The following is a 57,671-nucleotide window of genomic DNA, read 5'->3' as shown; positions in this document are numbered from 1 at the left end:
TCAGGTGTGCCTGTCTGGTAACAGATGGTGGCATCTGCCCCATACTCGGACAGTCCCACTGCCATATCCGGGTGCTCTTTATGAAACTCATCGAACCAGGTGTCATTATCCGTCATCTCCCCGACATACCACCCGTAGTACAGGTTATAGGACCGGATATCCGGAATGGAAAGCACCTCACTGTCTGTCTCCAGTATGAAGACATTGGCCATAGTGGTCGGCCGGGAGCCATCCAGCTCATGACACAGCTCGTTGAGGATGCGGTGGTTGTCCACAAGATCCTCACAGACTCCGCCTGTAGTCGTGATCTCATTGGAGAGACACCAGCAGACCACAGAAGGATGATTCCAATTCTGTACTACCAGCTCTGTCATCTGGCTGACCGTATTCTTCTTTCCTTCAGGCATATGCTCGGTAATGTAGGGAATCTCTGCCCATACGATCATCCCTTCCTCATCGCAGAGGTCGTAGAAATATTGATCGTGCTGGTAGTGTGCCAGCCGGATCGTATTGGCTCCGAGCTCCTTTATCATCTCCATATCTTCCCGGTGCATCTCCTTTGTCAGCGCGTTACCTGCGCCTCTTCTGTCCTGATGTCTGGACACACCACATAAGGGATAATGGACACCGTTTAAGAAGAACCCTTTCTCACTGTCTACATAGAAGTCTCTGACACCGAATCTGCTAACGATACGGTCAGCTCCTCCCGGCAGCTCTGCGGACGCAGTATAAAGGTAAGGGTCTTTTTTCCCGTTCCACAGATGTACCTTCTCGATCCGAAAATTTGTTTCAGCGTAATTGTCCTGCACCACTGCGCTTTGTACACCGACGCCTGCGATAGTGAAGGTAACCGGTGTACCGTCGGGGACATTTTCTGTCCAGGCCTCCACATGAACTTTAGCCTCCTGTTGTTTTAGATCCACCTCAGGCGTCACCTTCATCGGGTTTCTTCCGAAATATCCCAGTTCAAAATGCCCCTTTGGCACGCTCAAAAGAGAAACATCTCTGTAGATCCCGCCGTAGAAGGTAAAATCAGCCTTCTGCGGATAGACCTCTCGTGTGTAGCTGTTGTCTGCGGAAACGGCAATCACATTATGTTCTTCAAGATATTCCGTGATATGAACCCGGAATGTAGAATAACCTCCGTCATGTGCCCCTGCTTTTATCCCGTTTACGTAAACTTCAGCCCGCATGGCCACACCCCGAAACTCCAGCCAGACCTCTTCGTCCGGCTTTCGTCCTGGGTATGTAAGCTCTTTGACATACCAGCATTTCCCACGGTAATAATCATTTCCCCCGTCCTGACCATCGGATGCGTTCCATGTATGCGGCAGATCGACGGATTCGCCATCTAGTTCCATCGCGGCCTTTACCCCGATATTTTCTTTGATAAATCTCCAGTCTTCATTTATATTTTTAACGATTCTCACGCCATACCTCCTTGTCATGCCTGTATTTCTTAATTTCAGTCAGTTTTCTTCCTGCCATCTCTATTCGGCGGCCTCTGCCTTTTTCGCCTTTTCTGCCTGAGCCGCCTCCCATGCCGGGATCTGCTTCTCCAGTTTTGAGAAAGCCTTTGCGCATACCGCGATCAATGCCACACAGATTGCCGGAACGACTGCGTATACAATACGGATCATCAGGATCGCACTGTCCGGCTGTGCCGTGATATTATCACCGGAAACATATCCTGCAAGTCCAAGCAGCAATCCGGTAATGACAGAACCTACAGCCGAACCGATCTTGCTTGAGAAGTTTGAAAGGATGGTGGAAGAAGCGTCCATGCGGGCAAGCCCCTTCATTTCGTTATAGGTACAGCATTTCATGATGAAAAGCACACCGTAATATGCGATCGGAAGCGTTCCTAAAGCCGCCAGCATGCCTCCTGCGAGCACGCCTGGCAGCCATGTATTTGAGAAGAATACAATGACATATCCTGCTACACTGGCAGCACAGAAGTAACTGATCATATTTCCCATAGATCCGATCTTTCTCATGATGACCGGGAAAACAAGCATCAGCGGCAGCAGTACGATGGAAAACATGGAGACAACCGCTAATAACGCTGTATTTCCGATGACCCATTTGAAATAATAGGTTGCTGCCCCTAGAGCTGTTGTAATATTGTAGCTTAACATGATAATCGCATATAACCACACATAGGGATTCTTACTGAACATCACCAGAATCTCTTTTACGGAGACCTTCTGATGCTGGCTTCCTGCATCTACGGAAGGGTCTTCTTTAATGAAGAAAAAGCGGAGCACAGAGATCAGTGCCAGCGGTATCACAAAGATCGCTACTGTTACGGTCCATCCTGAAGCGCTGGTCGCAAGCCTGCTCATCACGATCGGGAATGCCATGCTTATCACCATGGAACAGGCCATTGTTATGATCCCGCCATAAGAAGCTACCTTTGTGATCAACATCTGGTTGTTGCTGAATGCACGGATTGTATAAGGGGTATTTCCAGCCGCCCTTAAGGTGGTGAATACAGAGAATACTAAGGTATACATCACAAAGATCCAGGCGCATTTAAAAAACTGGCTCCATTCTGGTCTTGCGGCAAATAATCCCAGAGAACAAACCATAACGCCGATGATACACAGTTCATAGGGCCGTCCTTTTCCCAGCTTTGTATGGGTGTTGTCCACCAGCCATCCTGCAAAAATATCCGTTACCCCGTCAAAGATCTTACTTGCCATCAACAACATACCGATGGTAGCCACACTGATTCCCAATGTGTCTGAACAATAAAGGGATAAATAACTCAGTACGATCGCCTGAACTCCTGCCTGCGCGATATCAGAGCTTTTCCACAGCATCAGTCTTCCAAAACCCAGCTTATCCGGGTTTGCTTCTTTTTTCTTTCCAAACATAATAAACCTCCCTGTCTTCCTTTGTTTTAAACTTTAAGCCTGCTTTAAAGTAAGATAAGTATATACCTTGATTCCGAAATCTTTTAGAACTCATTTACAAAAAAATAGCACACATTTTACTTTTTTGGAGAAATATTATATTTAGCCACATTTTAAAAGAGTGGATTGAGAAAGAAACAGTAAAACAGATTCCAGAGATCCACTATGGCTGAGAACAAAAAATAACGGCGCATGCAATACACACGCGCCGTTTATATGGAAACATATTTTACTGATTTCCCGTCTGCCCTTCCATCTGCATAATATTACGATATTCTCTGGGAGACATCTGTTTTGCCTTTTTAAAGACCCGGGAAAAATAATTTTCATCCATAATGCCGACTCTTGCCGCGACTTCGCTCACCGGAATCCCGGTGGTTGTCAGGTAAACCAGTGATTTTTCTATCCTTTTCTCACTGATATAATCCCGCAGTGTTTTCCCGGTTTCACTTTTAAACCTTCGTGACAGATAGCTTGGATTCAGGTTGAACTTTTCAGCAATATACTGAAGACCGAGTGGTTCCTGCAGATGGAAATCGATATAATTGATCACCTGTCCGATCATTTCTGAGTATCTGCTCATCGAATGGTTCTGGACCAGCATACAATATTTTCTCAACATTTCCTCCGAAATTTTATTGAGTTCTGCCCCACTTCTGCTGCGCTCGATCCTTTTTGCAAACAGGCTTGAAACATCGTCAATATGGGCCGGGTGTACATGTGCCTCCTGGACTGCTTTCCGATATAAGACATTCATGATCAACGTACTGTTTTTATAATCTCGCATTGTATCTTCTGTCCTGCGCTCCATCGTATACTTGCCCATGGCAGTAAGGCACAGCTTAGCTTTTGTGACGTCCCCCTGGGTGACAGCTTCCAACATTTTTATTTCATCCTGATACCGCTTTTCGATCAGATCCATGGACAGGCTGTTGACATCCTCGATCCTGATCTCACCCTTATGAAATTCCTCAAAAAGCAGCATTCCGGTCTGTTCGGTATGATAAGTTCCTTTCCCATACAAGTTTTCGATGAATACAAGAAGAATTGCTTCTATATTAGGAAAGACCGGGATGCTGTAAAAGTAATTCCGCAGAGTAGGGATGTGGAACAACGGGAGCTGATACCGCTGTACAATCGTGTTGGCAGCATCCTCTTCTGTCACATTCACATAGGGGCCGATCAGAATATATTCGATGCCCGCTTTGCTTTCTGGTGTTTTCGTTTCTGGTGTTCTGTTTTCCGTTGAGATTTGAAAGATCGCATACTGTACCTCTAAGGTATCCTTTACGATATAAATCGTTCCCGGGCAGCAGTTCTTCTCGATCTGACGTGCAAGTCTTCCGTAATCGTAATCAACAAATAACTGGCGGCGGATTCCGCCGTCAAATTCTTCTAACCCGGAAGAAAGCTCCCTGATCCTTCTCATATCTATTCCCAGAGAACTCAGCATATTCCCCAGTAATTCAATGGTATCTGGCATCTTATCACCTCTTCTTCTGACGTTCATCCTTCTTTACATATTTTGTAGGATTCTTCAAAAGAAGTCAAGAACATTACTGCGTTTTCTCTTCTTCCTCTGTCTTGTTTTCAATCTCCACGATTTCTGTATCGGCCTCCTGGGTAATCCTCTCATTCAGATAAAGGGTTCCCCTGGCAGATGCCGAATTTTGTCCGATATGTATTTTGACCCCATTTTCTTTGATCTGAACCCCATCCTCCTCTAGTTTCTTGGAAAATAACTGGAAGTTTTGGCTTAGCTGTTCCTGAAGTTCTTTCTTTGTGTAGCTTTTTTCCCTGGAGGTATAGGATCTTACGATTTTACTCCCATAGGAAATCGGGAGGTAGAAGCTCTCGCCCAGCTTTAGCTGATGTTCACTGGTATGCATTTCCCATTCCTTATACTCATTCTTTAATGTGCCGATCGAGATCAGACGCTTACCGAGCTTGATATAATACAGCCGCCGCTGTGATTTCTCATAATGCTTCTTCTTATAGGTTGTACTGATGATATCTTCATAATTCATCTGGGTGTCCGCGAAAACATCTGCATCGGAGGCCTGATACTGGTAATCGATGACTTCTCCTGCATCATTTTTGACCTCCACCCGGCCGGATACGAGTATATCACCTTTTTTAACAGTATCCCCGATATGTACCTGCGGAACTCCTGTGCGTGTGATGATACTGGTGATCACGCCGTCCTTTGCGGCAACCAGATCTCTTGGTGTCTGTTCTTCTTTTGCCTGGACGCTTAGTGTGCCTCCGGTGGAATCCCCGGAATCTGGTTTCTCCCCTTTATGGGAAGCATCCCCGTTCTTCTGGCCGCCGTCTGCGTCCAAACCGTCCTCCCTGCGGAAGGTATCCTCGTTCTCTTTAATCTGAATGCGCAGGCGGCTGCCGTCAATGGAGGCGGAAACCCAGACGATGTCATCATATTCCTTCCGGATCTCCTTGACGATCCTGGCGCAGTCCACCTTGCTTTTCGGCATATGGGGTGTCACCTCTTTCTCCTCCAAAAATTCGAGCAGCGTCTCGTTTGTCCATTTTTCATTTCCCTCGAAATGAATGTCCCAGATGAAACTGGAGTAAAAATAAAGCAGCCCGATGCAAAGAAAAAAGCTGATAAAAAACAGCTTTCTCCTGCGGTATTTCTGCAGGAAAAAGGGGAGGCCGGCCCGGCCCGCTAGTGTGACCTTTGTATGTGTCTTCCTGACGATGGGCCGAAGCTTTTTGAATCCCTTAAGGCTCATGTACATCTCATACGCATTGCCGCAGGGCGTGAGTCCCCATATATAGATCTGATGATGGCTGCACAGGTTTAAAAACCGCTCAGGGGAGTACCCCTCCACACGGATTTTTACATATCCATGTACATACCGGATGATTGACTGTATCACAGTTTTTTCTCCCTCACTTACAATATTCTAGCGAGCAGATCCTGCCCGTAATCTTCATCTCATCATTGGTATAATACTCTATTTGGAGATTCTTTCCCATAAGCCGGATCTGGCTGCCCTTTGTCTGTACCCGGATCAGAACATCTGTGTACTCGATGATGCCGCGGTAGTTTTCGATGCAGACCTCCTGGTCCCCCATGATCGTGACGACCGCTGCGCCAAGGACGACATCCTTCGGCATGCTTGCAGCAGATGCCAGCTTTTCTTTCAATTTTTCACTCTCTATCTCTCTGCTCATATAGAAATGCCACACATACGCCCTTTATTTGAAGTATATGTGCGGCACAATTGTCCTATTCTTATGAAATTCTTACGAAATGGCCTGTTCGTAAAATGTTATTTTCTGCTGCGCAGCCGGACCCCTGCAATCAGCAGGAGCAGTCCGCTTACAAAGAGCCAGTACTTTTCAGTGTAACTTCCCATTGACATGGAGAACGGATAAAACATCTTCATATATTTTACCCCGCTCCCCACTGCTGTAATATAATAGAACATCGGAATCATGTATCCGGCAATGAGGTTATCCGTGAGGCTGTAGGCAAACACTCCCAAGCCTCCCAGAAACAGCATTTCTGCAAAGGTTCCTGCAAAATATTTCATCCCTTCCATCTGGCATCCGTTGGTATGGAGGAACCACATATAGATCCCGAGGAAAAGAATCAGTACGAGAACAGATTCTATGATTCGGATCGTATAGATGGAAGCGGTCTTGGTGTACTTCGACCGGATCAGGTCACGGATATCCTTGTTCTGTTCCGGCAGAAAGACCGGTGTGATCAGAATGATCCCCAAAAGGGCCGTATACATTTCCAGGACCTTTGCCGTATCGGCGAGGGCCAGATTTTCCACTCCCAGGACCAGAGGGGAAAGGCAGAGTAGTAAAAGCGAGATCCCCGCATGGACGAAAAGGTTATGCCTTAGATTTTCTTTTGCGATTTCCAAATAATTTGCCATGGATATCCAGCCTCCCTTTTCTCTTGAATGAATAGATCCATACAGTGACGGCCACTAATACGACAGAAATAACCGCATATAACGCTCTGTTTGCTGCCAGTTGGGTAAAGCCATCCTGAAATCCTATATAATTAAACTCCGTATTATGTCTCGGGATCAGATCCCAGCCATAGGTTCCCCCGTGCAGGGAATCGATGGAGCCAAAGACGGAGAGAAACCACCAGACTGCCATGACCAGGACTCCAAGCGCTGTATCTGTAAATTCTGTCAATACCATCCCCACTGCAGTTGTCACCATTATCGTCGGCATCAGCCAGCCGAAGGTATACTTTACAAAGGCCAGATAATCCAGCTCAATTCCCGGTCCGGCGGACTGGATACACCCTGCCAGCGGGATGATGGAAAGGAGAAGAACCGGCAGGATGAGCATGATCAGCATGGACAGATAACGGCTGATGATGATCGCCGCGGAGGATGCACGTCGGGATGCGATCAGTTCTCTCATTTGAGAGCGCCGGTCCCGAAGCCCTCTGGTTACGGCAAGGAATACGGGAAGGATTCCAAGCATGATTCCCATATAGTCACTGAACAGCCTTGCATATCCACCTGTAAGATGTTCTTTTACCGCAAGCTGCTCATACTCTTCCAATGCCTGCTCATAAGTCATCGTGGTCATGGCATTGGTCTTGATATTGCTCTTACTGTAGCTGGAACCGCCTCCCAGCATATCATCCAATTCCTCCATGAGTTTAAGGAATCTATCATAAGAAAGTGTCTTGACAGGTACAATGGGAGCACCTCCTGCGATCATGATATTGGACTCATCGTTTTGAGCAGACTCTAAGTCTGCGGTGAGAGCTTTTTCCATCTCTTCTTTCGTGGTCAGCCCGGTCATTTCGGCAATCATTTCAGCAATCCGCTCCTGTTTCTTTTCCCCGGGTTTTACGGTCTTGTAAAAACCGATCGGGTAAGTGATATACTGTCCGCTTTCATATTCACGGATCAGGATTCCCAGAGTGGCTGTCATTCTATCCTGAGGATCGGAACTGTACGTCCGGCCATAGTTTTCCTGACCAGGCTCTGGCTTCACCGCAATCGGCATATTACCTAACTGAGAGTTAAAAAAGACAGCCAGGATGATGACGATCAGCCAGTAGATCATACTTTTTGCAGTCTGCCTGCATTCTTTAACAACCAACTGTGCGAACATCAGACCTCACTCCCTTCCCCGTTCATCAGGTACATGTAAGCATCCTCCACACCGGCCTCGCAGCTTTTCGCCGAAGCAAACGGCCTTTTGTCCGCTATAAAACGTACCATGACATTATTTCCCAGAGTCAGCATACTGGTCACAATGTACTTTTCTTTCAGCTTGGGCAGCTCCTGACGGCTGATCTCAGCGGTATATACCTTCCCATCCGCCATCCCGATCAGATTGGAGACTGTTCCCTGATACAAAAATTCACCTTCATTCAAGACTGCGATCTGCTCGCAGGTTGCTTCAACATCCCCGACGATATGGGTGGAGAGAATGACGATCCGTTTCTCTGCGATCTCACAGAGAAGATTACGGAACCTCACCCGCTCTTCCGGATCAAGCCCGGCGGTAGGTTCATCGACGATCAGGATCTTCGGATTATGAAGGATTGCCTGGGCGATCCCGAGACGGCGCTTCATTCCTCCGGAGAGAGCCTTTACTTTTGTCTTTTGGTTATCCGAAAGATTCACTTTTTCCAGCAGTCCGGGGATCCTTTTCTGCCGCTGTGCCCGGCTCATACCGGAAAGGACTCCCAGATAATCCATCGCCTCGTACACCGTCATGTTGGGATACATGGAAAAATCCTGGGGGAGATATCCGGTCATCTGACGGATCTTCGCGGAGTCTTCCAGCGGCACACCGCAGATCGTGACCTTTCCGTCTGATTTGGGCAGCAGGGTTGCCAGGACTTTCATTAATGTGGTCTTCCCGGCTCCGTTGCGTCCGAGTAATCCGAACATCCCCTTCTGGATCGTCAGATTCACGTCCTTTAGAGCCTGTTTCTTACCATAAAACTGATTTAGATGTTCAATCTTTATTTCTGCAGACATTCTCATTAACCTCTCTTTCCCGGAAATGTGCCGAAAGCACAGAGCTTTTATGTGATATCTGTGGCAGTGAGTCTGTTCAGGCACATCTCCTTGTCTATGAGAGTATCATACAGAAGAAATCTCTATATTTTCTCTATGAAAACTTAAGAATCTCTTCAATCATTCTTACAGGAAAATGAAGCAGTCACAAGTGCTCCGCCCTCTATACTGTTAGAAAGGCTCAATTCCCCTCCATGCTTGATGCATAACTGGCGGCAGATATGAAGTCCGATTCCAAAATGTGGATTTTCCGGCACCATCTGCCCTCTATGGGCGGCACTCTCCTGCGTGGAACTATGCTCCTTATGATAAGGAAGAAGCGCCTTTTGCAGGTCATATTCGGTAAAACCGTCACCGTCATCATGTACCGAAAGGTACAGCATCTTTTCATTTTCTTCAAAAAATAGAGAGACCTCGATCCGGCTCCTGGCAAAACGGATCGCATTGGACAGCAGGTTTTCCAGGACTTCAAGGATCAGATTCCGGTCTGTCAGAACTTTCCTGGAATGGGATTCTTTCGAAATCTCCTCAAGGATGATATCCACATCTCCGATCTGGTTGAGAGAAAACACGACTTCCCGGATTTCGCCCCAGATACTTCCCACCGTGTGTGCCTCCCTTGCTACAGGAAGCTCATCCAGGCTTCGAATCCCCTTCATCGTTCTGCTGTACTGTTCCAGGCGGCTTAGATGTTCCGACATCAGGCGGAGAGTTTCCAGCATCTTTTCTTCGCTTAGTTTCCCCTGAGGAAGATAGCGTGCCAGGAAATCGGAATAACCTTTCAATACCGTCAGCGGTGTTCTTAAGTCATGGGCAAAAGCGGCATTGAGCTGCTTCTGATTCTCCACCATTTTCCACATTTTTTCGTTATTATGAATCAGCTCCTGCCGCATTTTTTCAAAAGAACTGCACAACGCCCCCATTTCATCCTTACTGTCATAGGTCAGGTCAAAATCCAGATCGCTCTGTCCCACTGCTTCTGTCCCTCTCTTTAGGATCTCAAGCGGCGCTTTTAACCTCTTTTTATAAAAAAGAAGACATGCGATGATGGAACCCGCCAGCCCATAGAAGAACGGGCACCATATGCGGACAAAGTCCAGGATTATCATCACTGTCCGGTCATTTCCCTGAAAATTGGCAAAACTGGATGCCCAGTACGGCCAATTAGTTGATTTGACCGAAAAGAGCCACATGGAGGCATCTACACTATACCTGCTCCAGATCAGATTTTGGTACCGATAGCATATGGTGATCGTAAAATAGGACAAAAGCATTCCCCCAAGTGCAATGACGAGAATATATGCTGTCATTGCACTGCGAAAGGAAAGATTTTTGATCTTATTTGCGATATTAGAGATTCTTTCTTCTAACCAATCCATTTATACCCCACTCCCCATACTGTTTCTATATAAGGTTTTTCTGTAAAGGTGGACAGCTTCATCCTGATCCGCCGGATATGCTCTGTCACGATGCTGCTGTCTCCGGTCCCGTCATATCCCCGGACCCGTTCATATACCTGGTCCTTCGAAAAAACCTGCCCGCTGTTCGAGGAAAGCAGTTCCACGATATTGAATTCTGTCCTTGTAAGGCTTACCAGACTGCCGTTATAATACACGCAGCGTTCGTCATAATAGATCGCCAGCTTTCCCTGGATCTTTACGGCCCTGTTTTCTTTTTTTCGTTCCTCGCGGCGCAGGTGTGCCTCCACTCTCGCTCCCAGCTCATCGATGCTGAAAGGCTTTAAAATGTAGTCGTCTCCTCCCAGGTGCAGCCCCCGGATGCGGTCTTCCTCTTCTACCTTAGCTGTCAGAAAAAGAATGGGACAGGATACATGGTCCCGAATCATCCGGCAGACTTCAAAACCATTGATTCCCGGCAGGTTCACATCCAAAAGGATCAGATCCGGCTTGAGCACCATCTTCTCAAATGCCTCTGCTGCATTTGCCGCTTCGATCACTTCATAGCCCTGGATTTCAAAATAATCCCGTAAAAGCTGTAAAATCCCCGGCTCATCATCTACTGTCAATATTTTCTTCATCATTTTTTCGGAACCTTCTTTCTGCAAAGTGATACCCGTCAGGGCATGTATTATAGCCTGCCTTTAGGGTATGCTTATTGTACTAATAAATTCTCTACAAAAAGTCTACATTTTAATAAGTAATACCATGATAAGCATCATTTGACCGGGTAATAATTGATAACCATAAATGAAGCCATTTCGTTTTGCCTGTTCAGGTATGTGTGGCTGATAGAGGAATCGAATGCCAGAGAATCCCCCTCATGCAGGATAAACTCTCCGTTTTCTGTATCTAAAACAAGCTCTCCTTTGATGATATAAAGATACTCCTTTGCTTTTTCAGAATGACCGATGGACCGATTCGAGGAATTTTGATCCAGCTCACAGTAAAACAATTCAAAATTTCGGGTCGGTGTTGTAGTGAAATAGCAATAGACGCGGTAGGCTTTTGTTTCTCCTGTCTGTTCTATCGTTTCTTTCCTTTGGATCACAGTTGTCTCATCATCTACACCGTCAATCAGTTTGGTATACGGCACTTTAAGGCCGTTCGCTATTTTCCAGATTGTATTGATCGTAGGATTGCTGTTTCCCTTTTCTATATCAGACAGCATGGTTTTACTGATTCCTGATTCAGCTGATAATTGTCCTAAGCTAAGATTTCTTTCTGTCCGAAGCTTTTTTAAGTTTAATGCGATGATCTTTCCTAATTCCATAGATTATCCTTTCTTTACACTTGACAATTATATCTAACGATTGTAAGATATACCGTATAGATGTCCGGTATTTCTTTCAATTGTTAGATATGGTGAATACAATTATTATATTGGACATGCAAAAAGAATGCAAGTAATTACGGGGAGAAAAATCTATGAAACGAAAAGCACTAAGAGCCGCATTACCTCATACACTTCCGATCTGTGTGGGATTTCTATTTTTAGGAATGTCTTATGGGTTTCTCATGAAAAGCAGGGGCTTCTCATTTGTGTATCCAATGTTTATGAGTATGTTTATCTTTGCAGGCTCAATGGAATTTGTCACTGTCAATTTATTAGTATCCGCGTTCCATCCGCTTTACACCTTTCTATTGACTCTCATGGTAAATGCCCGCCATATATTTTATGGAATCTCCATGCTGGATAAATATAAAAACTGCGGACTGAAAAAATACTATCTGATATTCGGCATGTGCGATGAATCCTTTTCCATCAACTGCTCTGCTACTTTTCCCCCGGATGTGGACAGAGGCTGGTTCATGTTTTGGGTGACATTGTTGAATCATATCTATTGGGTGGCCGGAGCCACTTTGGGCGGATTACTGGGCTATGTGATCCATTTTGATACAAAAGGCATTGAGTTTGTAATGACAGCTCTTTTTGTGGTCATGTTTATCAATCAGTGGGAAGAAACGTCAGATCATATCCCTGCCATGATCGGCATCCTCTGCTCTATCATCTGTCTCGTGCTGTTTGGCAGTGAAGGTTTTATGACAATCCTGATTGTAATCGCCGGAACGATGCTGACACGCTTTTTGCCATTTCTCATTTTCCCGGCAGATCGGCAGCCGCCGGCCTTCATCAGATTTTTGGGCAGAGTTTTGCCGAGTGCAGTCATCGGCTTACTGGTCATCTATTCTCTGAAGGATTCTGTTCACAGCGGTTTCTACTGCCTGCCGGAAATCATAGCGGTCTTATGCATCTTTCTTCTACATAAATGGAAAAAGAATACACTATTAAGTATTGGCGCCGGGACTCTGATCTATATGCTTTTGGTTCAAAATTGCTTTGTGTAAAATATTGACAGAATTTATAGTTTTCTGTTATACTCCTTTTTAGTTTACATTGTTAACTATATGGAGGCTGTTATGGAAAAACATGAAATCCCGGAGTGGATCCGGCATATGGAGATGATTGAATCCATCCGCTTGTTTGCAAATCTCTATACTCAAAAGACACCAAAAGGCGCCTTTTGTACTGCTCAGGAGGTTGACGCGCTCTTTCGGATCGAGCTGGCAGAAGGGGCTTTAAGTCCACTGGAGCTCAGCAGACAGATGGGGGTCAGTAAGCCTCTAATCAGCAGGCTTACTGACAGTTTGACAGCGAAGCATCTGGTGGAAAAAAGGAGTTCTGAAACGGACCGGCGCAGCTACAGCCTTGTTCTTACCAAAAAGGGGCGGGATACGTTAGAATCGACTTATTATTATTTTATCGAACCGCTGAAAAAGTTAGAAGAAAATCTGGGAAAAGAGCAGTGCCGTGAATTACTACGGCTGATAGACCTTGCTAACGCTGAGGAAACTTAAATATGGAAAGGATGGTAATATGACATTATATCAGGCATTACAATTGAACGCGAAAGGCTCTAAGGATTTGATTCGCAGCACTTCGGATGCGAAGGAGCGCAGAAAGTGGCAGATGGTCTATCTTTTTAAGGTTTTCATTACTGTGGCGTTCTGTTTCTTATTTGTGACGGGATTCAGCCTTATATTTGGCCCTGAGAACAGCATCGCGGGGGTTTCTATCCTGCTGATCCTGTTTCTGGTCAGGCAGGCGGATTTTGGAATCAATATGAAGAGCAGTATCCTGGCGCTTTTCCTTTTGTTTGTGATCCTGGCAGCAGGTCCGAAGGCGGCCTGTCTGGTTCCGCCTGTTGGAGCATTTTTCATCCATCTTATCTGCATTTTTTTGATTACATTACTTGGATGCCACAATATCATCATGTCAAACCATTTTACCTTTGTGCTCAGTTATCTTCTGCTCTCCGGTTATGAGGTATCCGGCAGGGCGTTCCTGCTTCGACTGTCAGCACTGGCTGCCGGGTTTGTTATGTGTGCCCTGATCTTTTACCGAAACCATAGGCAGCAGCATTTTAAACGAGGACTGCGGCACCTGCTGGATGAGCTGGACCTTACTTCTTCCAGAACCCAGTGGCAGATACGGATCAGTCTCGCCGCTTCTTCTGCGATGCTGGCTGCCTCTCTTCTTGGGATCCCGCGGGTGATGTGGATCGGGATCGCGTGTATGTCGATCATGACACCTCTTATCAGGGACTGTACCTACCGGGAGCTTCGGCGCGCACCGTTCAATATCGTGGGCGGACTGCTCTTCCTTGCACTATACCGGATCATGCCGGAAGGACTGCTTCCCTTCATGGGCCTCATCGGCGGAATCTGTGTCGGATTTTCTGCCAGCTATTCCTTTCAGACGATCTTCAATACGCTGGGAGCGCTTTTGATCGCTGCTGAACTGTTCGGGCCTGTACCCGCTGTCATATTGAGAATCTTTGCAAATGCGTTCGCCACGGTATACTGTATCGGGTTTAATGTGATCTGGGAAAAGATCAGGAATTTGAGGTTTTATCACTATAAGAGGAGTATTTAACGGATCATAATTTCTACATAACTGATTGTTTACGATACAGCATTGCGGGAGCAGGATTTTCTTACAGATCGATTTCAAATGGAATTGTAGGCACCCCATCTGAAGCAGGAATGTCATCCTCAAATCCCCATCCTTTTAATTTAAATGGCTCAAGCAAAATGAATTCTGCATCTCTGCCTCCAAAGGCAGCACCTTCGTCAAAAGCACCTGGAAATTTTTCGCAGTAGACCCGGCGTAACTCTTCATTAGAATCCAGCATCGCCGGGCCTAAAAATACTGCTTTTGCTTCTGCAAAAAAAGTTCCAGCAGCAATGCAGCAATTAGGATTCGCTTTCAGCTGTTGAAATTTCAATGAATCAGGAGCTGTGAAAATCAAAACATTTCCTTTATAATCAACCGGACTTACCTGCCGCATGGTAACGCTTTTATCTGATGCTGTAGCAAGTACTACACTCATATCCTTATGAATGATTTCAAAAAATTGTGCGATTCTATCCACTTTTTCTTCTTCCTCCTATTTCTGGAATCCCCCGGGGAATTATGGCCTCTCCAAAGGCTTTATTCTAATACTGCCTCCAGCCTGACAGGCTGATGATCTGTATACTCAAATTCTGTATCGATATTCTCCACTTTACTTACCTTAAGATTATCAGATACGATAAATCCATCCAGCACATACACCTGTGAATCCTCGTAATTGCCGCTGTAAGGTCCGTTTAAAAGCCGGCAGGTGGGTACATTGTCTGAAACTGCAAAGGAAAAGCCCTCAGGGATATCATCTGTTCCAACGACACCCGGAACCCAGTTATCCTGATTGTGGATCGGATATTTCTCCATGCCCTCGAATGTCTGGTTAAAATCTCCGCCTGCGATCACATAATTTCCTTTTTCATATTCATCCTCCAGCTTCTGTGCCAGCATCTTACTCTGTGCGATCTTGCCTTCCCCGCTGTCGTAGGCTTCTAAGTGGAAGTTGATCAGAACCAGTTCTTTATCTGACCCCTTAAGCGGAATCCGCGTTTCCAGCATACAGCGCTTTAAATTACAGGTCTTGACCGGCCAGGTAAAAGATTCCGGCAGCGAGATACGGGATGCCTTTGATACGTTCAGATCAGTCAATGTCACAAGTCCGCTTGTCACCTTTCCGATCGGCGGGAGCGGATAAGGAACAAAGTCACATTTGAAATTGCAGGCAAACATTCCCGGAAGTCCCAGCGCGTTCTCATAATATTTTTGCTCATCAATATGGAAGGAACGTTTGGAGTCCCGATCCACCTCCTGGAGGAAGTAGATATCCGCATCCTGCTTTTCCAGGATCGCAGAGACACCCTTCATATTATGTTCTACCAGTTCCTTACTCTCCGGCTCTACCTTAGAACCGCCGTCCATAAAGAAATCCTCATCCTTGCTCAGTCCCGCATATCCTATGTTGTAGGTCAGGACAGTGAATGAATCCCCAATTTTCATTGTATCTGTCCCATTTCCAGGTTCTACTGCCTCCACGGCATCCGGGCGGTATTCCCGTATGGTCAGGTAACCAACCCCCAGTGCCAGGATCAGAACAAGTCCAAGCACAATTCCCCCGGCGATCCTCAAACCTCTTCTCTTCTTTTTCATGATGTCCACCTCTCTGTATCATACCAGTTTACTGTAAATCCATCCGCCGGACATTGATTATGAACAGCCCGCGGCGTATCTGTTCATGGTTCTGAACAGATATGTATATGTACTTATTTTAGGACAATCTTTACGGTTTGTATAGTAAAAGTTCATTTTATTGCCGAACTTTAATTCCAGACGGGATCATGAAGAATGATTTTCATAAGACAGATGTCATCCCCCATCTTTATACTTTTTAGCAATTCCACATCTACATCACATGCAAATACCTTTTCGAAAAGAACTTTGCTGTAGCCAGTCGTACACAGGCACCACGTAATTGTCTCTAGCTTTCCTACCTCCTCAAGCATCGGGCAGGGACAAAAATCAAACTGTAGAAAGAGTTCGCCATTTTCGCAGAAAAGCCCGGCAGCCTTTGCCTTCTCTGAGCCTGCGAACTCCTCTAAATTCGTGGAAGCATCCTTTAATTCCTTCACAAGCGCAGCTTTTTCATCCATTTCATAACCACATTGACAGTTCATCCGGATTTCCTTTACTGTCTTGTCATCAAATCTGCTCTCCAGGCGGCGCATGGAAGCGTTTACCCACTCTTCATTATTCTCTGCATCCGCCTGCCTTTCTTCGCTATACACCACTTTCATGGCGGTTTCGGTATCGCTTTTAGCCTTTACCGATTCATAAAGAACCTTCTCTTGCATTTTTCTGATATCAAACATAACTTTCCTCCATATTTTTGTTTTTTCCCTCTAACGAATCATATCAGTTCCGTATTCGATTTTTTTACCAGATGTAAAAACGGCCTCCTTTCTATCGAAGCATTTCTAAAACACTTCTTAATTATAGAATGAAAGCCATACATTTGTCTTCTGAATTCTTGCTCTTATTCGATTGGAATACATAAATCCATCAAAACCCTGTGGTTTTCCCGATCAATTTGGCGATAAATGTTCAGACCATAGCGCTGTGACATGCGGCAGCCGCTTTGTGGCAGCCAGACGTTAAAAATCCCCTGCAATGTCTCAAAAATATCTTTGATTTCCCCGTCAAAATGATACACAATCCATCTGCCGCCCTTAAGCCGCATGGTATTGGTCAACTCACAATCTTCTTCCACTGTCATGCAGATATCACAGATACACTGCGCTGAATTTGTAATGGCCGGATCATTGAAAAAACGCTCCACCAGAATGGTTTCCTCCTGTAAATAGGATTTATTAAGATCCAAAAACTGGTACCATCGCCTTTCAAGTTCCACATAATTTCCTATGAACCGCTCATAGAGCACGAAAAGATCTGGAAACTTTTGAATCTCGATCCTGGCGGCATATTCCTCTGCAGTTTTAAAATGGGCAGTCCGGTCAGGAGTAAAGGGAACAGGCATGCTGTGGGTGGGGATAGACTGTCTGAATATAACAGGAGAAACATGATGATGCTTTTTGAATACAAAACTGTAGTTGGAAGCACTGTATCCATAGTCTAATCCGATATCTGTAATTGTTTTTTCACGGTTTATTTTCATATCAACGGCACTCTGATCCACCTTGCAGCGTTTTATGAATGCATAAACAGATTCACCGGTCACCGCCTTGAATATGCGGGAAAAGTGGTATTTCGATATAAAAAAATGGTCCGCCACAGACTCCAGCGATAAATCTTCATCTAAATGCTGCATGATATAGTCAATGCTCTGATTGACAAGTCGATTCCTATCCATATGTCTCCATTCATTTATACTGGCTTAATCAAACCGTTTTCCCCAAAAGCATCAAAGGTGTTGCCTCATTTCGTCTATGCCAATAAACGTCTCGTTTTCGCCAACCTTTTGCACGCAATCCTTTGAAATATATGAAGGAAGCTCATTAAGCAAGTTTTCTGAAACAACCACTTCATAAAAGTATTTTATAATCTCTTTATTGTTCATGGTACACTCTCAAAATAAATTCAAGAGTTTTTTCAAATGAAATACATTCCGCATATCTTCCATTCCACATGAACTCATTATAATATCTATAAGAATTTTCCGCTGTCATATACGCATTATCAAACGTACTGTTTGTATTTGCCGGAACAATCATTTTAAGTCCATGCTCAAAACCACATTTCACTGTTGCATCTATGCAGTAATCTGTTTGCAGCCCTACAATAATAATTGTATCTTCGCCTTTTTCATGTAGATAATCCAACAACCCCGTATCTTTAAAAGCACTGTTTACATTTTTATCGAAAACACGCTCATTTGGCATTGGCTGAAATTCTTCGTAAATTTCATAGCCTAATGTGCCTTTCGTTAATTTCTGTCCAACACCATCATCATGTCTAACATAAATAACTTCTATATTATTATCGCGTGCCTCTTTGATTAGTGTTTTAATACGATATACAAAAGTCTGAAATTCATACAAGTCATTATTCATAATTAAATTTTGAGTATCAACAACCAACAATATCATTCTATTACCTCTCAAATTTCAATTCGTCAGTCCTGCAAGCTGGGATTTACAGTGATTTGATATATTAAATATCCATATCCACCAACATAAACAGAATCAATGATATTCTCATGATAAGAGATATTGACTACAATTCGAGAAATTTCATCCATTGTATATCCTTGTTCAAATATATATCGGGACTTCTTTTCAAAATATTTAAATAGATAGCATGCTAAAGCACAATTTGATGTTCCAGTTGCTGATTCTTCGTTAATACCATATAGTGGAGCAAAATTTCTGCATATTGCTGTTAAATCAGGGGAATTGATTAATGCAAAAGCATGTATACCAACAACATTTGTTTCTTTACTTAATTGTGCTATCATTTCAAGATTAGGTGACATTGTTATTAAATGTTCCTGTGTATCAATAGGAAGCATAATATCCTTTAAGCCAGTAGAAACTATTTGTACTGGAAAATCATGAGAAATATAATTTTTCTCGACACAATCCTGTAATTTGTCCGAATTTAAAACATCAAAGTACACAGGACAATTCTGCTCCATAAATATTAACCCATCTTCCTCGACTTGAATATTAAGAATTCCTGCTTTTGTTTCTATAGTATAATTTCGCTTATCCAATTTATTTAACGACTTAAGAGTGGAGAATACTGCTATTGTAGCATGACCACATAATTGAACTTCTTCTGTTGGAGTAAAATATTGAATCTTGTAATCGGCTAAACATGAATCATCTACAAAAGCAGTTTCAGAATACCCTAACATTTTTGCGATCTTCATTTTCTGTACAGATGATAAATCTGGCCTGTTTAAAACGACCCCTGCCTTATTTCCACCTTTATTATTTTTGCTGAAAGCACTTGTCACATACACACTTACCATGTTTTTCTCCTTACAAATTCAAGATTTATTGTTCAGAAATGTGTCGTACCTGTTCCAAGTCACCACTACATAAAACCTCAAGATTGATAAATATTTTCTCAGGTAACCAGTCCCACCATTTTAATTCCTGTAAATATGAAATAAGTTCATCATCAAATCGTTTTCTTATTATTTGGCAAGGATTTCCACCTGCAATATGGTAGGCAGGAATATCCTTTGCTACAACAGAATTGGCAGCAATGATTGTACCATTACCAATGTGGACTCCTGGCATAATTGTGACATTTTGCCCAATCCAAACATCATTACCAATGACGGTATCTCCTTTTAAAGGCAACTCATCAAGTGTGGGAGTACATTTTTCCCAACCAGCACCCATAATATTAAATGGATATGTGGTAATACTTTTCATTCTGTGATTTGCTCCGTTCATTACAAATTCAATTCCCTTTGCAATGGCACAAAATTTGCCAATAATGAGTTTATCACCGAGAAATTCATAATGATGAGTTACATGCTCTTCAAATTTTTCTGCACCGTTTATATCATCATAATAAGTATAATCGCCCACGATTATATTAGGACGGGTGATTACATTTTTTATGAAACATACACTCTTAATATTCTCATTTGGATAAATTGCATTCGGATTTGGGCCATATTCCATATCCGCCACCTCCTCGTTAAATTTCAATTTATTCCATTTTCTATCATATCACAATATCATTAAAAAGTCCCTACTTTATACACATACTGATATAACGATAGCCCTCTCTTTTAATTTTTTGTGTTTTAATTCTAAAACAACATCCGCCTTTTCTGCTACTGCCAGGGAATGTGTCACAACAACAACGCATTTCCCGAACTGGTGCGCGCTTTCACTGAAAATATCTGTGAGTTCCGAAGCGGTATCCTCATCCAGATTTCCCGTAGGCTCATCCGTAAATTGTACCCGTATCCTCTTATGTCTTTAACTGTATGTACACTTCTGTTCAGAAAAAGGCAGGGCTTTTATATCCTACCTTAATCTCATTTAAATATTACGAAAAATCTCTTTTATCCTTTGATTGCTTTTATCCAGCACACAAGAGCACTCTTTTTCCTCTTTGTTTCCGTAACAGAATCATAGATCTCTTTTTCTTGCAATTTGTAACTTGTAATATATGATACTTCTTGCAATCGTTGAGCAAGCTTTTGACTTTCTTCATTATTAGGCAATTCAACACTATGTTTCTTACTTCTATCGCAAAATCTCGAATACCATTGTGAAAGTTCTGAAAAACAATTTTCAAAGTCAGCCCCTTCTAAAATTGAAAGACATTTAAACATCAAAGTCTTTTTCCCTTTTTCATCTATATATCCCCAAGCTTTTGTAAATACTGTTTTGTTAATCGGCATATTTGAATTAACTAAGTTTGCAGCAATTTGTGAAGTCATATAATTTTCTCCAAAAGTCTCCAAAAGAATTTCTGCGTTGGAAAAATCAAGAACCGGCGAAAGCAATAGTGTTTCTAATAATGTTTCTTTCATTGGAATCTTTTCCATTACCTTCATATATTCCTCTTGATTATACAAAATAAAATCTGGACATAAATCAGGATAGATATCTTTAATTTCACCATATTTATTAACGTCAAAAGGAATACATTTTTTCGTAATCAAAATTCCCACTTTCTGTTTCTCAACCCTCTCTATTGGAATATCAAATTCCAATTCCAACTGAGGTAATAGGTTTACAAAAGCAGAATCGTCAATTGTACTTGTAAGAAGTTCTTCGGCAAACACTTCATTTAAACACTGATTCTCTAAAAGTGTAAGTTGCTCACTATTTGTTTCAATGTATTGAAGTAGTTCCGGAGTAATCTTATATCTGTTCCAATAATATTTGATATTCTCCCATTTCAAGCTTACTTTTCCTTTATCCAATAACTCATCCCAAAGAATTTTCACATCCTTATTAAAATCAGAATCGAACTTGCCACAACATTTAGAAATATCATCCAAGCAAAATTCTTCATGATTGATTATTTTCAAACAGATTTCCGTTTCTTCTGGAGAATTTCCTAACATTCTTTCTAACAAATCCATGATTTGTTCAACATCTTCCTTAGTATTATTAGGAGCTAATATTATTTCCTTCACATACCTTTTCAAATTTTCTCGTATGTATTTAATTAACGGTTCATATCCGAGTGAAATAATGGTTGTAAAATTTCGAGTGTTTAAACCGGAAAGCATTTTATCATCTTCAAATTCTACAATCCTACGTATCATCGTATCATTTAACTCATAGCACTGATTTTCAAAAACATATCTCAAAACTTCCTCCGAGACATTTTCAATAAAAATATTTGTAAAAACAATTCCAAGTGTTTCAATTAAGAAAATCACCTTTTGATCTTGAATGGATGATAACTGTTGTAATATATCTGGATTTGTCTCTATGAAGCAACTTATATTATGCTCATCATTTAACTCAAACAAACGTTCCGCATCTACATTATCGACAAGCAATCTTAAATAAAAAATTTTTCTTTCATACCTTATCGTTATATCTTGAACGATATAATTCCACATATTTGCCCAGCGCATTGCTAATAATTGAATGAGTCTTTTTTTATATTGCGTTTGATCAATAAATTCATCTATAAATTTCCAACTTTCTACTGTTCCATCAGATAATTGTCCAATCAACATCGTTCGTTTTTCAAGGTTCTCTTCTTCAGATAATAAATATTCCAAAAGAATAAAATTGAAAATACTTTTTTGTTCAAATTCATAAAGTTGCAAACACTGTATAACCATTCCGACTTTTGTCAAATTATAATTATATGGCAACTTTTCCATATTTTTTACTGCCAGTATATAATTCATATCTTCTTTTGTAATGCTTGTCCCTTTAAAATAATTGATATAATTTGCGTATTTTTCATCAATGTACCCTCTTCGAATCATAAATACCAGCAATTTATTTTCACTAACTTTTTCAGATAGTACATTATGAACTCCAAATTCTTCTATCAGCTTTTTAAGCGACCAACTCGAAAGTTCGTGTGCATTCTTTTTTAAATCTTCAATTTTATTTTTTATTGAACTAACACCTTTTTCTTGAACAAATTGAAAATTTTTTATTCTTTCATAATAACGTTTAAAGACTTCTTGGAAATCATTTACGGATTTTTCTGACTGATAATTACTCCATGTATAATATTCAATTTTAACAGCCTTTAATTCTTCTAGTTTCGATAATTCGAACGAATCCTCCATTATTCTATCCACTGAATATTTATTCCTATAGCTTTCCTTAATACTGTATGGAACGCCCTGCCAATTCACCATAGCAGCAAGCATGGCTGTTTTAAGTTCTTTTACGTGTTCTAAACAGTCATTGTGATATTTCTCTAATTCCTGTGTAAGCTCATCAATCTCATTTTCCCATTGTATACATTGTCCAGAGATATATCTTTGCTTCTCCTCAAAAGCTTGTTTAACAACTCCCCTCTCCATTTGAAGTTCTGCAAACTCTCGTGGATACAAATTTTTAAAAATAATCAATGCCATCATTGTTTCATCTGATAGTTTAAGGTCCTGGTCAGTACGAATCGTTTCCTTATATACGACAAACTCATTATATATATTCTGCAGGATTCGCATATCTTCAACATATGGAGATACGTCTAATATAAATTCCTGTGAGATTTCATGAATAATCCCTTTCTTTTTAGATTCCTCAAGTTTCTGTAAAAAGATTTCCCCTGAATTTGTAGAATTTATAATTGGGATTACAGGAATAATAAATTCAAAGAACTTTGTTCTGTCTGTATCTGTAAATATATCATCTCTAATAGCATAAACAAAAACGATGCGCCCTTTAATCCCATCGTAGTTGTTCAATAAAGTATTCAATTCTCGAAGATGGATAAAAATAGATGGATTTTCTAAGCGATCTAGGTCCTCAAAAAATACGATTCTATACTTTGTCTCTTCAAAGAAATATACAATCTCATCCATATTTTTATTAAATACAGTTTCCGCTGCAGTTTCAGAATTTTTCACAACTGTCTCTGTTGGCAATTTTACTTCATTTACTTTAAAGCGAAATAGTACCAAACGATATGTTCGGGCTATAATTGCCAATACTCCCACGCAAAAAGCAAGGAAAATACTATTTGAAACCATTCCTTTTAATCCAAATTTTCCACCTGCCTCTTCTATTTTTTCGATTACCATTTGAAAAGTATCTGGAAAAAATATAAATTCTATCACTCCCAAAATCAAAAATATCAAAACTAGATATCCCCAGACACGTTTCCAATTAATTTTGTGTAACTTCCGATATCTACTCTGAGGTATCTTTTTATAATTAACCCTATAAAATAATTGCTTTAAAATTCCTAATTCAATTTCATCTTGTTTCAATGAAATTTTCTTAGGATTCCCGTTCTCATCAGTTTCATTTTCAACAAAAGTTGCCATTGAAACACGTAGAGAGTTCCTTCTAATAATTCTATGTTTTTTCAAATATGTATCAATGATACTACTCTTGCCCGCACCGTATGGACCTGCTAATGCAATATTTTTAACTTTCTCTTTCTTTACCGCCCAATGTAATGCCTTTAAATATTCAGATCCATTTTCAATATCATCAATAGGCGCCAAATCTGTAAATTCATTTTTCTTTTTCTCTTGTATTCTTCTATTTATTACTTCACGAATTTTCTCAAAAAGTGTTAGCGTAGAAATCCCTCCCTCAAACTTAACTTGTAACACTATTGTATCATGAAATATCTAAATAACAAAATAGAAAAGTCTTACTTTTCACGGCTCGATGCAACAATTTTTACTCCGCCATATCAGCTAATTTGTAGTAAACTTTTTTGCCTTCCCTACGGCCGGTAATAAGTCCTCTTTTATTTAAGCTACGCAAGTGATGGGAAATCGCCGGATCGCTCATCTGGATGGTAGCGGCAAGATTGCAGACACATTCTCCACTATGACATAGCAGCCACTATATCCTCAGACGTATAGGATCCCCCAACTGCTGAAACAGAAAGGAATTTGTTTGGAAATCTTGAATGAAAGGCATTTTATCCAAAACCTTATGAATATTTTGTCCATGATTGTAAGGTAAATTATAATGTGGCATATCAACGTCTCCTTCTTGAAAACAGGATAACCGTAAACCATAAATCTGTCAATAAAACATACGAATGGAGAAGAGTAGTAATTGAAGATGGAACCATAAATTCTTCCCCCACATCAGTTACCACGACAGAAATCCCAGGAAATTATTCCCCCTGGGACGGTCGAGTAGACAAGTGGCTCACGCCACAAGCCCTTCACAGAACTATACATGCATCTTTCACGCATACGGCTCTTCATAGTAATATTCGCTTCTAGAATAACCTAACATATATCTTTGGTTTGGCAAGGGGATAGACTTTCAACATATCCGAACCCCCTTCCCATGTATAGCTTTTCATCTGACTTCGTCTGTTTAAAGCTTTGCATAAGTATCTCTTTGTGTAGTGCAGAAAAGAACCTATCTTGTAACTATTGAAAGATACTCCATAGTATCTATAGTGTCCTACAAGCTTCTTATTCAATTTAGCTATTAGTTCTTTTACTGGCAGGTCATTGTTTTCATGTAACCATTCTTTTACAGTCTTTCGCTTCTGTACATATTTCTTTGAACTGGTCTTCAGCTTTATACAGAAGTTTCCACTTTTTCTGCCTTTTCCACAGTAGAAGGTGAGTTCCAGAAAATCAAATTCTCTGGTTTTCTCATTCCTCTTCGTTTACAGTTACTTTCTGCAAACTTTCCAAACGCTATCAGTCGGCTAGTTCAAGATTGAATTTTCTCAGTCTTGCTTTCAGCATAGCATAGTACTTCTCTGCATCTGCCTTATATTGAAATTCTTCAATAAAGTCATCTGCATAAACTGCTAGAAAACTTGCCATCCAATTCCTTATGACACTGCTTGAGCATTTCAACATTGATTAAATGATACAGAGATGTGAACTCTGGCTTGAGCGTAGTTGCCGATATTTCTGCTATTCTCTCTAATTTTGTTCCCATCAATACCTCCGTTCCTGAGCACGGTTGATGTGTCCTCAGAAAGACCGTTACTATGTAGTCCGCTTCCCTCCGCTGGTATTACCCAGTTTCATCAGTGTCGGGTAGGAGTGTTTCCTTACGGTTACACCCTCACCAAAGAACGGAACGTGCGGCTTTCACCGCATTCCGCTCACGCATCTATAACACATAATAACCTATTTGCGCGGCTTAATTGGAACATATCGCTTTCCTTCTGTTAAATCGATGATTCTTGGCTCGATTTTTAAAGTATTTCTGGTCCAGAAATGGATTCTTATCAAGCGCCATATACCCTTTTCAGACAATCGGCATATCCATCATCCAAAATAGGATGTTCTTATCTGTCATGAATGTCCATTTTCTTCCCTTATGTATTTTCCAGTATTTATCGACAATCCAGTGTTTGCTTTTGTTGGAATGTCTGCGCTTCGCCCATCTCCACAGCATTTCCCATATGCGGTGGTCTACTGTGCTGAAACATTTTTTTGCACAAGTGGCGTGATGATAGTTCGCCCATCCGCGGGTAACCTCATTTAACTTTCTGATTAAGATTTCTTGCTTCACCGTTTGGTTGTTCTTAATCAGCTCACTGACTTTCTGTGTGATTTTGTTCATGGATTTGTGGGATGGTTTAATGATTAGTTTTCCTTTGAACTTTCGAAAGTTCAAAGGAAAACTAATCCCTTATCTATATGGGTAATTAGCGTTTTCTCCTTTGATAAAGTCAGCCCTCTTGGCTTTAAGAAGTCTTCGATCCGCAACTTGATATCTTCTAATGTTTCTTTATCCGATACTGTGACTATAAAATCATCCGCAAACCTCACCATATGGACTTTATGATTATTTTATTAAAAAATACCCCTATCAGAATAAGCCGATTTTTGTCCAAATGCTCACAGCCAGAAATAAGAAAGCCGATACAAGCACTATGTCTTGAACCGGCCTTCTTCTATGATTTGTTAGATTCTTTTAGAAAGGATACCTCTCTCAGCATCTGATACTCCAAGAGCAGTCATTGCCTGTTCTGCTGACAATCCAAGGTTTTTCATTAAATTCTTAATAGCCCCTAATAATGTAAGGATATTTTGTTCAGCAGCAGTTTCTTTTCTCATATCCTCCATCGCTCTGCACATAACTTCCACTCCTTTCGCATCTTCTTTAAAGTAACGTACTCGATCAGCTAAAATTTTATAATGCATATCTTTCGCATCCGTGCAGGAAAAATCATGCATCAGTTTACCAAGTTCTGTTTCTTCATAAATCCTCGTTTTATTTCTGCTCCTGCTCTTCTTTTAAAGCTGCTATACGAGTAGAATCTACATAATGTGTCGCATATGCCTTTTCTATTTCTGCTTTTCCACTTTTACTGAACCGCAGCGGATATACCGGCTTGTGCCCCTGTCCGGTTTTCTTTTTTGTGCCCCATTTCTTATAATAGCAAAACGATGGCTTTAATCCAGCCTGGTCAGCATAACACCGTATCTGTTTCATAAGGAAGGAAAGCTGACGGAGATTACAGGTACAGACAGCTTCCAGATATGGGGTTTTCCCAAATCTCCACTCATCATATTTCTGTTTTTGCAGGATTCCCACATCCATCAGGACATCCACTGGTGCGGCATACCCTCTTTTCATACACTGCTGATCAATAGAATTATGTACTTTCCCAATCAGTTCCCCGTCTTTCATTCTCGTTCTCCTTTGGTTCATATATGCCCATTATAAATCATAGGAATGGAAAAGGAAACATGAAAAAATTGTCTAGCCCCTCCGGCATTGCATCAACAGCACTGTAATTTCAACGGCCAGTAAAATAAGCAGTACAAATACGATCACCGGTAATGTTCCAACTACTCCTGCCAGTAAAAGCATAGCCGCAGGTACTATATATTTTCTGGGGTGGTGCCATAAATCGCTTTCAATTTTCCACCCATGAATGGGGAAAAACCATTCCAAAAGAACGGAAAAGACTGCACTTTGCATGGCAAAGAAAACAGCTTCTGCCATCATCTGAACGCTAACGCCCCCTATCTGGATTTGCCAGCTGCAAAGGAAAATCACATCTGCGGTTATATTACATAAAAAAATGAAGAAACAATAAGGAATGCAAAACGTTTTCTTTTGACCGGGCAGAAAACGCACTGCCTGCTCTAAAGCATGGTCGCATGATAGTAAAATACAGATCGGCGTATTTAAAGAAAGGATCGCAAAGCCAATCGGGATAACAAACAGGCTTTCCATCTGTTTGAAAAGTAAAGGAAGGGCACAAGCTGCACACCACATAATCACGGTATTCATGAAATAGTTTTTATGATATTTCATATAACGAAAGAAATACATCCAGACAGAATGATACTTAAGTCCCTTTACAGTTGAGCTGCTTTCGTTTTCCGGAAGATAGAAAGCGTATCCGTCGGCACTTTGTAACAATAGAAATGCTAAAGTGCTGTTGGCTGATATCACAGGAATAAACCACGGTTTATCCCACCCCAAAAAGAGAGCCGCAAGCACAGCAGCAGTCCAAAAAATCCCTAGATACCATTCTCTTTTCAGAGAGAAAATGGCGGCAGTCATAAGGATTGCATTGACCGCGCAAAGAATACAGCCTAAAATTTCTGTCAGGTTCCATGCCGACACAGCCAGTAAAACCGCCAGCAGAGCCGATGTTTTCATCAGAAAGGTATAAATCCCCATTGCGGCCAGATAGGAACAAACAAATTTCCGCCCTTCAAAGGGCATCATAATCATATTCTGCATATGAACAGCGTTATCCTCCGAAGAAAGAACCTGCCACATCACACCTGCGGTAAAGGTACTTACCATGAGATATAGAATAAATGGTGCGATCCGTACTTGAAAACCGGCAATATATAGTCCCCAAAACATGATCAGATCGATGAAAATTGTCCGTGTCAGCCGCTCATATTTTACACCAAATAATTTTTTTGAAAAGGCCTTAAACATCATTTTCATAGCGCAGTGCCTCCCGAATGCCTGTAGCGTTAACCTGTCCGTTTTCAAAGGTCTGGCGGATCTGCCCATCCTCCAGGACAAATACACGGTCAGAAGTCAGTGTGATACTTTCCAGAATGTGAGAAGAAAACAGGACGGTACCATATTCCTTATAACCTGAAATTTGCTTATATAGATATTCCGTACTTTCGAAATCCAATCCATTTACCGGCTCATCAAGCAAAAGCAATTCTGGTTTTAGTGCAAAAGCAGTGATCAAAAAAGCTTTTTTCCGGTTGCCGGTCGAAAGGTCTTTTAATAGAACATCTGCATGATCTTCAAAATGAAATCCGTGTATCAGTTCTGATACATCAGGTAATGTCTTCTTATATGCCGCGAAAACATAAGACAGGTATTCGCGGAAGGTAAAATACGGAAAGGAATTGTCCTCAGCAAACACGGTATATCGGCAAAATTTAAAATCCCGTTCTCTCAATTTTATAGAGCGTCCATGAAACCAAATACCATTGGAAGAAAAAGTGGGAAGCAGACCTGAGAGCACTTTCAGGAAGGTCGTTTTCCCGGCACCATTTAGTCCGATCAATCCCACAGCCTCATGATCTGCCAGCTCTAAAGAAAGTGACCTAAGTACCATTTTTTCACTGTCGTACCATGCATTTAAATTTTTTATCGTCAGCAGAGGTGTATTCATTTTACCTTCCCCCTTTGTGATCCTTTTCCTTTTTCCATGCAGTATAAGACGAATAAAGGAACACTCCACCTAAAATGACATAAAGAACCGCCATTTCAAAATTACCTGATACCCCGCTTATGATAGCCGCTGCCAGCCAGATCAAACCTATAATTCCACGAATATAAACATGACGCATAATCTTTACCTCCTCTTTAAATGAATCTTTATTTGTTTTATGTCTATAGCATAACTTAAAAAGTGCAGCTATACGGAAGTGTCCGTAAACGGTAGGTTTTTGACCACGAAAAAGCTGCAGGGCGTTCGATCTGCCTTGCAGCTTATGATAAGTTTTTATTAAGCGGATACTTTCTGATAGGATAAAGTGGCAACAGCCCTAAAGATATGGTCTGTATAAGATGTCTGCACCATTCCGTCGTATTTTTCGGCGGCAGTCCGGGCGCTTTTCAGTCCCCACCCATGCAGTCCGTTTCCGGCTTTTGAAGTTTTCAACACTCCATCCTGTTTTTCAGGCGGCGTTAAAAAACTGTTTTCCACCTTTATAATGAGCATTTGATTGATACGGCGAATAGTAAGCCTCATAAATCTCTGTTCAAAAACCGGTATCTGCTTTGCAGCTTCCAGTGCATTATCCAGCAGATTTCCAAGTATAGCGCACAAATCTGCGCTTCTAAGATTTGTATGGCGGGGAAATTCTACTTGTACCTGGTACTTTATCCCATACTCCTCTGCGGTTACAGCTTTACTGTTTATGAGATAGTCTATGGTCTCATCGCCTGTCCAAACTGTATCCGTCATTTCCTTTACAGGTGTCTGCAGCTCGTCCAGATATTGCATTGCTTCCTCCGACTTACTATGTGAAAGCAGCTGGCGCAGCACACCAATATGATTATGAAAATCATGAAACAGTTTCGCATTGATTGCGTAAGCGTTGCTCAGGGTGGTATAATCACGCTCCAATAGCTCCGCCTGTTCCGATTTTAACCTTGCCAGTTCCCTTTCCACTTCATACTGCCTGTTCATATTAAACACCAAAACAGACATCATTAAAACAACCGCCAGAATCGTCCACATATCTAAAGTATCATCAGCAATGGTAAGAACAGTCTGCTCAGATAAGGTGATCACTGCCACAAAACCTATAAGGACAATCACAGAAGCCAGGCGGAATGCTTCTTTTCCGGCCATATTCGGGCGTTTCAAAAGATACCATATGAGAGCAGTCAAAAACACATGGAAACACCAGACCGCAATTTGTCCATATCCCGTTCTGTAGTCTAAAAAGGCCGGAGAAGAAAATATCACACCGAACCACGCAGCAAAAAGGAATTGCCAAAATGTAACAGCAATCTCATAAAAAATCCCCACAAACAGGCTCATCCGTGTATCTGCTTCCTGAAAGTAATGGGCACAAACTGCGATCAAAACAGTTTCTAATATCATACGGTAAAAGTCCGGCGATCCTGTCACGGAAAGTAGGACAGAACTCGCTGCTGCACCGGCCAAAACTGCCGCTATACTTTTCTTTTCAGGTTTTTGGGAAGAAAGCAGCCGGAAAATGAGGAACAGACAGATAATAGAGCGTACACTGCCTGCAATAAAGTTTGAGAATAACATAAACCAGTCCGTCATATGTGCGCCCCCCAATAATTGTTAATCTGTGCTTTCACCTCTTGTAAATGTGTGCGGCTTATGGGGAGTGACACACCATTTTTCAGAACAGCCATACCGTCTTTGATCTGCATGATATGTATCATATTCACGATACAGCCCCGGTCGATATAGATAAACTCTTCTGCGTTCAATTCGGTGTAAACCTGGCTCAGACTTTTCCGCACCTTAGATACTCCGCCGACAGCGGAAATGCTTGCATTTTTCCCGTCCCTCTCGATATAATAAATCTCTTTATAGGGGATTCTTTCAAAGCGGCTGTTGGTTTGAATGGTATAGGTTTTTCCATCCTCCAGCTCAATCAGTTTAATTGCGTCTTGTATAGCAGGGAACAGCCGATTATCGATATCATTTTTCGGGACATATCGAAAAATAGATAGTTCAAAAGCGTCGATTGCATATTCTATGTGTGAAGTAATAAAAATAATCTTCACATTCGGCAGACAGGGCTTTATTTTTTCTGCGATCTCCATTCCGGTAATTCCCGGCATTTCTATGTCCAACAAGATCAGATCGAAGAAAAATTGATCTTCTGTAATATCATAAAGCAGATTCTCACTGGTAGTATAGGCAGTTATTTCACCGGCACTGCCGCATTGTAATAAGCAGTTTTTTACAATCTTTTTATGTATTGCAACTGCGCTGTTGTCATCATCACAAATTGCTATGCGTAACATTTTATCACCTCGCTTGTAGGCACTATTATACTACCTTTTCAGTGAGTTCTCAATGAACATATGCTCTTCTCCAAGTGATGTCTCAAACTTTACCCCCATCACTACCGTGACAGCAGCCGAGAGTATGTCCGCGACTGGCTGTACATAGAGGATCCCGTTTACGCCAAAGAGAAGTGGAAGGATCAGGATCGCCGGTACAAAGCAGATCCCCTGTCTGCATGTTCCAAGAATCATTCCCTCTTTCGCCTTCCCAAGAGCAAGAAACAAGGATGAATGTACGGTATAAAATCCAAACAGCATAAAGGACAGTCCGTTGGCCCGCAATGCGCGTGTACCGATACGAATCATCTCCATATCTCCATTTGTAAACTGTGAAATGATCGGTTTTGCAAATACTGCTGCGATGAATCCGAAGAAGACACAGAACATCGTGGACCATATGATGGATGTACGGATCGCTTCTTTTAAACGAGAATAATTTTTCGCGCCATAGCTGTAACCTGCGATGGGCTGGAATCCCTTGATGAACCCGAATACCATCAGACTTCCCATAGAGATCAGTCTTGTCACCGCGCCCATGCCTGCGATGACAGAATCGCCGTATGCTTTTGCCTTCATATTGATCAGTGCCACAGCCAGACTGGTCAGCAGCTGGAAAATCAGTGTGGGAATCCCTATTTTCAGGATCTCCGACAGAATCTCTTTTGAAAAACTACAGGCCCGGATTCGGAAAGTAAAAGCGCTTTTTCCTTTCAGGATATAGCACAGATAGACCATTGTGGATACCATCTGTGAAATAGCTGTTGCAACGGCTGCGCCTAAAACTCCAAGATTCAAAACATTAATAAAGACAGGATCCAAAACCATATTCAGGACCGCTCCGGTCATCAGTGCGCCCATGGTTGTCCTGGCGGCCCCCTCTCCTGTCACAATATTGTTCATCGCAACATTAAAGATATTGAAAATAGATGAAATGATGTAGATCCTTGCATAAGTCTGAGCATACGGTAGAATGCTGGACGTGGCCCCGAGAAGCTTTAAGATCGGATTCAGGAAAATAACCGCGCACACGATCAGCATGATCCCGGTTAAAATACTGCCATATATGGCGGTACTCACGACCTTATCCGCCTTCTCCTTCTCGCCTTTTCCCAGCAGTCTGGATACTGCAGATGCTGCTCCGCTCCCAAACAGCAGTCCCAGGCCCACCACGACCTGCCCCAACGGGAAGGTAACGGTGATCGCTCCCATCTGGCTGGTTCCCAGTCCTCCTACAAAATAGGCATCTACCAGGTTGTATAACGCATTGATCATCATACCGATCATGGTCGGAATCCCCATTGCCAGCAGTGCTTTTGGAATCGGTGCAGATCCCAGCAGTTCCATTTTTTTATTCTGTCCACTCATAACAGACTCTCCTTTCGCTTGACACGAGTAATGAAATATATTACTATAAATTATAGTATTCAGTTGCACGGCATATACTACTATAATTTATAGTATATGTCAAGCTTTTTACTATACTTTATAGTAATTATTTAACCATGCGGCGCTTAGCCGAGGCGAAAAAACGGCTTTGCCGCGGATTTAAGCTTACATGGATAAGGAATAGTAACTGGACATATTTAATAACTATAATAAGGAGGCTCTCATGGCGACCATCGATCTGATCGTATTAGGAATGTTGAAAAAGGAATCTTTAAGCGCATATGATATTCAGAAATTAGTGGAATACCGTAATATTTCCAGATGGGTAAAGATCAGCACACCCTCGATTTACAAGAAAGTCATTCAGTTAGAAGGAAAGGGCTATATCCAAAGTACACCTGTAAAGGAAGGGAATATGCCGGAAAAAGCAGTTTACTCGTTGACCGATGCCGGGGAAAAGGAATTTGAAAAACTCATGTTTGAAATTGCACAGAAACCAGTTCGTATTTTTCTGGATTTCAATGCTGTAATCGTAAATTTGGAGCAGCTTTCGTTCGAGAAAAGGAATATCTGCCTGAACGATATCGAAGAACAGGTAAATATCTTAAAGTCATACATTGAAGAAAACATTGCTCTCAAAGAGAATATGCCTGAGATACCAGAGACAGGAATGGCTGTCCTCAGACAGCAGCTCGTACTGGCCCAGGCGATTGAAGACTGGATCAAATCCTTGAAGTAAATGAATTTCGGTACAGCGTTTAACTAAGGTGTTCATTTACTTAAGTGTTTCATAATAAGAAAATAAATAATAAATCGGAGGTTCATACTATGATAAATGAAATTGTACATGTAGGTATCACAGTAAAGGATATGGATACCTCTATTGCATTTTACAGGGATGTATTAGGCTTAAGCTTTCAGGGGGAGCTGATCATGGAGGGGAAAGAGACGGATCTACTATTCGCGATGGAGAACTGTAAAGTCAGGGTGGCCTATTTAAACGGCAGTGAGGACATCATGGCTCCGCCGGTAGAACTCATCCAGTTTCTGGGCGGCGAAATGATAGAAAATGAAGTTCATCTGTGCAAAAACTCGATTTCAGAAATCTGTTTTAAAGTGAATGATATTGATTCGGTATATCAGCATTTGCTGGAAAATGGCATAGAGTGCCTTTCTTCCCCCCAGCAATTTGATTTTACAGATTACGGATTTGGAAAAAGCAAGGCACTCTACTTTAAAGATCCCGACGGGATCATTCTGGAATTAATGGAATCTGTGAAATCTTAGGGGCATCACCTGCCCCTATGCTTTTCTTTTTTCTTCTGCTGTTTCAGTTCAAACTGGCGCTGCTTCTGTACCTCACGTTTTTCGCGTCTGGAAGCTTTGCGCACAGTTTTCATCTGCTCCTGCTGCAATTTTAAAGCCTGCTGCGCTTTGGTACCGATTCCGGTGTTTTCGACCTGTTTGTGTACCTCGCGCTGCATCCTCTTGGGATTCTTCACTGCCTTTTTTGCATCAGCTGCCACAGCCGGACTAAACCGTAAACGGTCGTATTCTCTCAGGATGAAATCAGAAATCTCATAATCCTTTGGCTCTGCCCCAAATGTAACCTTTAAGACCGATAACCTGCCGTCTTCGACGTGTTCAAAGATTCCTACCCAGAAAGGGTCCTCAAAAAATACGGTCAGCGTCTCTGTTGTTCTGTCCATGACAATTTCCTCCTTAAAAATTGATATGAACAGCGAACGGACGACCCAAGGAGGGAGGGTTACTTATGCTGTATAAACAGCACGGACGGACTACGTACCGACTCTGCAGTTAACCTGCGTTGTGTTTTTATCACTGCCTGATATTGAGCACATGAGGTTAAATATCTGATAGAGAAAACACCTGATGTGCGATATCTTTTTTTATTATACATCGGTTCTTCTTCTCTCACAAGAAAAACCTCCGGTGTAATCTCCTCATAAAAAAGATGATCCATAAGAAACAGGATAACACCCCGAATATACATGAAAAAAGGTCCACTCCATCCATCAGCATTTTCCCGATCCAGAAGGAGGGAAGTATCGCCATGATATAAGCATACGGGGCAGGGATGAACCAGATTAAGATAAGTCCGATAAAACTAATCCCCATCAGCTTCGAAAGTGCGAGCCCCTCCACCCGGTTTCCGGCAAGAGAAACCACCATCATCGCCAGAGCAATCCCCGTAAGACTGCTGAGAATAGATGCCAAAAGAATGACTCCAAACGTTACATAGGAAATGTGAAAGACGACGGAGACGAAGATCGTCATCACAAATGCCCATATCATCGGCAGTCCGATCCTTGCCGCCAGATAAGCGTTTCCCTCTGCCGGAGTGATCTGATAAAAGGCGCTGATCCCCTCTTCTCTCTCCTCTAAAAGCAAAAATGCAGATATCATTGCCACAAACATCGGGGTCAGGCAGATCAGCATCCCATCTGCAAGACCATACCAGTCTGTGATCGGGAAGGAAAAACGATTCGTCAAAATGGTATTTAGAAACGGGATCGCATACTTAAAAAACATACCTATGAGAATCGGTGCCGGAATCATCACGAGCAGCATCCCATCTTTCCTGATTTGTTTTAAACCGATCCTGAAAAGCTTCATTGTATACCTCATATACCTTCACCTCCCTCTGCCTGTAAAGCCGTACTCATACGTCTATTTGCCAGGACCAGCATAAGCCCCAGCCAAAGAATCAGATTCACCCACCACCAGACCTTTGTATTTTCTGTCTGATGCAGGGAAACTGCGATCATATGCCACAATGCAGTGCCCGGGAAAAGCTCTAAGATCGGATGTCTGATTCCAAACGCTGTCAAAATAGGGGGGATCGATAAAAAAACAGTCGGAAGCACGACAATGATCATATAGTGATTCACGGACCGGGCATAGGATGCAACAAGCAGACCGATTAAGTTAAATACGACAGCACCCCAAAATACACAGAGGGATAAAGAGACCGGATAAAACCTGCCCTTTAACCCCGCCAGAGCGATCAGCTCAGCCGACACCGTTGACAAAACCGCCAGCGATATAGATTTTGACAATAAATATTCCAGCGGCCGAAGAGGTGAAATGCTCCAAAAACGATGCAGTCCTTCTCCTTTCTCCAAAAGCCAGATCCCGCCGATGAAGAAAATGCCCAGCATTGCGGGATCCGTCAGTATGATCAGGGAGGCGGTCATGTTCTTATACTCAGAGGGCATTATCCACAATGCAGCCATATAGACCAGGCTGAAAAAGGCATATAAAAAATAGAACCCATACTTTATCTGAAAGCGGATATCATTCTTTAAGGCATTGAAAAATCTCATTGTAATCCCCTTCCTGTCAGTGCGATAAATACGTCCTCGAGTGTCTGCTCTTTCGAATGGATGCTTGTCAGAGTTCCTTCTTTCAAGGCAGTCTGGAAATCCTGTGCAGCGGCCAGTTCGGAAAGTGCACAGGCACTGTGTACCTCGTTTTCTTTGTCCAAAAAGCAATATTCCACTTTTGTGCCGGTACTGCATCTTCGAAGGGCATGCGGTGTGTCCATCGCTTTGACTGTACCGTCAGCAATAAATGCGACCCGGTCGCAGAGCTCTTCAGCATCGTGCATGTTATGGGTGGTTAAGATGATCGTTTTCCCCAGCTTTTTCTGCTCCAATATCATATCTTTTAATACTCTCGCATTTGCAGGATCCAGCCCGCTGGCCGGCTCGTCAAGGAAGAGCAGCTTCGGATCATGCAGCAGGGATCGCACAAAGCCAAGCCGCATCTTCATCCCTTTTGAATAACTGGAGACCTTTTTATCAGCATCGGCCTGAAGTCCTACTTTTTCCAAAAGCTCCATTGGATCGAATGTTCTGCCGCTATAAAGGGACGCAAAATACTTCAGGTTTTCCATAGCAGTAAATTTCCCATAAAAATTAGGAAATTCAAAATCCACACCGATCTGTTCATAATAATCGCCTGTCCTGTGCTTCATCTCGATGCCCAAAACGTGCACACTCCCGCGGTAATCCTGCAGCGTCCCCGTCAATATTTTCTGCAGGGTACTTTTCCCTGCCCCGGAGGGACCAAGAAAACCGAATATCTCTCCCTGCTCTACAGAGAAGCTGATCCCCCGGATGGTGTCTGCCTTCGCAGACGGATATTTTAGTGAAACATTCTGAACCTCAATTATTTTCATCACTTACGATCTCCTTTAAAACGCCATCCAGAATAAGTCCCATAATGGTCAGCTGGTCCTTTGTAGAATCCTGCTGCAGATTCAGAAAACTAACTGCGAGTGTCTGCAGTGTCTTAGTTGCAATTTCAATTCCACAGGTAAAATGCACACCATATTCCTCCAATTTCTCAAGTTCATGCCCGTCATCCTGAGTGTGCGCCGCGATCACCTCCGGCGGAAGCTTGCGGTACAGATATTCAGCGGTCTCGCTGTTCGCCTGTCTCAGCATCGGATAGCATTCCAGTTCCTGAAACATCCAGAGAAAACATTGCTTACATAGCTCCCTCGGCGGTAAAGAACGGTTTTTCTCCAAAAACTCTTCCATCTCAAGCCACATTTTCTCCTGCAGGCTTGCTGCAATATCCATATAAAGATGCTCCTTATTCGTATAGAAGGAATAAAAGGAACCCTTCGCAATCCCTGCGGCCCTTACAATTTCATCGATGGATACCTTCTTTAATCCAAAGGTCGTAAATAACCGCTCGCCCTCCTGCATTAATTTTTGTCTGATCATCTCTTTTTCAGTGTCGCTGAACTTTGGCATTATCAGCCCTCCAATCTATATGACTATTTTACCTTATTTAGTCATATAGATCATAACACTTATTTTTACGATTTACAATAGTGAAACTGCGATTATTTTATGGAAAAAATCCAATACTGATTATACGTTTTGGCTGACCTTTCCTGTAAATCGATACAAATCTCCACGCAATCAGGTCAAATACGATAAAAAGAAGGCCCCCCAAGTGTCAGAGGCCTTCTTCTTAATTACAAACCAATTTTTTAAAAGATTTACTTTTGTAATAACTCTTCCAATTTCCTTTTTAATGCTGCAATTTCTTCATCCTTTTTTGTTAGTTGTTCATCCTTCTTTGTTAGTTGTTCATCCTTCTTTGTTAGTTGTTCAACCTTTTGGTTCAGCTGCTCATCCATTTGAGCTAACTCTTCCTGCTGCTCCTTCAACAGCTTTTCCTGCTCTTCTATCATATACTGTACAGTATTTCTATCCAATTCTGCCAATTCCTTTGAATACATCTGCATCACCCTTTCGATATTGCAACACATGTCATAAACTTCTGCATACATGGCCCCAAACTCCGGGTATGCTTCCATCAGCTGTATGATCCGCTCCGGCTCATCAAATGACAGGAAAGACAACCATGCATCGAGTTCATTTTCTATATTTTTATTGTGCATGTTTTCCCGGAAGATGTCAAGTGGAATCAGAATATACTCCTGTAAGGTGTCCAGTTCGAGCCCTGTATCAAACGCCTGCTTCGATCTGTGAATATACTGGTTCTTAAACTGTTGGAATTCCTGTGTGCTTTTCTCAAAAAACACAATCGTAAATACACTCTTAACATCTCTATATGTAAAACGCTTCTTTCTTTCACTTTTTACCCTTTTATACTGCCTGAGCAGTGTATCGGCCGAATAACATGCGACCCTTTGCCCCGGAAATGCATATCCCAGCTTTTGAATTTCGATATTTGCCAGGCTTCCATCCTCCAGCTCCACCAGCATGTCTGTAATCAGAAGACTTTGTTCATCTGCAATCCTTACAGAATCATTTGTCAGAATCTGACGGATTTTTACTTTTCTTTTTAGAAGCAGAGTTAGGATCCTCTCCATTCTTTCGGGATGATACTCCGGACTGAAGATTTCTTTAAAAAAGGAATCATACAACATTTTAACCCCTCGCACCCCTGTACAAAAGTCCAGGAATTCCTCCTGCTGTTCTTCCTTCCATAAATCAAAAATGTTCCACAGTCTCCCGCTGTCTTCTATTTCCTTCAGTACTTCCTTTCTCGTTTGGATCATCGGGAAATAGTCTTTGAGTGTTTTTGCCATAGGCTTGCTCCTCCTTTGTAATATAAATTTGTTGGTGTAAATGGTTGTTCTAAATCACGGATTAAACTTCGAAAGTGAAGTACCGAATATATAGAAATCTTGTGGATGGAAACCGGCATGAATGCCTTCCACATAAGATGATTTTAGATTAACATAACAAAGACGTACAATCAATTAACATTCTATAAAGTTATTATAAACAAATAAAACTAGAACAAAGTGTGCAAGCCCCTCACTCATGAGGGACTTGCACACTTTGGCGCTACTGCGATGCCACGAAACCAGAACGATTGCTTACAGAGCGTTTCATCAGCTGCTGAATATAATCTATGGTCTTTCTTCTATGTCACAGTCCTTTTTAGTTTTGATCAAGCGAAAAGAGAACCTTCTCGTAATCTTTGACATAATATTTCAGATTCTTACGCCCCTTTTGAATGATTACATGTCCCTCGGATTCCAGCTTTTCCCTTTGTGACTCGACTCCACCCGGATATTTTGCATTTAGCTCTCCGTTTGCCTTCAATGTCCTCCAGTAAGGAGTTTCGTCATCTAAACGCTGATAACTCGCCCACGCGGCAATAGAAACAAATATTCCGGCGGTTATGGGGTCCGTAAAATCTGCATGATTCTTTTTAGCCAGATAATCCCTGATCGCTCCAACAGTTATGATTTTCCCATAGGGAATGGTTTTCATGATCTCATCATAAGTAAGCGGCGGTGCAAAATACATCCTCTCTCCGCCATATTTTCTGATCGTGGCCTCATCCGTAACGATCTGTACTTTGGGCATCCCGTTATCCCTGTGCAGCATTGCATTAAAATCTTTCTTATCTTCATTTGCCATTACTGTCACCTCCTGCATCTATTATAGGAGAATACAAAAACTTATGCAATGAGACTGTTTTATAAAATGCTATTTCATTTCACCTTTTTTTACTGTTCACAGCTCACTTCACCTACATGCGCAAAAGCAGCCAGCGAAGCTGTCTGTCGCTGCGATGCAGCTCATTTTTTGGCTTATGTGGGTGAAGTGACCAGTTCCAGCCAGATCTAAGTCATCAGATGGCTTCTTACGAGCAAGCTCGACGAATCAATCTGCCGACTTCGATCTGGCTGTGAACAGTAACTATCTTTTACGACATATGGTTCAACATATTTCTGAATAAACGTAATGCGGTCAAAGACGGTGGGCTTAAAAGTGGCAGCAACGGCAATTACTATATTTTCAGCCGGATTGATATATATGACATTGCCGCTGTTTCCAATCGCTGCATAGATCTCTTTCTTTTCATCAATGATCCACCATAAATATCCATAGCCCATATTCTGGAATCGTTCATCACACTGATACCGGACTTTGATACTCTCTTCTATCCATTTAGATGATACGATTTGCTTCCCGTCATATGCCCCCTTATTCAGGCATAAAAGCCCGATCTTTGCCATATCATCAGCGGATAGACATAGGCCGAAACCGGCTGCGCCTACTCCCTGGGGATCACAAAACCAAATATTTTCCTTAGGTTCCTTAGATGTAGTAAATTCTTTGTGTTCCTCTGCCGTTTCTGTCAAATAGTTTTTGTGAGGTTTCACATCAAGCGGCCTGAAAAGGAATTGGTTCGCAAATTCAACCGTTGTCATACCGCTGGTTTTCGCTATGATCCCGGTTAAAATATGGATTCCCAAAGTTGTATACTTGTATTCGCAGGTCAAACCAGCCCGTCCTCCAAGCAGATCTAATGCTGCAGTCGTCCAGTTCTGGCTGGAACATACTTTAACCCACGGTTCATATTTATACTTATAGGGAGCTGTCATGGTCAGAAGATGCCTGATCAAAACCTTTTGTATCGTCTTTTCTCCTCTTTTTATCAAAAAATCTAATACAGGCTGTTCTATGCTTTTTATGAGGCCCTGTTCAATTGCGATTCCGACCAGCAGTGAGGTAATGCTCTTGGTCACTGACATCACATGGCAGGTATCTTCTGCCTTAAAGTTGTTCCATGTATCACTGTAGACTTTCACTCCATTTTTATATCCCACTATTTGGCAGATATTCTTTTCCTGTTTTGAAACAATATCATGTAATTCTGATTGATTCATATATCATATCCTGCTTTCTCTTTTTCAATAATCTGCTTCTCTTATTTTTACCGGATAATAGATCTCTGTTACGAGTTCATTTTCGCTTGTTACTTGTGATGGGTCAGTTACATATATTTCGTATAGCGGCCCATTATTTTCATATCCATTTTTCTCTGCCCACTTACACTGTTTTGCGTATACAGAGGACAGTGCTGTATAGGAACCATACAGGATTGTTTTTAAACATAATCCTGGGACAAAATCTCTTGTTCCTGTGGCATATTCCTGAACCGGGACAGCAAATTCTGTGTCTAAGCCGTATTGTGTAAATTCATTCGAATGATAAAGAACCATTGGCGGTGCAGCAGCCGTTAAGTTACGATGTCTGATCTTTCTAAAAAGTTCCTCGTAACAGGCATGATATTGAGCTGCAAATTCAAACTTATGGATCATTTTCCGGATGGAAACAAGATACATGACCGGAATTTCTACAAGCTGTATCTCAAAATCGTCTAAGTATGACAGAATGGATTTCCCTTGTTTTAACGCGGTCATATCGTTCTCTAACTGTGTGATTATCTTTCTGAACATCTGCACCCTATGCTTAAATTCCATTTTCTTTTTATCGAGTTCAAAATATAACGCTTCATCCAAAGTGTCTTTTTCCATATGAATAATAGTTTTAATCTCTTCTAAAGAGAATTGATACAGTTTCAGACGGTTTATAAACAGCATCGTCTCTAATTGTTCGATAGAATAGTATCTATAACCATTTTCCGGATTCACTTCGCTGGGGCTTATTAATCCGATTTCGTCATAGTATCGAAGTGTTTTTGTGGAAACTTCACATACTTTTGAAAACTCTCCGATAGAAAGCATAAATCCCCCTCCTTTTTGTATATCTGCTTTGTATCCGGTTTCTATGTTACACCTTGACGTAAGGGGAAGGTCAAGGTGTTAAATTCATTTCGGTATTACTACAGAAAATGTGATCCGGTTACCTGTCTTCTGAGCCTGTATGCAGCCGCCATGAAGTTCTATTATTTTTCTGACAATGGGAAGCCCCAGTCCTGTGCCTGATGTTTCGGTTCTGGCTTCATTAGATTTATAGAATCTGTCAAAAAGTTTTTTCTCATCTAAGCTGTCCGGGTTTTCGATTTCATTGGATAAAAAAATGAATACCTGCTCCTTCTCTTCTTTTACTGACATTACTATCTCAGTTCCTTTTACCGCATACTTTTTGGCATTGCTCAAAAGGTTCTCCATTGCCCTTATAAATTTTTCTGAATCTATACTTGCAATGATTTTTTCACTCCCCATCTCAAGCTTCCATGCTAAATTGTTCCTTCTGTAAATCCGGCTATATTCACTGTCGATATAATGAACCAGCCCGGAAAGATCAACGGGCTTTTTCGATATCTGATAATCGGCCTGGTTCAGTTTTGTATACTCAAACAGCTGATCCACCATCGTATTCATATCTGCAAGCCTGCGATTTACTACATTTATATATTCATTACATTTTTCCGGATCTCGAAAGGCATTTTCATGAATCAGCTCACTATAACCGATCACCGATGTCAACGGTGTCCTCAAATCATGGGAAATATCTGCAATGAGCTGCAGTTTCTCATCATTCTGCCGTTTTTCCTCATCAATTTTCTCTTTTAATGTAACTGACATCCTGCTGATACTTTGACTGAGCAGTGACAATTCATCATCACTTTTAGCTGCCAGTCTCCTTCCAAAACCAGACTCTTCCATACGTTCAACCTCAGCGGTTATATATTCCAGATATTTAATTTTTCGCCTGACCATTATTTGGAAAGAAATCACAAAGACCCCGATCAGGAACATGATATACAAAGTGGCTATGGCAGAAATCAAAAAAACACCCTCCGGCTCTGCCAGCACAGTCTCCAGCCTTTTTGTAATATGATGTTCCATCAGGATCTTTCCATTCAAAAAAATCACGATGCAGACCACAGAGATAGAAACTAATACAGATAATATGAGATAATTTCCTAATCCGTTCTTAGCATATTTAAAAAAATAAAAGACAATTCCTGCAAAAATAATAACTGCAAAAGCATTCCCCAGATATAAAATGTACGGTACTTCTAAGGCAGAAGCTGCTCCTTTGACAGCCACAAAATAAGACGCCAAATTACTCACCTCTGCGCTGATAAAAAGGAATGCTATGGCAGCGGCTATGACACCTAAAATATGTTTCGCTTTGATTTTTGTCTTCATATTTTATAACCCGTTCCCCATACTGTTTTAATGTATTCAAATTCTTGTGAGCTGTCTTCCAGTTTGTCGCGCAGATTAGAAATATGCATGATAACAGTGCTTTCATTGTCAAAGAATTCTTCATGCCAGACATGTTCATAAATCCGTTTTATACTCATTATCATTCCTTTGTTCTGCATGAGGTACTCTAAGATGGAAAATTCCTTTGGAGTGAGCTTTATTTCTTCTCCCTTTAACCAGACCTGTCTTGTTACCGCATTCAGCTCAAGCTCCTTATACTGCAGTGTAGTTGCTCCATACCCATCATTATATTGTTTGTATCTCCTCAGCTGAGCCTTCACTCTGGCCGTCATTTCTATTGGGTTAAAAGGCTTCGTTATATAGTCATCAGCGCCCACCGACAGTCCCTGAACCTTGTCCATATCCTGCACCTTTGCAGACATGAAGATGATCGGTACCTTTGACTGCTCCCTGATTTTAATACAGGCATCCATGCCGTTAAGTTCCGGCATCATAATATCCAATAAAATCAAGTCTACTTTATACTTTCCCAAAATTTCTATCGCTTTTACTGCATCTTCACACTTAATATACGGTATGGATGCATTTTCTAAATAGATGCCAATCATGTTTCTTATATCTGCGTCATCATCAACAATTAAGACATATCCCTCATTCATTTGTATCTCCTCCAAGACTATGTTCCATTTTAAACATCTGGCTGGTATTCATAATATCACAAATTTTGATATTTGTATAAGCACTTATCCTATAGGGTTACCTCTTTTTCATTTCTAAAATAAAGGCAGGCGGGAAGTTCAAAAGTTCATAGTTGGTATGGACCAGGTGAAACCAATGTAAAAATATACTTTTCTTCAGCATCGTATACTGAAAAGTGATAAACCTTCCGGAATCTCCAATCACATTTTGCACCGCTTTTAAAATATTCTGTGAGGCCTTCTTGGGCAGTGAGGTAAAGGGCAGTCCTGAAACGATATAATCTGCTTTTTTCTGATCGTATTTTGCCAGATATGATCCCACATTGGCGGCATCTCCGTGAATAACATGAATATTTTTCTTATGCTGGTATCTTTGGTGAAGTCTGGACCAAAATTCTTTATTTTGCTCAATCAAAATAAAAACGGTGTCCTCATCCTTAAGAGCTATGATCTCATCTGTAAATACACCTGTTCCAGGTCCGAATTCAACGATGCATTTACAATTTTCGAAGTTTATCGGCTTCACCATCCTTCTGGCCAGTCTTTTACTGCTTGGGGCAAGTGCTCCCACCTTCCTTGGATTCTTTAAGTATTCTAAAATAAACATATTCTTTTCCTCCTTACTGTCTGTTGTTTTAGATCATAGCAAAGAGCTATAAAGATGCCGCCCAAAAAAGTATAAAGATTTCTTGATATTTATGAAGCTCCTATTTACTCAAAACTCCCGATCCCTTCGGTGATCTGTCTTGTCTTCCAGGACTTTAATATTCCAAAGGAAAGGAATACACAGACTGCCAGTGCCCCCGCCGACACGAGGAGGAATTCCGTATAAGCAAAATGGAATCCATGGCTGAAGGATTGCATATCCGATATTTTATACAGGTATTTTAATACTGGGCGGGAAAGTGCAAATGCTGCCAAAACAGATAGCACTCCCAGGATGAAATTCTCAAACACCATCAGGCGTTTTGTCATGGCAACACTCATCCCGATCGCCCGCAGCATACAGATTTCCTTTGTTCTCTTCTGCATCCGGTATCGGAAATTGTTGATCATATTCATCATAACCAGTATCAGTGCAACCACAGAAATTCCGTAAATATAGACCATCTGCTTATGGTAGAACATTTCATTCTGCTTTGTCTCAGAGATCAGGCTGCGGGTGGATATATTGGAATTCTGACTGCCGATCTGGATCAACTGCTGCTCTAACAGATTCTGCTGTGACAGGCTTTGGTTCGTATCTCCGTCACAATACATACACTGGATCCCACTGTCAGGCACAAGCTCCTGAATATACCGGTCGCTGGTGATCAACAGCGGATAGATCGTAATATTGCAGTCCCTCATATAGGGGAAAGACACAATGGCTGCGATTTTATACGTTTTATAGGCATATTCTGCGTCGTGATCCGTTAGTTTCTCATATTCTTCAGAACCTGTCTGTAAATCTTTTCTGTATTTAATAGAAATTTCATCGCCGGCATGGTAATCCATCAAAGGAGTTCCTTCTTTATAATAGCCCGGGAGATCGTTATTCTTTGTATCATCCATCCTGAGAATCGAGAGGATCACTTCATCTTTTTTGAGGCCATCTGGTTTAAAGTCACCTTCGATCACGTATTTTTGCAGTGCAGTCAGTGCTTCCGAATTATAGCCCAGCAGCGTAGATTTATAGATCTGATTTTTTCCATCATATCCCCTGTCCTCATATCCATAGATCTCCTTTAGCGTTTCATTACGATCCTCGTAAAACGCATCATTCCTCTTGACACCGTCTTCGTCCACCACGCGGACCGGGAGCCCGGAACTTGTTTTAACGGAAGTGATGCCTTTCAGATCCTTTATCTTTTCTACACTTTCTCTGGACAAGCCTTCTTTCACAGAATTAAAATACAGCATTGTCAAAGCATATTCTCCGTTGAGATAATACATTTCCTTTGTATCTTCCCGGTATATTTTCAATGTCTTTGCCTTGTATGCAAGCCCTGTAAACAGTGTCACACCCAGGCAGATTGTCAGGATCACGAACCCGCTTGTTTTCAGATCTTTAAAAATGTACTTACAGCTCATCCTAAACAGAGTGCCTGTTTTGCTGCTTGTCTTCTGTATAGGGAAGAGTCTGCTTTCTTTTTCTGCCTCTGTTCCTGCTATTGTGTCTATGATGGAAGAACCCGTGATCTTTCTTCCGAACAAATATCCGATCAGGCTGATCAGGAGGAAGGTGACAACTACACAGATCAGGATCTGCCAGATCGGTATGACCATATGAAACCGTACTTCCTGGTTCAGAAGATACACCTTCGTATCCCTGTCACCGGATATCACCATTACTATCCAGAAAATGAAAAGACCTGCCAGGATTCCAAATGGAACACTGACCCAATAGATGTGATGCAGCTCCAGCAATAACATTTTGCAGAGCTGTTTTCTTTTCATTCCGATTGCCCTAAGGATGCCGTACTGCTGCATTCTTGACAACGCAGCGATGCGGTACACGCCGTAAAACACGACCATACAGATCAGTAAAATCACACTGATAATCTCAGCGTCAAGCAGATAGAGTTCATCAAGCTGCTCTCTCGCCGGGCATTCCTTGAGCTGCTTCTTCTGAAGATTCAGTGTTTTCTTAAGTGATTCCGCTTTGCTGTGATAATTTATGTGATCCTGAAACTGTACGTAGGCGAGATACGGTGCTGTGCTGTCATAGTCCATAGAAGTAAACATTTCCAGAGTACCATATTTCTTATTGGCATAGATATCAGATAACATTCCCACCAGATGATAGGACACTTCTTTTCCGTCTTTATCTGTGATTGTAACATCCTGACCAATGACCGGCTCTATCCCAAGATTCAGCAAAACCCATTTTTCGGCAGCAAGCTCTCCTTCCTTCCGGGGCAGTCTTCCATCTATGACCTTCGTCATCAGTGTGATCATTTTGTCATCACCTTTTGTCAGAAACACATTCTGGCCATTTCGTTTATAAAGCTCATATGAGCCTTTCTGCAGCGCCATCCATTTGATATCTGAATCCTGTTTAAGCAGTTCTGTCTGTTCTTTTGTCAGATCGTCAATGTAGCAGTCCGAAGGGGTGAATTCTGCCTTTAACTGAATGTTTGCTATTTTATGGTTTGTATGGATCAGGATCAGCATAACCGTCAGCAGCAGAAAGGTTAAGGCAAAGCTTGAGAAGATCGCAAGTGTATTTTTCTTATAATTCTTTATAAAACTTGTGTGAAGCCTGATTTCATTATTATTGTCAAACATCCGTCTCACCTACTCTTTTATAATCTTTCCATCTTCGATTCTTAAAATCCGGTCAGCGAGCTGGGCGATTTCCTCATTATGCGTGATCATGAGGATCGTCTGATTGAATTTACTGCTTGTGATCTTCAATAATCCCATGACGTCCTGGCTGGTCCTGGAATCCAGATTTCCGGTCGGCTCATCTGCCAGCACAAGGGCAGGTTTTGTGGCCAGAGCCCTTGCAATTGCCACTCTCTGCTGCTGTCCGCCTGACAGCTGTTTCGGAATACATTTTAACTTTGCACTCAGACCGAGGATCTGTGCGATCTTCTGGATGTACTCCACATCGACCCTTCTTCCGTCCAGTTTCAGCGGAAGGATAATATTCTCCCAGACACTGAGCATTTGAATCAGGTTATACTGCTGAAAAATGAACCCGATCTTCCTGCGCCGAAACACGGTCAGCTCGTCATCCGATAATTCCTGTATCTTTTTCTGGTCCACAATAATCTCACCGCTGGTGGGGATATCTAATCCTCCCACCATGTTGAGAAGTGTTGTTTTTCCGCTTCCCGAGGAACCGACAATCGCCACAAACTCTCCTCTTTCCACCGTCATACTGATGCCGTCCAGCGCATTCACCTGTGTCTCACCTGACCCATAAATTTTCTTGAGATCTTTAATCGTTAATATATCCATGTCTGCCTCCTATATCAGAAAAAAAGTATAGCCTGTATCTTTATATACAGACTATACCACAATCATCTCACAAACCAGTCTCCACAATCTCTCAATTTTGAGATATTTCCTCTTTCGGAAGGAAACTTCCTATATCATAAAGAACAGAGAAAAGGTGCTGCCCTCTCCTACTTTGGATTCCAGCCTGATATATCCATTCTGTGCCTTCATGACCTCCCGCGCCAGATACAGCCCGATTCCGACACCGGGTCTGTCACTTACCATCTTAGAACGATAGAATCTGGAAAATACATTTGCCTGTTCGGATTCCGGAATTCCGATTCCATTATCCGAGATATCCAATCTGACAAAAGAAGGATATGGCGAGACACGGATGGTAATCTTTCCTCCGTAAGGGGTATATTTGATGGCATTATCGACGATATTGGCAGCAGCTTCAATCGTCCACTTTATATCAAATACAGCCTCTTCCTCTGTATCAAACACCTCGAATTGGATCTCTTTTTGTGCCGCAATTACCTGAAACTGATTCCTGACTGCATCCAATACGGCTTGCAGCGGCTGTTTCTTAACATCTACATTGATGATCCCCGTCTCCAGCCGGGACAATTTTACTAACGCCTCAATCAAAAAATCCAGTGTCTGGGCCTGCTCCCGGATGGCTGCTATCTCTTCCCTGATCTCCTGCTTTTCTTCCAGATCCTTCCCGTCGAGCCACTCATCCAAAAGCTGAGAATACAGGACAATATTGGAAATGGGAATCACTGCCTGGTGGGACACATCCGAGATCTGCTCCTTGATCAGTCTTTTTTCTTCTTCTGACTTTCTGACGGACACCTCATTCTTTCGGATATAACACCACATGTCATTTTCAATCACAGAGATCTTAGATTCATCCAAATTTTCATCTTGAAAATTCCCTGCGATCGCATCATCCAGCATTTTCTGGATATTCTCAGTCAACTTACGCTCTCTTCTCAGGAAGTATACGATCACACACACGCACAGCATAGCCGGAAGCACTGAAACGAGTATCCACATAATCTTATCCATCACTTCTCCAATCATCGCCTATATTCTTGTCCATGTATAGCCAACGTTGTATACCGTCTTAATGCATTCGGTATCGCTGCCCAGCTTATTCCTTAAGCGGTTTACCACAACTGTGAGTGCATGTTCCTCCACATATTGAGTATCCCCCTGCCAGATATAATCGATCAGCTGGCTGCGGCTTAAGTTTTTCCCTTTATTCTCGATCAGACACCGAAGCAGTCTCTGTTCTGTCTTACTTAGCTCCAGGATGTCATTCCCTTTCAGAAACTCCATTTTATCAAAATCGAAATGAAACTCCCCGTTTTGATAAATATTGCCGTGCACCTTTTCATTCCTTAACTGCACACCGACTCTGGCCCGTAAGACCATCAGGCTGAATGGTTTTGTAATATAGTCATTTGCCCCTAATTCCAGCCCTGATACAATGTCCATCTCCATTTTATTAGCCGTAAGAAGGATGATCGGAACCGTATCTGTCTTGCGGATCTCTGTCATAAGGTCTATCCCGTTTCCATCCGGAAGATTCACATCCAGTAAGATCAAATCGATCTCCTGCTCTTGGTACAGAGCCCTTGCTTCTTCAAGAGTAAAAGCCTGCAGGCATGAAAACTCACTCCTTAAAGCCAGTTTAATCCCCTCATTTAGTTTCCTGTCATCTTCCACAATCAGTATCTTTTTCATAAGTTTTGTAACTCCCGGCTGCCATGTTGTTTCTAACATTATACGGTAACTTTGCGATATTCTCAACTATTTAGCAGGTCTAAGCAGCATTATTTAAAAAATATTCAGAAAGATTAAATCATTTTCGAAGGCCCGGTTCGTTATAGTAAGTAAGGGGACGCCCTTAGGAGGTTAAAATCTTGACGCGTGAAGACGAATTAATTCAACGAATTGAACATGGGGACGCTGAAGCGGTTGAGGAACTGGTAAAAAGATTCTACCCGGAAATCCTGCGCTATTGTCTCTGGCACGCTCCTGACCGCTCACTTGCGGAGGATGCGGTACAGGAGACCTTTTATAAAGCGATCCGGTATTTTAATCATTATGTACATAAGGGGAAATTCAAATCCTTTTTGTATCAGATTGCCGCAAATACATGTATTGACATGCGGCGGAAAAAGTGGCAGACACACCTTTCTTTCGAGGAACTGAATGTAGATCCTTCCTATTTGGATCCCACGTTTGAAGAAATACATGCAAATCTTACATTCAAGCAGCTGGTCAAAAGCCTCCCCGAGGAAACGCAGGAAATTGTGCTCCTGCGTTTTGGACAAGACTTAAGCCTGCGGGAGATTGGGGAGGTTATCGGTCTGCCGCTTCGTACGGTACAATCGAAACTTCGGTCAGCCTTAAAACGGCTGAAAAAGGAATTTGAGGAAGGAGGAGACTTATGAATCACAAAGACTTTGAAAGGCGCCTTAGATCTGCTCTCCAGCATACAAACGAAGCGGGATTCCAGGTGCATACTGAAACGGGATCTCAGGTGCATCATGAGATGGGATCTCAAGAGAACAAAGAGACCGGATATCAGAAACATATGGAGGATATCATATGGAATATCAAAAAACAGAGCACTCCAAAAGCATACCGTGAGAGAATTGGTTTTCTCAGGTTTTTAGCGCTGCAGATGAAATTCATCGGCTTTCGGATCTGGATCTGTCAGGGAGCTTTTATGACCGGGCTACTCACCCTCGTTACTACTTTGCTTGGACCGCTTTGGTGGACGGATCAGCGGTATGTGATACGGGTAGTATGCTGCTTTTCTCTTCTGGTCTCCATGACCGCACTCCCCTTTATTCACCGCTCAATCTATCACAAAATGCATGAAATCGAGACCTCGTCTCTCTTTTCTTCCATGCGGCTGCTTTTGGCCAAGTTGATTCTGCTGGGGATCGGAGATGTATTGATATTGAGTATGCTCCTGCTTGTAACAGCCATAAGGACCTCTCTCTTTACGGACAGCCTGTTGTTATATCTGCTTTTTCCTTTTTTACTGGCAAGCAGCGGAGCGCTGTTCTTGCTGAGGCATTTAAGTGCAGAACATTATATTGGGGGCAGCCTGGTATTTTATGGTTTCCTATTGATACTGTTCCTGATGTCGGATGGACTCTGGCCTGTATTATACCAGCAGACCTTTTCAGCCGGGTGGATCGCAGTATGCGCAGGGCTGGCGGCATTCTGCATCTGGCAGTTTAGTTCCCTTGCCCGTCAGTCCTCCTATGCTGAATTACAGCTTACTTGACCAAAAAGATACTTCACAGGCTGCAGACACAATGCATTCCGCCAATTATGTAATGCCAAAGTCAAAGCAGATCTTCTCAATCTGCTTCACATATTAAGAAAGGATGGTACAAATGGAACTATATATTGATCATATATCTAAACAATTTAAGGACAAGACAGCCGTTGATGATGTCACTCTGCGAATCACGCCGGGTGTATGGGGACTGCTGGGTGCAAACGGCGCCGGAAAAACCACGCTGATGCGTATGATCGCCGGAATCATGTCACCCACTTCGGGTCAGGTCATGTATGACGGTATCCCGATTCATACCCTAAAGGAAGGATACCGGGATATTTTCGGATACCTGCCCCAGGAATTCGGCTTCTATCCGGAGTTTACGGTAAAAAATTATCTGGAATATGTAGCCGCCTTAAAGGGGCTGACTGTCAGAGAAACTAAACGTAAAATCTCAAATTTACTGGAACAGCTTACATTATCCTCTGTGAAAAATAAGAGAATCGCAAAGTTATCCGGCGGTATGAAGCGGCGGGTAGGGATTGCACAGGCTCTCTTAAATGATCCTGAGATCCTGATCCTGGACGAACCTACCAGCGGTCTTGATCCCGCGGAAAGAGTGCGTTTCCGGAATCTGCTCTCCGAATTTGCCAAGGACCGTATCGTGCTGATCTCGACCCACATCGTCTCTGACGTGGAGTATATTGCGACCCGCAATGCGGTCATGAAAGACGGTAAGCTGATCGCTGAGGGAACAACCGAGGAACTGGTCCGGCTTGTGGACGGGAAAGTCTGGAATGTGGTAATTCCTGATACATTCCTGCCGGAATATGAACGGAAGCTTCGGATCGTAAACCTCCGCAATGAAAATGACGGCCAGGTTTCTATCCGCTACCTGGCAAAACAGCCCTATACGGATGATTCCGTCCCTGCCACTCCACGGCTGGAGGATTTATATCTGTGGCTGTTCCCACAGAACGATACAAGAATGGAGGTGTAATATATGAGAATTTTTAAACTGGAATTAAAAAGGGTACTCAATACCCGAATGACCTGGATCCTGTTAGCACTCTCCCTGTTTCTCTCTGTATGGATGGCTTATCTGCCGACCACTTTTTCCGATATCAGCTATACCGATGAGAATGGTGATCAGGTAGAACTGACGGGGTTAGACTCTCTCCATTACCGAAAGACGATTCAGGCAGATACCGCCGGAGAGGTTACGCCTGACAAGATACACAAGGCCCTGGAAGCATATCAGGCTTGTTTGGAAGAATATGGCGTGGAAGATATTTATGAACTGCCGGAAAATGTGTATATAAAGAGGCTCTTACCCTATGTGCCGCTGATGCATGGCGTGAAAGAAGCTTATGCCAATCCGGATACAGGGATTGCACCCTCTATTTTGGATATTCCCTTGGATAAAACAGATGATTTTTATGCCGCCTGTGATGACCGGATCGTCTCTTTAATGAAAATGGAACAAAGGGACCATCCGGCGGCACAAAAGAAAGCCGTTAAAATGTATCAGCAGGTAGAAAAACCCTTTGTCAATTATCCGGGTGCTTCTTCAGAAGCCATGGATTATCTGCTGACGCTCTCCTTTTTAATCCTGCTGTTCTGCACGATGATCGCAGCCCCTGTCTTTTCTTCTGATTACCAGACCGGAGCCGACGACATCCTGCGCTGTACAAAATACGGCCGCATCCGGCTGGGGGTTGTGAAGACTGCCTCAGCACTGGGAATCTGCGGGATTGCTTTTCTGTTCTGTGCGGCTGTCTATCTGATCGTCTCCAATTCCCTGTTCGGGTGGGAATGCACCAAAACATCCATGCAGATCCTGTATTCTATTGTGGGCCTGGCGGATCTGAATATGGGGCAGTTACAGCTGTTGACCGCGGCGGCAGGTCTTCTCAGCCTGCTTGCGTCTGTCAGTTTTACATTATTTATATCCTCGCGGGCACAGAATACGCTCATGTCCATCGCAGTGTCATTATTCTTCTGCTTTCTGCCTGTTGTGATCTACATGATGATTCCGGGGACAGTTGAGCTCTGGCTTCGGTGCCTTCTCCCTGCCGCCGGGCTTGGCCTGCAGAGCAGCTTCTTATATACAGTGATTGATTTTGATTTCCTGAATATTGGAAACTTTGCAGTCTGGATGCCTTACGCCATGATCGCGTTCACAGTGATCGAGATCCCACTGTTTATCGGGCTGACACTTCATTCCTATTCTTCACGCAGGATGAGGTAAATAAGCAGGATAAGGTAATAAGTAGAATGTAAAACTTCTTTCATGAGGATGACTTTTGAGATATTAAAAAATCAGGGGCAGCGATCTCTTCCGGAAGGCCGTGTTTAACGTCCTGGAAGAAAGGGATCGCCGTCCCTGACTTTTATTCGCTCAAACCTATTTTTCCAGCATGACCCTGCACCGCTTTTTGTAACATGCGATTCCATATTTTAGGATCCGCTCTATCCCGGCATCATAAAGCTCCTGTTCATACTGTTTCTCCTGAATCTGCTTTAGGGCCGCCTTACATCCTGCCTCAAGATCAGCATCCTCCGCATATTTAATCTCCAGCACGATTCCTTGCTCTTCCTCATCAATCTCCACGAGAATATCACTATAACCATCCCCGGATTCTTTGTTAGAGGAAATCCCCCAGGCATCTTTATACCCCAGCAGACCCAGCAGGATTCCGTGATAAAAGTTTTCCTTCATCTGCTTTTTCACGAAGGTATCCCGGATGCTGATGGTCTTTTTCAGATATTCGTTAAGGAGTCTCTCTGCCTCTTTAGCATCTCCACACTTTAAGGCTTCGCAAAAAGCATCTACCGTTTCTCCGTTCTTCTGGATGCTCGTTTGAAAGAATTCCATGATCTGTGTCGTGAAAATATTGCGGATCTCCATATTAGGGATTGCCAGCTGAAACCCGCTCTCATCCGGTGTGCCCCTTTGTGTGAGATAACCGGTGGTAAATAAAACGCTCCAGATATTATCAATAGAATCATACATATCTTTATATGTCAGTTCCTGGCGAATCTCCTTTGCGATCACTTCCCCGGCAACCAGCTTTTCAATCTCACGCTTCGTAGTCCCCTTTTGATCCGCCTCCCGGATAAAGCGCCGTACTGCATCATTGCTGCTCGTATTGGACCAGTAATTCTGCGGCAGCGCGTCCGGCTCTGTACGCAGCTTACTGCAATAGCAGATGACGTCCCATGGACAGTACACCTCTGCACTGCCAAACTGATATCCGTCATACCATTCTTTAATCGTGTCATAACTGGAAGAAAGCTGGTAATACTCTAGCATCTCTCTCACTTCCCGGTCCGTAAATCCAAAATACTCATCAAATGCCGCATCCGCAATAGAAAGTACCCGAAGATTATTCAGCCCGGTAAAAATACTCTCTTTTGAAATCCTCATACACCCGGTCAGAACGGCAAACTGCAGGCTGTCATTCGTCTTAAGTACCTGCTCAAATAAATTCCGCAGCAGGAGTACCATCTGATCGTAATATCCCTGTTCAAACGCTTTGGCCAGTGGTACATCATATTCATCGATCAGAAGAATGACTTTGCTGCCATGATGCTTTAAGAGAAGTCTAGATAGATCACGCAGACCGCCAAAAAGTACTGCATCATCCATGTTTCTGTTTAATAATTCCGTAAATAGTTCTTTATCATGTAAGGTAAGCATTTCACTATCCAAAAGATACTGACACCTGCCGGCCTCTTCATTCAGGATCTTTACCGCAATATTTCGGGCCGTGTCGTAAGAATCCGCATTGATTCCTTTCAGAGAAATCGAGATCACCGGGAATTTCCCCATATATTCCTCACACAAGGTCTTTTCCTTTGAAATAGCCAATCCCTCAAAAATCCGTTTGTCGCTGCCTTCTTCAAAAAAATTCTTCAGCATACTCATATTTAAGGATTTCCCGAACCTTCTCGGACGTGTGAAAAGATTCACCTCACCCCAATTATCCAAAAGCTCTTTGAGCAGGCCGGTCTTATCTATATAGTAAAAGTCCTCCTCGCGGAGTTTCTCAAAGTTTTCGATTCCTATCGGAAGCTTCTTTTTCGTAATATCCATTCTGTTATCACACTCCTCACATGAATTCTAACTTTTTACATGTCTGGCTCTATTATAACAAAATAACTAGGAAAATCCCACCTCTGATTTTTCTTCTTCCAGCCAGTAAAGGTACACATCCTCCAACGTTGGCAGAACCTCCCGATACATATCTGTTTTCGGTGACTTCTCCGCAATCAGCCGGACTACCACATTGTCCTCATCCCGGTATATATTACTGACCCGGTACTCCTTTTTTACCTGCTTCAACAACGTGGAAGGGATGGTCACTTCATACACTTTTCCAGCCATCTTCTTTAGCAGTTCTTCTGGCGGCGCCATGTCCACCAGTCTTCCCTCCTTCATGAGAAGAATTTCCTTCGAGATAAATTCGATATCGGAGACAACATGTGTTGCAATCAATATAATCCGGTCTTTACTTAAGTCTGCTATAAAATTCCTGAGCCGGATGCGTTCCCTTGGATCCAGCCCGGCAGTCGGTTCATCCAGGATCAATACTTTCGGATTATGCAGAAGGGCCTGGATCAGCAGCACCCGCTGTTTCATCCCGCCAGATAATTCTTTTAGCTTCTTATAGCGTATCTCCTGCAGGTTCAGCAGATGCAAAAGTCTGTTCATATTTCCCAGAATCCGCTTTTTCCCCATACCGCGAAGTGCTCCGATATACAGTAGGAAATCCTGCACCGTAAAGGTATCGTAGAGTTGTTGCTGCTGCGGCATGTATCCCATGATCTCGCGGTATTTTCCCTTCCTATTGAGGATCTCCTCTCCATCTAACAGAATACTGCCGCTGTCCCTTAACAAATTATCCGTTAGTATGTTCATCAGTGTGCTCTTTCCTGCGCCATTCGGCCCCAGTATCCCATAGATTCCATCCGTGAACATTGCTGTAAAGTCGGTCAGGGCTTGTTTTGATCCATAACGTTTATTTAGGTTTTCAATCCATATTTCCATATACGCTCCTGTCTGTCGTCCTTACATATCCTGTAAAAACGCCGTATGCAAAGGACCGGAAGTGCCAGAATAAATACGGCGACATAACAAAACAAGACTGCATAGCTGCTTTGAAGTAATTTCTGTGTCTCCAGTATTCCGTTTAAAGAGAAGAAATGGATGCGGCTGAATCCATACCACTCTAAAACCAGTGGAAAAAGAAACAGAACTGCCGCAATGACCATCGTCATAACTGTATCTTTTACCCATGTGGATAGTGCCATCACTGCCAGGATTACGATCAGTATTCCCAGAAACTGCCCTGCCCGGACCAGAATCATATACTCTGCGATTGACCAATCCCCTGTTATCTGATTCATTGTACTGATTGACTGTATCCTGACATTCCAGATATTCATGGGATACTGACGGTTAATCTCCATCCATGCGGGAATCTGAACCAGCACCGCCATTAGCACTCCAAACAGGCTGACCGTCAGAACCTTATTCAGCAAAAGACTTATTCGTCCCCGTTTCGTAGATCGAAGCAGCTTCATTACATGCAGGTCATACTCCCCGCCCAGGGTAACAGAAGCGGCATAAACGGCCGCCAGCATTCCCAACAGGATCGTACTGCCTGTATAAGCGGGGGATAATTCTCCAAAAAGTACCTGATATCCAGTCTCATAAAGCAGCGGCAGCCCCCTGTCCGGATGTTTCTGGTTCCATTCTTTTACATACTGGGCCTGCTGGTATGCTCTCATAAATCCAGGATATGTATACATGGCACCGCTTTTTCTGATCTGTATCTGCTCTTTCGTCAGCCCGCTGCTCTCTGGCGTCATGCGGAAAATTTCCTCGAATTCAGCCTTCTTTTCCTCGAAATACTGCATTTTTTCTGTTGTCAGATGCCCCTCTATATCCAACATATATGTACGATAGACATTCTCAGCCAAATCGAATTCTTTGATCCTCCCGGTACTTAACAAAACCGCACCGCTAAGAAGCAGGAATCCAAGCCATGCTGCTTTATGGGTCACACACAATTTGCGAAGTTCACAAAAAAACAGAGAAGTGATCCTTGGTTTTCGCATTTGAAGTTTTCCAGCCAGACTGCCCTTTTCTCTTTTTGTCCTTTCCCTGGAAGTTCTGCAGAATTTTCGTATATTCCCTGCTGATAAGAAAAACAACGCCAATAGAAGGAATCCCCCAAAAACTGAAACACTATGAATCGGATAGTCAAAAAAGTTCAGATTGTGATATTTTTCTAAAAGCGGGTACACTTTGATGTACTCTGCCAGATTAACATACCTGAACACGTCCAGATAAGAATGCTCCGGCAGAAAGACTGTCATTGCATATTGCACTGCTCCGATGCCGCAGACATAAGCCACCATGCCC

At 42.4% G+C, this 57,671-nt stretch carries 58 protein-coding genes and 2 pseudogenes (1 of these 60 running past the window's edge); 9 read left to right on the top strand and 51 right to left on the bottom strand.

From position 1 onward, the window contains the following. The 11 genes from AC4OGX_RS11615 to AC4OGX_RS11565 all read right to left on the bottom strand — a co-directional run. Positions 1-1,430, bottom strand: the 5' portion of a protein-coding gene (locus AC4OGX_RS11615; protein WP_493330656.1) for a glycoside hydrolase family 2 protein. It extends 817 nt beyond the left edge of the window; only the first 1,430 of its 2,247 coding nucleotides appear in the window; its start codon is at positions 1,428-1,430; the stop codon falls past the left edge of the window. Between the two features lie 60 nt (positions 1,431-1,490). Then, a complete protein-coding gene (locus AC4OGX_RS11610; protein WP_493330654.1) occupies positions 1,491-2,879 on the bottom strand; it encodes an MFS transporter in 1,389 nt (462 codons plus the stop codon). Between the two features lie 268 nt (positions 2,880-3,147). After that, on the bottom strand, positions 3,148-4,401 hold the full coding sequence (locus tag AC4OGX_RS11605; RefSeq protein ID WP_493330653.1) for a helix-turn-helix domain-containing protein: 1,254 nt from the start codon (positions 4,399-4,401) through the stop codon (positions 3,148-3,150). 73 nt (positions 4,402-4,474) lie between these two features. Next, the gene (locus AC4OGX_RS11600; protein WP_493330652.1) at positions 4,475-5,818 is read right to left on the bottom strand and encodes a sporulation protein YqfD; all 1,344 of its coding nucleotides are present in this window, start codon (positions 5,816-5,818) and stop codon (positions 4,475-4,477) included. A gap of 13 nt (positions 5,819-5,831) precedes the next feature. After that, a complete protein-coding gene (locus AC4OGX_RS11595; RefSeq protein ID WP_493330651.1) occupies positions 5,832-6,116 on the bottom strand; it encodes a YabP/YqfC family sporulation protein in 285 nt (94 codons plus the stop codon). A gap of 98 nt (positions 6,117-6,214) precedes the next feature. Continuing rightward, on the bottom strand, positions 6,215-6,832 hold the full coding sequence (locus tag AC4OGX_RS11590) for a hypothetical protein (RefSeq protein WP_493330650.1): 618 nt from the start codon (positions 6,830-6,832) through the stop codon (positions 6,215-6,217). Then, a complete protein-coding gene (locus tag AC4OGX_RS11585) occupies positions 6,789-8,042 on the bottom strand; it encodes an ABC transporter permease (RefSeq protein WP_493330649.1) in 1,254 nt (417 codons plus the stop codon). The genes AC4OGX_RS11590 and AC4OGX_RS11585 overlap by 44 nt, the downstream gene beginning before the upstream one ends. After that, the gene (locus AC4OGX_RS11580; protein ID WP_493330648.1) at positions 8,042-8,920 is read right to left on the bottom strand and encodes an ABC transporter ATP-binding protein; all 879 of its coding nucleotides are present in this window, start codon (positions 8,918-8,920) and stop codon (positions 8,042-8,044) included. Before AC4OGX_RS11580 ends, AC4OGX_RS11585 begins: the two co-directional genes overlap by 1 nt. 155 nt (positions 8,921-9,075) lie before the next feature. Next, positions 9,076-10,338 carry a HAMP domain-containing sensor histidine kinase gene (locus tag AC4OGX_RS11575; protein WP_493330647.1) on the bottom strand — a complete coding sequence of 421 codons (1,263 nt, stop codon included), beginning with the start codon at positions 10,336-10,338 and terminating at the stop codon, positions 9,076-9,078. Further along, positions 10,326-11,000 (bottom strand): response regulator transcription factor, encoded by a 675-nt coding sequence (locus AC4OGX_RS11570; RefSeq protein WP_493330646.1) that lies wholly within the window; start codon positions 10,998-11,000, stop codon positions 10,326-10,328. The genes AC4OGX_RS11575 and AC4OGX_RS11570 overlap by 13 nt, the downstream gene beginning before the upstream one ends. A 134-nt stretch (positions 11,001-11,134) precedes the next feature. Then, the gene (locus tag AC4OGX_RS11565; protein WP_493330645.1) at positions 11,135-11,689 is read right to left on the bottom strand and encodes a helix-turn-helix domain-containing protein; all 555 of its coding nucleotides are present in this window, start codon (positions 11,687-11,689) and stop codon (positions 11,135-11,137) included. Between the two features lie 155 nt (positions 11,690-11,844). On the opposite strand from AC4OGX_RS11565, the gene AC4OGX_RS11560 reads away from it, so the two are divergent. The 3 genes from AC4OGX_RS11560 (at position 11,845) to AC4OGX_RS11550 (ending at position 14,353) form a co-directional block, all read left to right on the top strand. Then, positions 11,845-12,765 (top strand): AzlC family ABC transporter permease, encoded by a 921-nt coding sequence (locus AC4OGX_RS11560; RefSeq protein WP_493330644.1) that lies wholly within the window; start codon positions 11,845-11,847, stop codon positions 12,763-12,765. Positions 12,766-12,837: 72 nt separating this feature from the next. Next, on the top strand, positions 12,838-13,275 hold the full coding sequence (locus AC4OGX_RS11555; protein WP_493330643.1) for a MarR family winged helix-turn-helix transcriptional regulator: 438 nt from the start codon (positions 12,838-12,840) through the stop codon (positions 13,273-13,275). Between the two features lie 19 nt (positions 13,276-13,294). Further along, a complete protein-coding gene (locus tag AC4OGX_RS11550) occupies positions 13,295-14,353 on the top strand; it encodes an FUSC family protein (RefSeq protein ID WP_493330642.1) in 1,059 nt (352 codons plus the stop codon). A 61-nt stretch (positions 14,354-14,414) separates the two neighbouring features. On the opposite strand, the gene AC4OGX_RS11545 is transcribed toward AC4OGX_RS11550, so the two are convergent. From AC4OGX_RS11545 to AC4OGX_RS11445, 21 genes and pseudogenes are all read right to left on the bottom strand, one after another. Beyond that, positions 14,415-14,852: a hypothetical protein gene (locus tag AC4OGX_RS11545; RefSeq protein ID WP_493330641.1), complete on the bottom strand. Its 438-nt coding sequence runs from the start codon at positions 14,850-14,852 to the stop codon at positions 14,415-14,417. Between the two features lie 59 nt (positions 14,853-14,911). Beyond that, positions 14,912-15,970, bottom strand: a complete 1,059-nt coding sequence (locus tag AC4OGX_RS11540; RefSeq protein ID WP_493330640.1) for an endonuclease/exonuclease/phosphatase family protein — start codon at positions 15,968-15,970, stop codon at positions 14,912-14,914. Between the two features lie 170 nt (positions 15,971-16,140). Next, positions 16,141-16,689 (bottom strand): DUF6144 family protein, encoded by a 549-nt coding sequence (locus tag AC4OGX_RS11535; RefSeq protein WP_493330638.1) that lies wholly within the window; start codon positions 16,687-16,689, stop codon positions 16,141-16,143. Between the two features lie 164 nt (positions 16,690-16,853). Beyond that, positions 16,854-17,687, bottom strand: a complete 834-nt coding sequence (locus AC4OGX_RS11530) for an AraC family transcriptional regulator (protein ID WP_493330637.1) — start codon at positions 17,685-17,687, stop codon at positions 16,854-16,856. Positions 17,688-17,883: 196 nt separating this feature from the next. Then, positions 17,884-18,423 (bottom strand): cysteine hydrolase family protein, encoded by a 540-nt coding sequence (locus AC4OGX_RS11525; RefSeq protein WP_493330635.1) that lies wholly within the window; start codon positions 18,421-18,423, stop codon positions 17,884-17,886. A 26-nt stretch (positions 18,424-18,449) separates the two neighbouring features. Further along, on the bottom strand, positions 18,450-19,310 hold the full coding sequence (locus AC4OGX_RS11520) for a PhzF family phenazine biosynthesis protein (protein ID WP_493330634.1): 861 nt from the start codon (positions 19,308-19,310) through the stop codon (positions 18,450-18,452). 25 nt (positions 19,311-19,335) lie between these two features. Next, a complete protein-coding gene (locus AC4OGX_RS11515) occupies positions 19,336-19,977 on the bottom strand; it encodes a Vat family streptogramin A O-acetyltransferase (protein WP_493330632.1) in 642 nt (213 codons plus the stop codon). A 389-nt stretch (positions 19,978-20,366) separates the two neighbouring features. Continuing rightward, the gene (locus tag AC4OGX_RS11510) at positions 20,367-24,080 is read right to left on the bottom strand and encodes a YobI family P-loop NTPase (protein WP_493330630.1); all 3,714 of its coding nucleotides are present in this window, start codon (positions 24,078-24,080) and stop codon (positions 20,367-20,369) included. Between the two features lie 70 nt (positions 24,081-24,150). Further along, complete coding sequence (locus AC4OGX_RS11505; protein ID WP_493330861.1) at positions 24,151-24,315, bottom strand: ArsR/SmtB family transcription factor; 165 nt, start codon at positions 24,313-24,315, stop codon at positions 24,151-24,153. 391 nt (positions 24,316-24,706) lie between these two features. Then, complete coding sequence (locus tag AC4OGX_RS11500) at positions 24,707-24,925, bottom strand: hypothetical protein (RefSeq protein ID WP_493330860.1); 219 nt, start codon at positions 24,923-24,925, stop codon at positions 24,707-24,709. 217 nt (positions 24,926-25,142) lie between these two features. Further along, the gene (locus AC4OGX_RS11495; protein ID WP_493330629.1) at positions 25,143-25,271 is read right to left on the bottom strand and encodes a hypothetical protein; all 129 of its coding nucleotides are present in this window, start codon (positions 25,269-25,271) and stop codon (positions 25,143-25,145) included. A gap of 433 nt (positions 25,272-25,704) precedes the next feature. After that, a complete protein-coding gene (locus AC4OGX_RS11490; protein WP_493330628.1) occupies positions 25,705-26,022 on the bottom strand; it encodes a group II intron maturase-specific domain-containing protein in 318 nt (105 codons plus the stop codon). 50 nt (positions 26,023-26,072) lie between these two features. Next, the gene (locus AC4OGX_RS11485; RefSeq protein WP_493330627.1) at positions 26,073-26,234 is read right to left on the bottom strand and encodes a reverse transcriptase domain-containing protein; all 162 of its coding nucleotides are present in this window, start codon (positions 26,232-26,234) and stop codon (positions 26,073-26,075) included. Between the two features lie 132 nt (positions 26,235-26,366). Then, positions 26,367-26,660, bottom strand: a pseudogene (locus tag AC4OGX_RS11480) (hypothetical protein); the annotation flags it as partial. A 16-nt stretch (positions 26,661-26,676) separates the two neighbouring features. Continuing rightward, positions 26,677-27,096, bottom strand: coding sequence for a hypothetical protein (locus AC4OGX_RS11475; protein ID WP_493330625.1), 420 nt, complete (start codon positions 27,094-27,096; stop codon positions 26,677-26,679). Positions 27,097-27,168: 72 nt separating this feature from the next. Then, positions 27,169-28,380: a hypothetical protein gene (locus AC4OGX_RS11470; RefSeq protein WP_493330623.1), complete on the bottom strand. Its 1,212-nt coding sequence runs from the start codon at positions 28,378-28,380 to the stop codon at positions 27,169-27,171. Beyond that, positions 28,364-29,071, bottom strand: coding sequence for an ATP-binding cassette domain-containing protein (locus AC4OGX_RS11465; protein ID WP_493330622.1), 708 nt, complete (start codon positions 29,069-29,071; stop codon positions 28,364-28,366). Before AC4OGX_RS11465 ends, AC4OGX_RS11470 begins: the two co-directional genes overlap by 17 nt. Position 29,072: 1 nt before the next feature. Continuing rightward, complete coding sequence (locus AC4OGX_RS11460) at positions 29,073-29,249, bottom strand: DUF8582 domain-containing membrane protein (protein ID WP_493330620.1); 177 nt, start codon at positions 29,247-29,249, stop codon at positions 29,073-29,075. A gap of 158 nt (positions 29,250-29,407) precedes the next feature. Further along, a complete protein-coding gene (locus AC4OGX_RS11455; protein WP_493330618.1) occupies positions 29,408-30,703 on the bottom strand; it encodes a sensor histidine kinase in 1,296 nt (431 codons plus the stop codon). Beyond that, the gene (locus AC4OGX_RS11450; RefSeq protein ID WP_493330617.1) at positions 30,700-31,419 is read right to left on the bottom strand and encodes a LytR/AlgR family response regulator transcription factor; all 720 of its coding nucleotides are present in this window, start codon (positions 31,417-31,419) and stop codon (positions 30,700-30,702) included. The genes AC4OGX_RS11455 and AC4OGX_RS11450 overlap by 4 nt, the downstream gene beginning before the upstream one ends. Positions 31,420-31,449: 30 nt before the next feature. Further along, complete coding sequence (locus AC4OGX_RS11445) at positions 31,450-32,826, bottom strand: MATE family efflux transporter (protein WP_493330616.1); 1,377 nt, start codon at positions 32,824-32,826, stop codon at positions 31,450-31,452. 244 nt (positions 32,827-33,070) lie between these two features. Here AC4OGX_RS11445 and AC4OGX_RS11440 point away from each other — a divergent pair, with 244 nt between their 5' ends. Together AC4OGX_RS11440 and AC4OGX_RS11435 are read left to right on the top strand one after the other, a co-directional pair. Then, positions 33,071-33,586 carry a PadR family transcriptional regulator gene (locus tag AC4OGX_RS11440; protein WP_493330614.1) on the top strand — a complete coding sequence of 172 codons (516 nt, stop codon included), beginning with the start codon at positions 33,071-33,073 and terminating at the stop codon, positions 33,584-33,586. 89 nt (positions 33,587-33,675) lie between these two features. After that, the gene (locus AC4OGX_RS11435; protein WP_493330612.1) at positions 33,676-34,134 is read left to right on the top strand and encodes a VOC family protein; all 459 of its coding nucleotides are present in this window, start codon (positions 33,676-33,678) and stop codon (positions 34,132-34,134) included. Between the two features lie 5 nt (positions 34,135-34,139). On the opposite strand, the gene AC4OGX_RS11430 is transcribed toward AC4OGX_RS11435, so the two are convergent. From AC4OGX_RS11430 to AC4OGX_RS11355, 16 genes are all read right to left on the bottom strand, one after another. After that, positions 34,140-34,556, bottom strand: a complete 417-nt coding sequence (locus AC4OGX_RS11430) for a YjdF family protein (protein WP_493330610.1) — start codon at positions 34,554-34,556, stop codon at positions 34,140-34,142. 226 nt (positions 34,557-34,782) lie between these two features. Next, entirely contained in the window at positions 34,783-35,496 is a 714-nt protein-coding gene (locus AC4OGX_RS11425) for an Rv2686c family ABC transporter permease subunit (protein WP_493330608.1), read from the bottom strand. Further along, entirely contained in the window at positions 35,493-36,194 is a 702-nt protein-coding gene (locus AC4OGX_RS11420; RefSeq protein WP_493330607.1) for a fluoroquinolone export ABC transporter permease subunit, read from the bottom strand. The genes AC4OGX_RS11425 and AC4OGX_RS11420 overlap by 4 nt, the downstream gene beginning before the upstream one ends. Further along, entirely contained in the window at positions 36,191-37,045 is an 855-nt protein-coding gene (locus tag AC4OGX_RS11415; protein WP_493330859.1) for an ABC transporter ATP-binding protein, read from the bottom strand. The genes AC4OGX_RS11420 and AC4OGX_RS11415 overlap by 4 nt, the downstream gene beginning before the upstream one ends. After that, positions 37,038-37,634: a TetR/AcrR family transcriptional regulator gene (locus AC4OGX_RS11410; RefSeq protein WP_493330605.1), complete on the bottom strand. Its 597-nt coding sequence runs from the start codon at positions 37,632-37,634 to the stop codon at positions 37,038-37,040. Before AC4OGX_RS11410 ends, AC4OGX_RS11415 begins: the two co-directional genes overlap by 8 nt. 251 nt (positions 37,635-37,885) lie before the next feature. Beyond that, positions 37,886-38,944: a PD-(D/E)XK nuclease family transposase gene (locus AC4OGX_RS11405; RefSeq protein ID WP_493330604.1), complete on the bottom strand. Its 1,059-nt coding sequence runs from the start codon at positions 38,942-38,944 to the stop codon at positions 37,886-37,888. Positions 38,945-39,302: 358 nt separating this feature from the next. Further along, on the bottom strand, positions 39,303-39,788 hold the full coding sequence (locus tag AC4OGX_RS11400) for an MGMT family protein (RefSeq protein ID WP_493330602.1): 486 nt from the start codon (positions 39,786-39,788) through the stop codon (positions 39,303-39,305). Between the two features lie 206 nt (positions 39,789-39,994). After that, entirely contained in the window at positions 39,995-41,044 is a 1,050-nt protein-coding gene (locus tag AC4OGX_RS11395; protein WP_493330600.1) for a serine hydrolase domain-containing protein, read from the bottom strand. Positions 41,045-41,068: 24 nt separating this feature from the next. Next, positions 41,069-41,905, bottom strand: a complete 837-nt coding sequence (locus tag AC4OGX_RS11390; protein WP_493330599.1) for a MerR family transcriptional regulator — start codon at positions 41,903-41,905, stop codon at positions 41,069-41,071. Positions 41,906-41,989: 84 nt separating this feature from the next. Next, the gene (locus AC4OGX_RS11385) at positions 41,990-43,279 is read right to left on the bottom strand and encodes a sensor histidine kinase (protein WP_493330598.1); all 1,290 of its coding nucleotides are present in this window, start codon (positions 43,277-43,279) and stop codon (positions 41,990-41,992) included. Beyond that, positions 43,276-43,959 (bottom strand): response regulator transcription factor, encoded by a 684-nt coding sequence (locus tag AC4OGX_RS11380; RefSeq protein ID WP_493330596.1) that lies wholly within the window; start codon positions 43,957-43,959, stop codon positions 43,276-43,278. The genes AC4OGX_RS11385 and AC4OGX_RS11380 overlap by 4 nt, the downstream gene beginning before the upstream one ends. A gap of 97 nt (positions 43,960-44,056) precedes the next feature. Continuing rightward, positions 44,057-44,605 carry a class I SAM-dependent methyltransferase gene (locus AC4OGX_RS11375; protein WP_493330595.1) on the bottom strand — a complete coding sequence of 183 codons (549 nt, stop codon included), beginning with the start codon at positions 44,603-44,605 and terminating at the stop codon, positions 44,057-44,059. A 104-nt stretch (positions 44,606-44,709) separates the two neighbouring features. Next, positions 44,710-47,268 (bottom strand): FtsX-like permease family protein, encoded by a 2,559-nt coding sequence (locus tag AC4OGX_RS11370; RefSeq protein WP_493330594.1) that lies wholly within the window; start codon positions 47,266-47,268, stop codon positions 44,710-44,712. Between the two features lie 9 nt (positions 47,269-47,277). After that, a complete protein-coding gene (locus tag AC4OGX_RS11365) occupies positions 47,278-47,946 on the bottom strand; it encodes an ABC transporter ATP-binding protein (protein WP_493330592.1) in 669 nt (222 codons plus the stop codon). Between the two features lie 129 nt (positions 47,947-48,075). After that, positions 48,076-49,014, bottom strand: coding sequence for a sensor histidine kinase (locus tag AC4OGX_RS11360; RefSeq protein ID WP_493330590.1), 939 nt, complete (start codon positions 49,012-49,014; stop codon positions 48,076-48,078). 3 nt (positions 49,015-49,017) lie between these two features. Then, a complete protein-coding gene (locus AC4OGX_RS11355) occupies positions 49,018-49,680 on the bottom strand; it encodes a response regulator transcription factor (RefSeq protein ID WP_493330588.1) in 663 nt (220 codons plus the stop codon). A gap of 179 nt (positions 49,681-49,859) precedes the next feature. On the opposite strand from AC4OGX_RS11355, the gene AC4OGX_RS11350 reads away from it, so the two are divergent. The 4 genes from AC4OGX_RS11350 (at position 49,860) to AC4OGX_RS11335 (ending at position 53,489) form a co-directional block, all read left to right on the top strand. Continuing rightward, entirely contained in the window at positions 49,860-50,393 is a 534-nt protein-coding gene (locus AC4OGX_RS11350) for an RNA polymerase sigma factor (protein WP_493330587.1), read from the top strand. Then, positions 50,390-51,241 (top strand): hypothetical protein, encoded by an 852-nt coding sequence (locus AC4OGX_RS11345; protein ID WP_493330586.1) that lies wholly within the window; start codon positions 50,390-50,392, stop codon positions 51,239-51,241. The genes AC4OGX_RS11350 and AC4OGX_RS11345 overlap by 4 nt, the downstream gene beginning before the upstream one ends. Positions 51,242-51,353: 112 nt before the next feature. Beyond that, positions 51,354-52,238 (top strand): ABC transporter ATP-binding protein, encoded by an 885-nt coding sequence (locus AC4OGX_RS11340; protein ID WP_493330584.1) that lies wholly within the window; start codon positions 51,354-51,356, stop codon positions 52,236-52,238. 3 nt (positions 52,239-52,241) lie between these two features. Next, the gene (locus tag AC4OGX_RS11335; RefSeq protein WP_493330582.1) at positions 52,242-53,489 is read left to right on the top strand and encodes an ABC transporter permease subunit; all 1,248 of its coding nucleotides are present in this window, start codon (positions 52,242-52,244) and stop codon (positions 53,487-53,489) included. A 156-nt stretch (positions 53,490-53,645) separates the two neighbouring features. On the opposite strand, the gene AC4OGX_RS11330 is transcribed toward AC4OGX_RS11335, so the two are convergent. The 3 genes and pseudogenes from AC4OGX_RS11330 to AC4OGX_RS11320 all read right to left on the bottom strand — a co-directional run. Beyond that, positions 53,646-55,337, bottom strand: coding sequence for an AAA family ATPase (locus AC4OGX_RS11330; protein WP_493330581.1), 1,692 nt, complete (start codon positions 55,335-55,337; stop codon positions 53,646-53,648). A 66-nt stretch (positions 55,338-55,403) separates the two neighbouring features. Continuing rightward, the gene (locus AC4OGX_RS11325) at positions 55,404-56,291 is read right to left on the bottom strand and encodes an ATP-binding cassette domain-containing protein (protein WP_493330580.1); all 888 of its coding nucleotides are present in this window, start codon (positions 56,289-56,291) and stop codon (positions 55,404-55,406) included. Then, positions 56,267-57,671: pseudogene (locus AC4OGX_RS11320) on the bottom strand (hypothetical protein); the annotation flags it as partial. The gene AC4OGX_RS11325 and the pseudogene AC4OGX_RS11320, both read right to left, overlap by 25 nt.

This window comes from Faecalicatena sp. (assembly GCF_058819085.1).
This window is presented reverse-complemented; position numbering and strand designations above follow the sequence as displayed.

Bases quoted from the DNA above. Each gene is read 5' to 3' on its own strand.
- AC4OGX_RS11610 (WP_493330654.1), bottom strand. From the start codon at position 2,879: ATGTTTGGAAAGAAAAAAGAAGCAAACCCGGATAAGCTGGGTTTTGGA.
- AC4OGX_RS11605 (WP_493330653.1), bottom strand. From the start codon at position 4,401: ATGCCAGATACCATTGAATTACTGGGGAATATGCTGAGTTCTCTGGGA.
- AC4OGX_RS11595 (WP_493330651.1), bottom strand. From the start codon at position 6,116: ATGAGCAGAGAGATAGAGAGTGAAAAATTGAAAGAAAAGCTGGCATCT.
- AC4OGX_RS11590 (WP_493330650.1), bottom strand. From the start codon at position 6,832: ATGGCAAATTATTTGGAAATCGCAAAAGAAAATCTAAGGCATAACCTT.
- AC4OGX_RS11585 (WP_493330649.1), bottom strand. From the start codon at position 8,042: ATGTTCGCACAGTTGGTTGTTAAAGAATGCAGGCAGACTGCAAAAAGT.
- AC4OGX_RS11580 (WP_493330648.1), bottom strand. From the start codon at position 8,920: ATGTCTGCAGAAATAAAGATTGAACATCTAAATCAGTTTTATGGTAAG.
- AC4OGX_RS11575 (WP_493330647.1), bottom strand. From the start codon at position 10,338: ATGGATTGGTTAGAAGAAAGAATCTCTAATATCGCAAATAAGATCAAA.
- AC4OGX_RS11570 (WP_493330646.1), bottom strand. From the start codon at position 11,000: ATGATGAAGAAAATATTGACAGTAGATGATGAGCCGGGGATTTTACAG.
- AC4OGX_RS11565 (WP_493330645.1), bottom strand. From the start codon at position 11,689: ATGGAATTAGGAAAGATCATCGCATTAAACTTAAAAAAGCTTCGGACA.
- AC4OGX_RS11560 (WP_493330644.1), top strand. From the start codon at position 11,845: ATGAAACGAAAAGCACTAAGAGCCGCATTACCTCATACACTTCCGATC.
- AC4OGX_RS11555 (WP_493330643.1), top strand. From the start codon at position 12,838: ATGGAAAAACATGAAATCCCGGAGTGGATCCGGCATATGGAGATGATT.
- AC4OGX_RS11550 (WP_493330642.1), top strand. From the start codon at position 13,295: ATGACATTATATCAGGCATTACAATTGAACGCGAAAGGCTCTAAGGAT.
- AC4OGX_RS11540 (WP_493330640.1), bottom strand. From the start codon at position 15,970: ATGAAAAAGAAGAGAAGAGGTTTGAGGATCGCCGGGGGAATTGTGCTT.
- AC4OGX_RS11535 (WP_493330638.1), bottom strand. From the start codon at position 16,689: ATGTTTGATATCAGAAAAATGCAAGAGAAGGTTCTTTATGAATCGGTA.
- AC4OGX_RS11530 (WP_493330637.1), bottom strand. From the start codon at position 17,687: ATGGATAGGAATCGACTTGTCAATCAGAGCATTGACTATATCATGCAG.
- AC4OGX_RS11525 (WP_493330635.1), bottom strand. From the start codon at position 18,423: ATGATATTGTTGGTTGTTGATACTCAAAATTTAATTATGAATAATGAC.
- AC4OGX_RS11520 (WP_493330634.1), bottom strand. From the start codon at position 19,310: ATGGTAAGTGTGTATGTGACAAGTGCTTTCAGCAAAAATAATAAAGGT.
- AC4OGX_RS11515 (WP_493330632.1), bottom strand. From the start codon at position 19,977: ATGGAATATGGCCCAAATCCGAATGCAATTTATCCAAATGAGAATATT.
- AC4OGX_RS11495 (WP_493330629.1), bottom strand. From the start codon at position 25,271: ATGGCAAGTTTTCTAGCAGTTTATGCAGATGACTTTATTGAAGAATTT.
- AC4OGX_RS11490 (WP_493330628.1), bottom strand. From the start codon at position 26,022: ATGAACAAAATCACACAGAAAGTCAGTGAGCTGATTAAGAACAACCAA.
- AC4OGX_RS11485 (WP_493330627.1), bottom strand. From the start codon at position 26,234: ATGGTGAGGTTTGCGGATGATTTTATAGTCACAGTATCGGATAAAGAA.
- AC4OGX_RS11475 (WP_493330625.1), bottom strand. From the start codon at position 27,096: ATGAAAGACGGGGAACTGATTGGGAAAGTACATAATTCTATTGATCAG.
- AC4OGX_RS11470 (WP_493330623.1), bottom strand. From the start codon at position 28,380: ATGAAAATGATGTTTAAGGCCTTTTCAAAAAAATTATTTGGTGTAAAA.
- AC4OGX_RS11465 (WP_493330622.1), bottom strand. From the start codon at position 29,071: ATGAATACACCTCTGCTGACGATAAAAAATTTAAATGCATGGTACGAC.
- AC4OGX_RS11460 (WP_493330620.1), bottom strand. From the start codon at position 29,249: ATGCGTCATGTTTATATTCGTGGAATTATAGGTTTGATCTGGCTGGCA.
- AC4OGX_RS11455 (WP_493330618.1), bottom strand. From the start codon at position 30,703: ATGACGGACTGGTTTATGTTATTCTCAAACTTTATTGCAGGCAGTGTA.
- AC4OGX_RS11450 (WP_493330617.1), bottom strand. From the start codon at position 31,419: ATGTTACGCATAGCAATTTGTGATGATGACAACAGCGCAGTTGCAATA.
- AC4OGX_RS11445 (WP_493330616.1), bottom strand. From the start codon at position 32,826: ATGAGTGGACAGAATAAAAAAATGGAACTGCTGGGATCTGCACCGATT.
- AC4OGX_RS11440 (WP_493330614.1), top strand. From the start codon at position 33,071: ATGGCGACCATCGATCTGATCGTATTAGGAATGTTGAAAAAGGAATCT.
- AC4OGX_RS11435 (WP_493330612.1), top strand. From the start codon at position 33,676: ATGATAAATGAAATTGTACATGTAGGTATCACAGTAAAGGATATGGAT.
- AC4OGX_RS11430 (WP_493330610.1), bottom strand. From the start codon at position 34,556: ATGGACAGAACAACAGAGACGCTGACCGTATTTTTTGAGGACCCTTTC.
- AC4OGX_RS11425 (WP_493330608.1), bottom strand. From the start codon at position 35,496: ATGAGGTATACAATGAAGCTTTTCAGGATCGGTTTAAAACAAATCAGG.
- AC4OGX_RS11420 (WP_493330607.1), bottom strand. From the start codon at position 36,194: ATGAGATTTTTCAATGCCTTAAAGAATGATATCCGCTTTCAGATAAAG.
- AC4OGX_RS11410 (WP_493330605.1), bottom strand. From the start codon at position 37,634: ATGCCAAAGTTCAGCGACACTGAAAAAGAGATGATCAGACAAAAATTA.
- AC4OGX_RS11405 (WP_493330604.1), bottom strand. From the start codon at position 38,944: ATGGCAAAAACACTCAAAGACTATTTCCCGATGATCCAAACGAGAAAG.
- AC4OGX_RS11400 (WP_493330602.1), bottom strand. From the start codon at position 39,788: ATGGCAAATGAAGATAAGAAAGATTTTAATGCAATGCTGCACAGGGAT.
- AC4OGX_RS11395 (WP_493330600.1), bottom strand. From the start codon at position 41,044: ATGAATCAATCAGAATTACATGATATTGTTTCAAAACAGGAAAAGAAT.
- AC4OGX_RS11390 (WP_493330599.1), bottom strand. From the start codon at position 41,905: ATGCTTTCTATCGGAGAGTTTTCAAAAGTATGTGAAGTTTCCACAAAA.
- AC4OGX_RS11385 (WP_493330598.1), bottom strand. From the start codon at position 43,279: ATGAAGACAAAAATCAAAGCGAAACATATTTTAGGTGTCATAGCCGCT.
- AC4OGX_RS11380 (WP_493330596.1), bottom strand. From the start codon at position 43,959: ATGAATGAGGGATATGTCTTAATTGTTGATGATGACGCAGATATAAGA.
- AC4OGX_RS11375 (WP_493330595.1), bottom strand. From the start codon at position 44,605: ATGTTTATTTTAGAATACTTAAAGAATCCAAGGAAGGTGGGAGCACTT.
- AC4OGX_RS11370 (WP_493330594.1), bottom strand. From the start codon at position 47,268: ATGTTTGACAATAATAATGAAATCAGGCTTCACACAAGTTTTATAAAG.
- AC4OGX_RS11365 (WP_493330592.1), bottom strand. From the start codon at position 47,946: ATGGATATATTAACGATTAAAGATCTCAAGAAAATTTATGGGTCAGGT.
- AC4OGX_RS11360 (WP_493330590.1), bottom strand. From the start codon at position 49,014: ATGATTGGAGAAGTGATGGATAAGATTATGTGGATACTCGTTTCAGTG.
- AC4OGX_RS11355 (WP_493330588.1), bottom strand. From the start codon at position 49,680: ATGAAAAAGATACTGATTGTGGAAGATGACAGGAAACTAAATGAGGGG.
- AC4OGX_RS11345 (WP_493330586.1), top strand. From the start codon at position 50,390: ATGAATCACAAAGACTTTGAAAGGCGCCTTAGATCTGCTCTCCAGCAT.
- AC4OGX_RS11340 (WP_493330584.1), top strand. From the start codon at position 51,354: ATGGAACTATATATTGATCATATATCTAAACAATTTAAGGACAAGACA.
- AC4OGX_RS11335 (WP_493330582.1), top strand. From the start codon at position 52,242: ATGAGAATTTTTAAACTGGAATTAAAAAGGGTACTCAATACCCGAATG.
- AC4OGX_RS11330 (WP_493330581.1), bottom strand. From the start codon at position 55,337: ATGGATATTACGAAAAAGAAGCTTCCGATAGGAATCGAAAACTTTGAG.
- AC4OGX_RS11325 (WP_493330580.1), bottom strand. From the start codon at position 56,291: ATGGAAATATGGATTGAAAACCTAAATAAACGTTATGGATCAAAACAA.